Here is a 55,785-nt window from a genome sequence, read left to right as displayed (position 1 = left end):
ACCCAATGCCGTGGCGTCGGTCAGCGCGGCGGTGGCGGCGGCCGTATTGGCGGCGGTGCTGGCCGCTGTCGAGAGCGTGCCCAGGGCCACCGCATCGGTCAGGTTGGCAACATTCGTCGCCGTATTGGCGGCGGCAGCGGCGGCCGTGGCGAGCAGGCCCAGGGCGGCGGCGTCCGTCAGGTTGGCCGTTGCCTGCAGGGTGGCGGCAACGCTGGCATCGGCGGTCGAGATCAAGCCCAGCGCCGTGGCATCCGTCAGCGCGGCCAGGTTGGCGGCGGAGGTAGCGACCAGCGCATCGGCGTTCGAGATGAGGCTCAGCGCGACGGCGTCCGTCTGGCCTGCGGTCGTGACGGCCAGAGCTGCGGCCGCGTCGGCTGCGGAAGAGAGCAGGCCCAGGGCCACGGCATCGGTCTGATTGGCAACAAATTGTGCCGTGGTCAGGGCGTTTTGCGCCAGCGTATTGGCAGCCGTCAAGCTGGTGACAGCCGCCTGGGCGGCAAGTTCAGCGGCGGCATCGGCAGTGGAGATGATGCCCAGCGTGCCGGCGTCTGTCAGCGCGGCCGTGGCGGCGGCTGCCGCGGCGGCGGCCTGTGCCGCGGCAGCTGCGCTGACGGCCGAGATATCGATCCCGCCCAGCAGGGCGGCCGTTTCCGCCGCCGAGACGGCAGTGGCGGCGGCGGCGATCAGTGCATCGGCATCGGTCGCGGCGGCGATGGTTTGCAGGCCGGTGGCTGTCAGCGCATCGGCGTTGGAGATGCCGGCCAGGATGGTGGCATCGAACAGGGCGGCAGTGATATCGGCATTATCGGCACCGAGCTGCAAGCTATTGACGGTGGCCGTCAGATCGAGCACGCTGGTCTGCCCAGCCGTGACGTTGGCGGCCAGGGCGGCGAGGTTGGCGAGATTGAAGGCATTCAGGGCGACGTTGACGTCCAGCAGGCTGGCTTGCGCATTGGCGGCTGCCGCATCGGCATCGGCCTGGTCGGCCGCTTGCTGCAGGGCGACGACATCGGTCTGGTCGGCCACTGTCTGCGCATTGGCGGCATCGCTGGCGGCGGCGGCGTCGGCAGCGGCGAGGGCGGCCGCATCCGTCTGGTTGGCCGTCGTTTGCGCTGCCAGCGCGGCGCTGGCATCGGCGTCTGAAATTACTTGCAGGGCGGCGGCGTTCGTCAATGCCGCTTGCGCGGCGGCACTAACGGACGTGCTGGCGGCCGCATCGGCCGTGATTTGCAGGGCGGCCGCGTCGCTCAGGCTGGCGGTGACGACGGCATTCGCGGCCACGGTGGCGGCAAGCGCTGCGGCGGCATCGAGCGCGGCGGCATCCGTGCTGGCGGCCAAGGCGGCAGCCGCTGCGGCGGCGGCATCGGCATTGGAAATCAGGGCCAGCGCGGCCGCATCCGTCAAGCCGGCCTGGAGTTGTGCTGCGTCCGATGCCGCTGTGGCAGCGTCGGCAATCAGGCCCAGAGTGGGTGCGTCCGTCATATTCGCTTGTGTTTGCGCATTGGCGGCGTTCGTCGCGGCCGCGTCGGCGGCAGCTTGCAGGGCAACGGCATCGCTGGCGTTGGCAATCGATGCATCCCAGGCGGCGACGCCTGCGGCGGCATCCGCTGCCATGCTCAAGGCGACGGCATCGGTCAGACCCGCTTGCGTATTGGCCGTGGCGGCCGCATTCGCGGCGGCGGTGGCGGAGATGCCCAGTGCCGCGGCATCGCTGGCGTTGGCGGCGGCTGCTGCATTCGCTGCCGCAGTGGTGGCGGCATTCGAGGCGGCGCCCAGGGCGGCGGCATCGGTGGCGTCGGCTACGCTGGCGGCGGCGGCGGCAATGGCCGCATCGGCATTGGAAACGAGCGCCAGGGCGTCGGCATCCGTCAGGCTGGCCTGGATGCCGGCCGCGACGGCGGCATTGGCGGCTGCAGTTGCCGCCAGATCCAGTGCGGCGGCGTCTGTGGCATTGGCCAGCGCAGTGGCAGCGGCGGCGGCAGCAGCATCATTGGCCGAGATGATACCCAGCGCCGCCGCGTCGGTCAGCGCCGCCTGGGTATTGGCAGCAGTGGCGACCACGTCGGCTGCATCGGCGATAGCTTGCAACGCAGGGGCGTTAGTCTGGTCCGCTTGCGTTTGTGCCGCATCGGCAGCGGCGTGCGCGGCAGCAGCGTTGGCGGCGGCCGTGACGGCAGCCGCATCGTCATTTTGCGCCGACGTGGCGGCGGCCTGGGATATGGCGGCGGTAGCGGCCGCCGCAGCGGCCGCGTTGTCGTCATTCGTGGCGGCGGTAGCGGCCGCTTGCACGCCCGGGACGACAGCAGCAGTGCTGACTGCCAGTGCATCGTCGCTGGTGGCGCTATTAGCAGCGAGCAAGGCTGCCGCCGCTGCTGCTGCGGCTTGTGCGGCCAGTTGATCGGCCAGGAGGGCCGCATTCGCCGCAGCCAGCGAAGCTGCTGCCGTGGTTGCTGCCGCAGCGGCGCTGGCGTCATCGGCCAGGGCATTGGCGGCTGCCGCCGCCGCGGCGGCGGCAGCCAGCACGGCCGCGTTGGTGACGGTAATGGTACTGGATTGATTCCCCGTGCCACCCTGGCCGCCGGTCGAACCACCCGTACCGCCAGTGCCACCCGTACCGCCGGTGCCACCAGTACCGCCGGTGCCACCAGTACCCGTACCGCCGGTGCCACCAGTACCGGTACCACCCGTACCGCCGGTGCCACCAGTACCCGTACCACCTGTTCCTCCTGTTCCCGTGCCGCCTGTGCCCGTGCCACCTGTACCGGAGCCAACAGTACCGGAGCCGCCTCCGCCGCCTGCCGCTGCGGCAACCAGGCCAAGGCCGCCGAGCCCACCCAGCACGCCAAGTCCGCCCAGACCACCCGCTGCGCCCGCGCCGGCGCCGCCACCCGCGCCAGCCGATGCGCCGGCAACGTCCACGACACTGCCGCTGGGGATGCCGGTGGCACCTGCGCCAGTGCCCGCCGCGCCTGCAGCGCCGCCGTTGTTATCGCTTTGCGGCGTGCCGAGGTCGGCGCCGCCGGTGCCGGCCTGGCCTGCGGCCGCGCCACCGCCACCGGCTGCCAAGGCTGCCGCAGCCGCCGCTGCGGCCGCACCCAGGGCGCCAGCATTGCCGCTCTCGGCGCTTCCCGTGACTTCCACGACATTTTCAGGCGGCATGGACGCGCTTGCATCGGTGCCTTTTATCAGTTCGTCTTCGTCATACTGCTTGCGATCGCCATTTTTTGGATTGGCAGCTTTTTTTGCGGGCGTCGTGATCTTGGCGGCAGCGCCTTCGGTATTGACGGGAGCTTGTGCTGGATTTTGGGTGGTGGCCATTTGAAAGTCTCCGGAAGAGGTTATATATTTGTGAAATTTTTTAAGATATTAAAAAATTAATAATGAAATTATTCTCCTTACTTACTCCGGCGTGGCTTGGGCCGTGATTGAACTTTGCTGTCGTCGTCGTTGATGGTGACAAGTAAAACATAACTGGGAAAAGATCGCTGGTGCAAGAGAGCGTTTCTTTAAAAATATTAATAATGTTATTTATGCATTTATTGTGTGTGGCACCGCTTGCTGCTATTTTGCCTCACCCGCATTCGGTCTTTCTGGCGATACACAATGTCAAAACGCCCTGTTTGTATGCGGGAAACTTCTGCGCTCACTCTGATGGTAGTTTCAATTAAGAAACTTTCAATTTCATTTTGATCACTTTCATGACTTTATTTTGCCTAGCTTTACGCTAAGGAATAGTCACGGATTGTCACTAAATGGGGAATTTCGGCTGAATCTGCTGATGTGTTCCAGTCTCTCTTCACCTTTCAGTAAAAAAATGTCTCGCTATCGAATTGCTAGTTGTTGTTTTTTTGCGGGGAAAGCCTGAAATGTGATCGGCAATAAAATATGATATAAATAATTATTTGTAATTTATACATCTATTTAATACTATCAATTGCATAGCCTTTATTTGACGCAGATGTGCTTTGATAATCACTATCAGGAGAATAGTTATTATTTCAGGTGGCGAAATGGGTCGCAAAATGGAAAACGCCCCGGCGGGCGGGGCGTTTTGTATGGGGCAGTGATGATATTGCGCTGTCAGCCTTCCTCGCGCCAGCGGCGCAGGCGGATGGCGGCGTAAATCAGCGCTCCGCCTGCCGCCGCACCCAGCCAGACGGCTGGCAAGGCCAGGCTGGACCAGGAATTGCTGAACACGTCGATACGTGTCATGTGCGAGCCTCCAGTTGCCAGGGCGTGCATTTGCGGCAGCAGTTCCGGTTCAAACAGATACCAGCTGCCGGGGAGGGTGCCCAGCAGTGCGCGTCCTAAGACAGGCAGCTGTATCCAGCTGAGTTCGTTTTCCGTCTGCGTCAGCTTGCCTACCCAGGCTGTCAAAATGAGCAGCAGCAGCGGCAGTCCGACGGCCCACAGGAAGACTTTCGATTTGGCCCAGCTCGAGACCATCAGCAGCCAGCCGACCGTCGGCAAGGCCCACAGGCAATACACGGGCAGCAAGCCGAACACGCGCAGCGGTCCCAGGTACAGGCCGGGAGAGCCCAGCAGTTCGGCAAACACGTGGATGCCGTTGGCCGCCAGCACGCCGCTCAGGATCAGGATCAGAGCCAGCGAAGTCAGGCTGGCGGCGGCGGCCACGATCAGCGGCGCTACCAGCAGGGCGATGGCCGCTTTCGACAGCACCGTTTGCGCATCCGAGATGGGCAGCGATTTCCAGAACAGCACGCTGCGGTCGCGGCGTTCGTCATGCAGGGCGCTCAGGCAATAGAAAAACACCAGGAAGCCCAGCGCCAGGAACAGCGGCGCAGCCGCGTACGTATAGTTGTTGGCGACGGCATCGATGATTTCCGTGCGGCGCGGACCGAAGGTACGGGTATTGAAGACGGTGCTCCAGGAAATTTCCTCGCCATTGACGATGAGCGCCGTGTGCATTTTGGTCTTTGCGACGGTCGCGGCCGCCATCAGGGCGCCCAGCACCGTCATGACGACGCCGATCAGGGCAGGCGTCCACACCAGCATGCCCTTGTGTTCCCACAGTTCGCGCCGGAGCAGCCATTGCAGCTTGTTTGCAGGGGAAATACTCATTGGTACGATCCTTTCATGGTCGCGACAAACAGGTCAGCCAGGCTGGGCGTGCGTACTTCGCCGAGGGCAGTCAGCTGGGTGCGGGCGACGCCGTCGAACAGCATCACGGACTTGCCGAACACGCTGCGTTCGCTGATCGGCTGCAGGGCGCGCGCCGGATTGACGTGTTGCGGCCCCACCATCACCTCGATGTAGCGCTCGCCTACCTCTTCCATGGTCGAAGCCAGCACGATCTTGCCGTCGCGAATGAACATCAGGTCGCTGAGGATGTGTTCCACTTCCTCGATCTGGTGCGTGGTGATGACGATGGTCTTGTTTTCATCGAAATAGTCTTCCAGCAGGTTCTGGTAGAACTGCTTGCGGTACAGGATGTCCAGGCCCAGGGTCGGCTCGTCGAGCACCAGCAGTTTGGCGTCGATCGCCATCACCAGTGCCAGGTGCAGCTGCACCACCATGCCTTTCGACATGGCCTTGACCTTCATTTTCGGCGCCAGCTTGGTGTGGGCCAGGTAGCGTTCGGCCTTGCTGCGGTCGAAACGTGGATGCACGCCGGCAACGAAATCGATGGCGTCGGCCACGCGCAGCCAGCCCGGCAGGATGGCCACGTCGGCGATGAAGCACACGTCTTCCATCAGCGCGTCGCGCTGCACGCGCGGATCGCGCCCCAGCACCGACAGTTCGCCGTCGAAACCTGTCAGGCCCAGGATGGCTTTCAGGGTGGTGGTCTTGCCGGAACCGTTAGGCCCGATCAAGCCGACGATGCGCCCTGGCGCGATATCGAAGCTGATGCCATCGATGGCCACCTGCTTGCCATACTGCTTGCGCAAGCCGCGCGCGCTGATGACGCTATCCTTGTTCAATGCATTCATGCGTTTTCTCCGTGTGCACCACTGTCGCGGCTCGCTTGCAGTAGTTGATCGAAGTCCAGACCCAGTTGCGTGATGCGTTCCAGCATCGCCGGCCATTCTTCGCGCATGAAGCGCTCGCGTTCACTGGCCAGCAATTTGTCGCGGGCGCCTTCCAATACATACATACCGAGTCCTCTGCGTTTTTCCACCAGGGCATCGTCGACCAGTTCCTGATAGGCACGCGAGACCGTGATGGGATTCAATTGATAATCGGCCGCCACCTGGCGCACCGAAGGCAGGGCGTCGCCGGACTGCAGCACGCCATCGAGCATCATGCCCACCACCCTGGCTTTGAGCTGGCGGTAGATGGGGCTGTTGTCGTTCCATTCCGCGCTCATGGGATGCGCTCCGAGAAGGGCGGTGCGGTGCGGCGTGTGAAAAATGCTGTAGGCATCGAAGCTCCGTGATGTATTGAGTTGGTGTTGTAGTTAACTATAACAGTAAAAATGCAAATGTCAACAGTTTGATGTTTTTCTAGTCATATGTATTCCGACCAAAAATAGTCGCAAACACCTAAATATTGTCGAAAATGAGCAGACATAGTCGAGAACAAATAATGGAGACCGCCTCTCGTGACGGGATCGGATGTCTGGATGAACAGTTGGCCCCAATTTCCGGGCCAGTACTTGATTGGCTGCCCGGGGAGAGCTTATTCAGCCTGATTGCTAGAAACCACTAATGCCGTGGGCACCCAAATCCAGCGCATACGATTAACGCTTTTTTTGGCACGCTGAATGGACGGAGGTGACAGGATGGCAGCACAGAACTCGATGTGTTCGTCACCAGAACTGACGGCTATCTGGGAACGCGGGAGCAAGTGCTTGAGGAGCGCACTTTCTCGCTTCTGTAGCGTCTTCTCGTCGCAACCCGAGGGGTCTCATGTTGAGCGCAGTCGACAAGGATTGGTGTTAGCAATCTTGAGGCTGTCTCTTTACATGCGCTTGGTGAATCAAACGTAGATTTTGTTCCACTTGCAGGACACCCCGAATCTCAGCATGGATGACCTGAATCCCAGGCGCAAGAAAATCTCTGGAATGTCGCTGTTATACGCTGTACTTTTCCATCTACGCCATTTCACTTAACCATTCCTCAATTGCGTCTCCGGTGATTGGTCGACTATAGAGATACCCCTGGCCCTTGTCGCATCCCTGGGCGTAAACCACGGCTGCTTGCTGTTCAGTCTCTATTCCTTCCGCGACCGTGTTCATGCCCAAGCTACGCGCGACTTTCACCGTTGCTTCTATCAAGACTTCATGATGAAGGCTGGTGCCGACTAAGGAAACAAAGGAACGGTCAATCTTGACGGTATCGACGGGCAATAGGTGCAGGCTCGATAACGAGGAATAACCGGTTCCAAAATCATCGAGGGCGAGCTTGACGCCAAGCGCTTTCAAGCGAAGTAACTGTTCTTGGATGTCTTTCCCCTGGGCCGCCAAACTTTCGGTAATCTCCAACTGCAATTTGTCTGGCTCCATTCCGCTGGCGGAAAGAATGACATTCACCTTGTCGCATAAATCTTCTTGGCTTAGCTGTGCGCGTGATAAGTTCACTGCGAGCAGTCGCGGCGCTCGCGCTCCCAATCGTTGCTTCCAGCGTACAAAATCGCGGCATGCCATTTCCAACACTTTTTCACCGATTGCACCGATCAGGCCACAGTCCTCGGCGATGCCGATGAACTCCACGGGCCCGACTATCCCTCGTACCGGATGTTGCCACCTCACCAAGGCTTCGACACCTGCTGCCGGATCAAATTTCCCGCCCTCCAGGAGTCCGACCACAGGTTGATATAAATTATATAATTCCCCTCGCTCTATTGCATATCGGAGATCGGTTTCCAAGCCTCCACGCAGCAGCGCATCTTCGCGCATCTGCTGGCGAAATACCTCAAAACGGTCTCCTCCTTCGGCCTTGGCAATGGCCATGGCTATCGCAGCGTCGCGAAGCAGATCATCAGCGTCACAGGCGTCAGAGTTCAGCACCACGACACCGGCGCTGAACGTGCATGTGAGCTCATGATTCCCAATGATGTACGGTTTGCTCAGGCGGTCAAGCAAGCGCGCGGCAATCCGTGGTGCGACGTCTTGATCAGCCAGCCCATCCAATAGTACTGCGAACTCGTCCCCTCCTACTCTCGCTGCCAGCTCAGCCGAGGATCGCTTTCCAGGTGGACGGCTACTGGATCTCAGAGTCGTGCGCAGGCGTTCCGCCACAAGAACAATGACCTGATCTCCGACCTCGTTGCCCAAAGTGTCATTAATCTGCTTGAAGCGATCAAAGTTGATGAACAGCACAGCGCAATAATCGCCGCTCGGGGAGCGTGCGCGTTGTGCCATTGTTTGTAACAATTCAAGTGCACCTGCGCGGTTAGGCAGCTGTGTCAACGCATCCAGCCTTGCTGCACTCGCGAGACGACTAGCCAGTATGCTTTGCTCCCGGACTACCTCATGGGTCGCGTCCAGCAATATTGCCATTAAGCGATTGCCATCCACTTTAAGCAGGCCTAGTGACAATACTGCGGGACTTTCAGGATGATCTCGTCGATTCTCATTGACCGCGACCCTCATGCTTTCACAGATCAGTCCTTGCTCAGGTTTGAAGTCAGTGCACAGGCGCAGCAGACCCGGTGCATACGGCTGCAGTACGTGAAAGAAATTGACAAGATCCCCATCCTGAGAGAGCGGCATTAATAATTGTGAAGCCATGGGGTTGAGCATCTCTATACTGCCGTCTTTTTGCAGCTGTATGAGCGCAACAGGAGCACGATACAAAAACTGTATTAAGGCCTCATAGGCACTGTCGTTTTCACCGCTCATGGCCTACTCCTGTATGTTGCGTAGGAAAATCAGCTGCATCAGTGTCAAAGATTGCGACTTGGTTTCGGCCTCGGCGTTTCGCTGCATACAGGGCTTGATCGGCGCGCTTCATCAGGCCGTCGAATCCCGTCAGGCTATCGTCCATTGCCGCAACGCCTATGCTAATAGTGTATGCGATGACATGCTGTTCATATATGGCGGGAATGAGTTGCACCTGGGCCCTTAAGCGCTCCGCCACCGCCATTGCATCGGCCAGATCCACAGAGGGCAAAATCACCGCAAATTCTTCGCCTCCGATACGCGCCAGTACGTCAACCTGTCGACAAACGCTTTTCATTGTGGCAGCCAGATGGCACAGCACGGCATCGCCTGCCGGATGACCGTATTGGTCGTTGATCGCCTTGAAGTGGTCGGCATCGAGCATGATCAGCGACACTGGCCGCAAGGCGTTTTTGCGGCGCAGTAGCTCCAGATCGGCAGCCTCGAAAAAAGCGCGGCGGTTTGACAGGCCGGTGAGGTGGTCGCAATAAGCTGCCTTGCGAAGATTCTCGCTGGCATCACGCTTATCTGAAATGTCCCGAATGATCATGCAATAGGCAGCTTCTTCATCGGTGAACTGAATGGGCTGAGAGCTCTCATCGAGACGGATGGGCAGTGGCGAAATCATTGAACTGCCCCAGAATTCGCTGCCGTCGGCGCGTAGCCTCGCTCCCTCATCCAAAGTCCATCCGTTCTCGTCTGCCTCCCGCAAACGGTCCAGTTGTTGTTCTGGGACAGTAGCCTCGGAGGGGTAAAAAATTGCATATGGCTGCCCCTTGATGCCCGGTGTATGGCCAGTTACCCGGCCAATGCTTTCATTCCAGGACTCGATGCGACCTCGCTTGTCCAGGCTCACCAAGGCGTAGTCGGCAATATTGGTCATGATCGCGTTAAGCCAGGCGTCGGTCTTGCGCAGCTGCCGTTCGCGCCTGTCCTGCATGGTGATATCGTTGAGTACCGCCATCAGCCGCTCCGCATCCAGCTTCAGCATACTCAACGAGAGCACCTGCGGGCCGCTGGCCGCACCGTCCGCGTGCAGGTAAAGCCGGGTTGCATCGCAGATTTGGCCATAGCTTGCACTAAACTGGCTGCATTGCAGTTGCAGGTCTGGTGCAACCGGCGCGAGCGCATCGAACAGGTTGGTCAGCTCGCCGTCCCGGCTCAGCGGCATCAGCAGCTGGGCCGAAAGCGGATTGAGCATGATGATGGTGCCGTCCGCGGAAAGTTGAACCAGGCCGACCGGCGCCATATACAGAAACTGAAGCAACGCTTCGTATTCCTGAGATTCCGTAGAATGGCTGAGGTTGCTCATAAGCGGTGTACCAGGACGTAGGATAGATCGGCCAGCGGGTCCGACAGCAAACGCAGCTTGACCCTTGTGGGCCGCATGCGCAGTGTCAGCACATAGCTGATCGTGTCGTCCAGGACTTGCCCGCTTTCATGCGCGTCCGCAAATCGCTGGGCGACGAGGAAATTGTTCATGCACGGCGCGATCACCGTGAACAGCTCCTGCTGCAGCACGCGCTCGACGCCGAGGCCCGCCGCCTTCGATTCGAAGGTGTTGTAGCGCTGAACCCGACCGTCCCTTCCGAAGCCGATGACACCGAAGCCGAGCGCATTGAGCGCGGCTTCATCCATCGTTTCCAGCAGCATGGTGATGCCAGGCTGGTCAAACTGTATTTCTGCATGCATGTTCATTGTTAGCAACTCCTGTACGGATCGCAAGTGGATCTCTGTTGTCGTGTTAATCAAGCTGTATAGTGTCTCCAAGCCCCACCCGGCAGTGGGTCCATACAAGCGTGGTGTCCATCCATATTACGCTCCATCTGCCCCTGGACCATCGCTGATGATCCAGTCGGTAAGCTTGCCCTGCCGGTTCACTGGCAGAGCGGCACCGACCGTGAACGACACCGGGCGCGCTGCAGGCGGCAAGCGCTCCCTGACCCAGGATGCCAACTGGTCCGGCAGGCGCTCGGCCTCGCCGCAGTGCGCGGCCACCACGAACGCCTTCAGCCGCAACCCTTCGTCCGCACGCATCAGCCGCACATGGGCCTCGCTTACGCCAGGATGGCGCTTGAGCATCTCTGCCACCTGCGCCGGATAAACGTTCGTGCCACCGACTTGCACTGCCTGGTCGCGCCGGCCCACGGGTACGAAAGCATGCTCGCCCTGCCAGTTGATCTGATCCTGGCAGTCGCAGCGCAGCTCGGTGCCGTCGGGTGCCTGGCGCAGCAAAGTGTCGCCGGATGCGGAGCGCCGCCAGTACGGCAGCAAGCTATAAGGCCTGTGAGCATCGGTGCGCCAGCCCACACCTGCGGTTTCGCTGCTACCGTATACTTCTATCATAGACAAGCCGGACGCCGTCAGTTGCAGCGCCAGCTCGGGCGGGCAGGGCGCGGTCGACGTCACGCCCGTAACACCACTGGGCCAAATGGGGGCGTGTCGGGCAACGGCGGACCAAAGTTCCGGGTAGCCGATGATCACGTCCCCGTCCGTGGCCTGCGCGATCAATTCCATGGGAAGCATATGTCTCGCATCGACCAGCGAGGCGCGCACCGGGCCGCATGCCAACGGGAGTAGCACGCTGAACAGGAAGCCGTAAATGTGATGCGCAGGAACGGTATAAATGACGCGCCGCGCCTGCGCCAGTTGTGCTGCGAAAAAGCACGCCTCTTGCCATAGCATGTCGAGGTTGTGGGGGCAGGACTTGGGCACGCCGCTGCTGCCGGAGCTTGTAAAGCGCAGCTCGGCGCTGTACTGGTCCAGGCCGTTACTGGCGCAGGCGATCCACTGATCGAGCGTGGTGCACCCCAGCAACGCCTGGTCGGCGCCACTCTCGTGCAGATGCAGGCAAGCGGACAGCGCCGTCGCAAGGGTGTAGCGCTCCAGTGAATCGATACCCAAGTCAGCTTCCAGTTGCACGTCTTCACGCCACGGCAATGACGGCAAACCGGCGCTCCCGCGCCGCATCATGATCAATTCAGCATGCATGAAGTCCGACACAAAACGGCGCAGCAGCGCCCCGTCTTGCCACCAGTTTGCGCGGTGTGGGTAGGGCACTTGACTCTGTTTCACTTCAAGCCTTCAAGCGACACTTTGAGCATATGGCGGACGATATCGTCAGACTCCATCTTGCTGTATTTCTGCAAATACTCGACCGCAGGGTCACAGGTTCGAGCGTAATAGCTGAATAGTATAACGTCGGTGGGAAGTTCGCGGTTCAACTGTCCTTGCTGCTGCGCCAGCTTTACCAAGGCCTCCAGTTGCCGGTTCAGTTTCATTACTCGCAGCATGTACTTCACATTGCGGATCAACATGTCGCGCACGTGCGGGCTGGTCGATGGCAGGAACGGCAGTCCGCCGTCCAGGCGTACCCGCAGCGCCCACTCCAGCAGCGATGACAATTTCTGTAGTGGACTGAGTGAGGTGTCTAGCGCGGCGACATAATCGAGAGCGCCGTCGAGCAGGCGTATCAGCGCCTCACCGATTAGCTCTTCCTTTGATTTGAAGTGCTTGTAAAGGCTGGGTTTGGAGATGCCTACCATGCCGGCGACGTCATCCATGGTCATCAAGTCATAGCCTTTTTGGCTCAGTATCGCCGTCGCGGCATCCAGGATAGCGTTCTCGCGCAGCTTAAATGCTTGATTTTTAAAGCTTAGTCTTGGGAGGATACTCATTGGTAAATTTTCGATACTAATCAGTAGCTTTTGTTGTTTGATGGTAGTAATATTAGCATGCCAGTAAAAGAATAGTCAGAATAAACAACAAAACGACATGAACCCGCCACGTAAACGTATCGCCATCATCGGCTCCGGCATCTCAGGCCTGGCCAGCGCCTATTTCCTCAACCGCAAGCACGACGTCGTGCTGTTCGAGGTCGCCGGCTATCTTGGTGGCCACACCAACACCGTGGATGTGACGCTGGAAGGGCGCTGCCATGGCGTTGATACGGGCTTTCTGGTTTATAACGAGCACACCTATCCCAACCTGGTGGCGCTGTTCGGCGAGCTGGGTGTCGACAGCATCGCCAGCGACATGTCGTTCGGCGTGTCCATGGATGGCGGCGCGCTGGAATGGGCAGGCTCCAGCCTCGATACCGTGTTCGCGCAGCGCCGCAACGCCGGCTCACCTTCCTTCCTGCGCATGCTGTGGGACATCCTGCATTTCAACCGCAACGCGGAGCGCTTTCTGCAATGCTCGCACCAGGCAGCGCTGACGCTGGGACAGCTTCTGCAGCAGGAGGGCTATGGCGCGCGCTTCCGCGACGCCTATCTGCTGCCGATGGCGGCGGCAATATGGTCCAGTTCGCCAAACGATATCTTGCAATTTCCCGCGGCGACCTTTTTGCGTTTCTGCCTGAACCACGGTCTGTTGCAGGTCAACGACCGTCCGCAGTGGCGCACGGTCGCAGGCGGAGCCCGCCACTATGTCCACAAGATCGCCGCCACGCTGCCTGACGTTCGCCTGAACACGCCGGTGGTTTCCGTGCGGCGCAGCGCTGGCAGGATGCAGGTGTGGAGCAATAGCGCGGGCGCCGACGAGTTCGACGCCGTCGTGTTCGCCACCCACGCGCCGACCACGCTGGCCATGTTGCACGACGCCAGCCAGACAGAGCGCGCTATTCTCGGCGGCGTGCGCTACCAGCCCAACACGGCCTACCTGCACACGGACGCGAATCTGATGCCACGGCGGCGCAAGGTCTGGTCGGCCTGGAACTACCTGGCCGGCGCGCAGTCGGACGGACAGCGTCCCGTGTGCGTGAGCTACTGGCTGAACCAGCTGCAGGCATTGCCGTTCGAGGCACCAGTGATCGTGACGCTCAATCCGCACACCCTGCCGGCCGACAGCAAACTGCTGGCCAAGTTCGACTACGCCCACCCGGTGATGGACCTGGCGACAGTACGCGCGCAGCAGCAGCTTGCGCAGATCCAGGGCAAGGGCGGTGTCTGGTTCGCCGGCGCCTGGACCGGCTACGGCTTCCACGAAGACGGCCTCAAATCGGCACTGCGCATCGCCGCAGCATTCGATACGGCGCCACTTTGGAGTGTGCTGCCATGAAGCCGCCTGCCGCCCAACTGTTGCACGGCCAGGTGACGCATGTGCGCCTGCGTCCGGTGTCGCACCGTTTCGTCTATCCGCTATTTTATGTGCGCATGAACCTGGCCCGGCTGGACGAATGTCAGTCGCGCTGGTTCGGCGTGGACCGCTGGCGGCCGCTGTCGATATGGCGGCGCGACTATGGTCCGCGCGATGGCTCCAGTCTGGAGCAATGGATGCGCGCTCTACTGCGCGAGCACGACATCGACGCCGACGGCGACATCTGGCTGCAAACCTTTCCCCGCGTGGCTGGCTATGTGTTTAATCCCGTGAGTTTCTGGCATTGCCACGACACGGCTGGCCAGCTGCGCGCCGTGCTGGCCGAGGTCAACAACACCTTCGGCGAATGCCACCGCTACCTGATGCGCATCGCCCGCACGGCGGGTGGCTCGGCCACGGCCACTGCTGTCAAACAGATGCATGTGTCGCCGTTCTGCGAGGTCAAGGGACACTACCGCTTTCGCTTCCGCCTGGACGGTGCCAGCCACTGCACCGGGCTTGATTATCACGACGGCGACAGCGTGCTACTGCGCACCGCGCTCAGCGGGCGTCCCGTGGCGATGACCGATAGCGCATTGGCTGCTGCCCTGCTGCGCTATCCGTTGCTGGGGCTCGGCATCGTGTTGCGCATTCACTGGCAGGCGTTCCGGCTCTGGCTGAAACACGTTCCGTTTTTCAGCAAGCCGCCTGCCCCCTTTCATCAAACCACCGTGCACCAGGAGACTGTCCGATGAATCGCACCTTGTCCACCGCCACGCTGTCCGCCCCCGCCGGCGCCCGGCTATTCCTCAGGCTACTGAACAATATTCGCCACGGGCACCTGGAACTGATCACCCCCTGCGATACGCGCATGGTGTTCGGCGACGCCCATGCGTCCTCCGGCGCGACGCTCAAGGTGCACGACTGGCGCGCCTGCCAGCGCATACTGCGCGCGGGTGACATCGGCTTTGCCGAGGCCTACGCGGCTGGCTGGGCCAGCACGCCCGACCTGACCGCGCTGCTGCGCCTGGCGCTGCGCAACGAAGCGTCGCTGAACCAGCTGGTATTCGGCGGCGCGCTGGCGCGTTGCTGGTATCGGCTGCGGCACTGGCTGCGCCCCAACACGCGCAAGGGCAGTCAGCGCAATATCCACGCGCATTACGACATCGGCAACAACTTCTACCAGCTCTGGCTCGATCCCAGTTGGACGTATTCCAGCGCGCTGTTCGACGGCGACTACCAGCTGACGCTGCAGGACGCCCAGCGGCGCAAATACCAGCGTATCATCGACACGCTGCAGCTACGGCCCGGCCAGCGCGTGCTGGAAATCGGCTGCGGCTGGGGCGGCTTTGCTGAGCATGCCGCGCAGCAAGGTATCCACGTGCATGGCGTGACGATTTCGCCGTCGCAGCTGGAGGTGGCGCAGCGCCGTGTGCAGGAGCTGGGGCTGACCGACCGCGTGCAGCTGGCGCTGTGTGATTACCGTGACCTGCGTGGCGAGTACGACGCCGTGGTGTCGATTGAAATGTTCGAGGCCGTGGGCGAGCAGTACTGGCCGCAGTATTTCCGCACCGTCGCGGCGCGGCTAAAGCCCGGTGCACAGGCGCTGATACAGTCAATCACCATCGGCGAACAGCATTTTCCACGCTACCGCAGCAGCACCGATTTCATCCAGCAGTATATTTTCCCCGGCGGGATGCTGCCCAGCGTCGAACGTTTCGAGCACCAGGCGGCCCGCTGCGGCTTGCGTCCAGTCGAACGCCACGCCTTCGGCCGCGACTACGCCGAAACGCTGCGGCGCTGGGATGCTCGCTGCCGCCTGCACCATCCGCAGATTGCGGGGCTGGGCTTCGATGAACACTTCATGCGGATCTGGCATATGTACTTCGCCTATTGCGAGGCTGCCTTTGACGAGGGACGAACCGATGTTGTCCAATTCCTGCTCCAGAAGGCCTAGTCGGCCATGACGTCGCTGTGGCGCCTGGGCCAGGTCACGCCGATGTTCGGGAGGCGCGCATGCGCATCCTGCATCGGCCCATCGCTGATCACTTATCTTTTGCTGGCAAAATGAACGATACTGAACCACTGCTGGCATGGTATGCCTCGCTAACCCCGGACAGCGTTGGGCGGGCAGGCGAATTCTACGCGGCACACGCGCAGTTTCGCGATCCGTTCAACGATGTGTGCGGCGTTGCAGCGATAGAGGCGATCTTCCGCCACATGTTTGTCCACACCGAGCAGCCGCGCTTCATCATCGGCGAGCGCGTGGTGCAGGGAGACCAGGCCTTCGTCACCTGGCTATTCGTGTTCCACTTGCGCGGCGTGCCGTATCAGATTTCCGGCGGCAGCCATTTGCGTTTTAATGCGGACGGCCTGGTCGTGATGCACCGCGACTACTGGGATGCCGCCGAAGAGCTGCTGGAAAAGCTGCCACTGATCGGCGCCCCGATCCGATGGCTGCGCGGCCGCTTCCGCGTGCCGGTGCCCGATGCAGCAGCAAAGGAGAGGAGGGCATGAACGTGGCCAAGTCCATGAAACCCGGCGCATTGCTTCAGTTGGCCGGCTGGATCGCGCTGACCGCTGCTTTTGCAGCGCTGGGCGCGTTCGCCTCCGTTCACGCAGCCGTATTTTATGCGCAGCTGGACCGCCCCGGCTGGGCACCGCCCGCCTGGCTGTTCGGTCCCGTGTGGAGCTTGCTGTATCTGATGATGGCCATCGCCGCCTGGCGCATTGGTCGTACCGCTGCACCCCGCGCGTACCCGGCGCTGCTGCTTTATCTGGCGCAGCTGGCGGTCAACGCACTATGGAGCTGGCTATTTTTTGCCTGGCATCGGGGCGCGGCGGCGTTTGCGTGCATCGTCGTGTTGTGGCTGATGATCGCTGCTGCCATCGTACTGTTCGGCCGCCGCGAACGCCTCGCCGCCATGCTGCTATGGCCCTACCTGGCATGGGTCAGCTTTGCCGGGGTGCTGTGCTTCAGCATCTGGCAGCGCAACCCCGTACTGCTGGGATAAACGAAACAACGCACTACTAACAACAAGGAATTCCCATGACGAATGAAAAGCAGCTTAACTACCGTGTCGCCGGCACATCTGCCTCCGAACGCATACGCGCCCGCTTGATGGCCAGCGGTGTCCGTTTCCACGCCAACGACAATATCGCCGACTACATCGAAAGCGGCGAAATGGATGAACTGCTGGACGAGGTCAGCCTGCGCATGCAGGGCGTGCTGGAGAGTCTGGTGATCGACACCGCTAACGACCACAATTCGCAGGATACTGCGCGCCGCGTGGCCAAGATGTATTTGCTGGAAGTGTTCGGCGGGCGTTACATTGCCCCGCCGCCCGTGACAGAATTTCCCAACGCCGCCAACTTGAACGAGCTGATGATCATCGGTCCGATCACCGTGCGCAGCGCCTGTTCGCACCACTTGTGCCCCGTCATGGGCAAGGTGTGGATAGGTGTGATGCCCAACCAGCACTCCAACCTGATTGGCCTGTCCAAGTATGCGCGGCTGGCGGGATGGATCATGAGCCGCCCGCAGATCCAGGAAGAAGCCGTGGTCCAGTTGGCCGAACTGCTGCAGGAAAAGGTCAAGCCGGACGGTTTGGCCGTGATCATGGAGGCCGATCACTTCTGCATGCAGTGGCGTGGCGTTAAAGATAATGACGCGCGTATGATCAATAGCGTCATGCACGGTTCTTTCCTCAAGGACCCCGCGCTGCGGCGCGAGTTCCTCTCACTGATCAAACGCTGATACACCATCCAAAGGAGTTCCTATGCTCGTCCGTTTACTGTATGCCAGCCGTGCCACGGGCACTATCGATGTCGCTACCATCGGCGCCATACTTCAGCAGTCCCGCCGCCACAATCCACCCAGCGGCATCACCGGCGTCCTATGCCACAGCGAACGGTTTTACCTGCAGCTGATTGAAGGCGGACGCGAACAGGTCAATATCCTGTATGCCCGCATTCTCGCCGATGCACGACACACGGGAGTAACACTGCTGCACTATGAAGAAATGAACGAGCGCCGCTACGCTGGCTGGACGATGGGGCAGACCAACCTCGACAAGCTCAACCCGGGCACGCTGCTGCGGTACTCGATGCTTCCCGAGTTCGATCCGTTCGCGCTTGGCGGCGACAGCTCGCTCTCGCTGGTCGACGAGCTGATGGCTGGCGCTGCGGTCCTTGGTCGGGCATAAGGGCGACGCAGCATATCGTCAACACGGAAGCTGTCGAGGAATCAGCCGCTTGCGCGGATTCATGTCCAACTTTGTTGCATTTAGCTCAAAAAAAAGTCGAGTCTGTTGCCGCATCACCAGGAGGTGGCGTGTTGATGAACTGGATTTGTAGCGGTGTCTTCGGCAAGTTTCATCAGTTATCTAGCGATTACGCGATATAATTAAAAATTATAGGTTCATTATCGGTTCGCTTTATGGTGCAATCTTTACTCCCTCCTCAGGTCGACAACAGCCAGCCTGTTCAATATCGCAGCGGGGTGGCCGCCAGACTTGCTGGTTTGCCCGTTGAAACGTTGCGGGTGTGGGAGCGTCGTTACGGCATCTCCGACACCGGCCGTAGCGCGCATGGCCAGCGTTTGTATTCCGAGGATCAGGTTCGTCGGCTGCGGCTGATGAAGCAACTGGTCGACCAGGGGCATCCCATTGGCGTGCTGGCGAAGCTGCAGTTGGAGCAGCTGGGCCAGTTTGCGTTGGTACCGGAGCCTGGTGCGCCTTTGCAGCCTTTACAGCCTCTGCGCCTGGCGTTGCTGGGCACAGCTCTGGCGCGACGCCTGGCCGTCGGCGGGCGAGAGTTGCTGGCGCTCGATATCGTCGCCAACTTTCAGAATCTGGACGATGCGGCAGCGACTTGGCCTGATACGGGCGCGCAACTGCTGTTGATGGAAATATCGGAACTCGATGAGAGCGTGGTGCCGGCGATTGGCGCCCTGCGTCAAACACTGGGAATGGCGGTGGTGGTGTTGTACCGTTTCGCCGCCAGCGCGACCATACGCCAGTTGCGCGCTCAGGGCTGCCTGGTTGCGCGCGTACCCAGCGATGTTGCAGAAATAGTGTTGCTGTGCCAGGCGGCGCTGGCTGAGTTGCCTTTGGCGCAAGCTCAGCTTGCGTGGCAGCGCCCGTCGGTGGCGGCCCCGCGCCGCTTCGACGACCGGGCTTTGGCGGAGCTGGCTGCGGCCAGCAGTACGGTCCACTGTGAATGCCCGCGCCATCTGACGGAGATCCTGTTAATGATCAACAGCTTCGAGCGTTACAGCGAACAATGTTCGTCGCGCAATGTGGCCGACGCGCTGTTGCATGAGCAGTTGGGGCACGCCGCCGCAACCGCCCGCATGGTCCTGGAAGAAGCGCTGTTGCGGCTTGCTCGGGCGGAGGCTCTGCCTTTGCCTGCGGGACTGTAAGCGTAAGGTCATCACTTATCAGGAGCACTATGCCGTATTACACCAGCACAAAAGCCCACTGCGCACTGCGCAAGAGGCTGAAAATCTCATGACGAGCTCTTTTCGCATCGCCATCATTGGCGCCGGCATCGCCGGTCTGGCCTGTGCCACGGCCTTGAAGCAGGCAGGCTTTCAGGTGAGTCTGTTTGAGAAAAGCCGCGGCGCGGGAGGGCGCATGAGCACACGGCGCGGCGCCGACTGGCAATGCGACCATGGTGCCCAGTACTTTACTGCGCGCAACCCTGAATTTCGGGCCGAGGTGACGCGCTGGGAGCGGGCTGGCGTGGCTGGGCATTGGGAGCTGCAGCTGCGCAGCTTCGATGTCGACGGATGCGGCGGCGGTGCACCCGTCGAGCGCTTCGTCGGTGTTCCGCGCATGTCTTCTATCGCCGCATGGCTGGCCGCAGATCTGGCATTGCACACAGGGATAGCGATCAGTGCCTTGCGACGTGAAGACAGCGCCTGGCGCTTGCATGTGCAGGATGAGGGGCCTCTTGCGCAGCGCTATGACATGGTAGTAGTTGCCGTGCCGGCGCCGCAGGCGGTGCCACTGCTGAGCCAGGTGGCGCCATTGCAGGCCGCGCTGGCGGCCGGGACAAGGATGGCAGGCTGCTGGGCAATGATGCTGGAGTATGCGCAGCCGTTGGCATTGGACTTCAATGCGGCTTTCCTCAACTCCGGTCCGCTGCGCTGGGTGGCACGCGACAGCGCCAAGCCGGGCCGTAGCGGTCGCGAAAGCTGGCTGTTGCATGCCAGTGCCGAATGGAGTGAGGCGCACATTGAGCGCGATGCCGATAGCATTGGCGCGCAGCTGCTTGCAGCCTTTATCAGTTTGGGCGGGCAGGTGCCGCAACGCTCGAGCGTACACCGTTGGCGCTATGCCAGTACGCCGCAGGCGCGTAACGATGTCTGCATATGGGAGGCAGGGCAAGGTCTGGGGATGTGCGGCGATTGGCTGAACGGTGGCACAGTGGAGGCTGCCTGGCTTAGCGGTCATGCACTGGCACAACGCATCATTGCCCACCCCGCTTGAGCGTGCCGGCGCGGTGCGTACTACCAGGGCAGGCGCGCGCCGTCGTATGCCAGGAATGTGCCGCTGTCAGACGGCATCAGGGTGTCTAGCACGGTGAGCATGTCGCTGGCGGCGTCATGCGCCGGACGTCCGATCAGCTCACCGCGAAATGGTCGCGACAAGCGGGAGTTGACGGTGCCTGGATGCAGCGCGACCAGCACGCTGTGCTTCTGGTTGCGCGCCAATTCAATGGCTGCCGTCTTGACCAGCATGTTGAGTGCGGCCTTCGAGGCGCGGTAGCTGTACCAGCCGCCTAGCTGATTGTCGCCTATGCTGCCCACTTTCGCCGATAACATGGCCATGATGGCGCGTTCACCATCGAGCAGCGGCAAGAAATGCCGCATGACTAGTGCCGGCCCCATGGTGTTGGTCTGGAAAATTGCCTGCATCTGCTGATAATTCAGGTCCGCCAGGCGTTTCTCAGGCATGAGATTGCCGTCGTGCAGCATGCCTGCGGCGTTGATGATCAGGTGATAGGGCGTCTTGGTGGCAAGTTCTCGCGCGGCTTCGGCAATGCTGTTTTCGTCGGCAAAGTCGAGTGGTGGTGTCGAATGGCGATGCAGACCGCGCACAGATGCGCAGCGTGGCATGGCGCTCAACAGGTCGACGAATGCGGCGCCGATCGCGCCCGACGCTCCAAGCACTAGCGCGTTAAACTGATCAGGAAGACTGGACATCATGGCATGCTGCTCCATTCAAAGGTGGGGGTGTACCTAGGTGTTTCCTCAAGTGCCTGCGAGCGTTGCCTGACTTCTCGATGTCGACGCCGCTGCCTGTACTGGGACTGCGCAATCTGTGCGCCGGAGCCTGTGGACAGGATAATTTTTCATCCTCAGTTTCCTTGTTGTTGCTGCCGTTCTAAGCGCGCTGGCGCTCACACCGCCTTGGCCATGGCAACTGGTCCTGGCCGGATGCGCCTGTCAGTGGCGATACGCAGCCTGAGCTTATCGGCCGGCGTTGTGCGTGTCCAGCGTGTTTTGCTGTTTCTTGTGTCATTACCGGTTCATATGCGGTTCACTGTATCGGCAGTTGTTGAAGCTACGCCGTGCCCGACAATACCTGCACTACCACCGCTTGGCAGTGGCGAATTGTCTGACCAGCCACTGGATGCCGGGACGCAGGCGCAAGAAGCCACGATAAAGCAACTCCAGCAGCGCTTGCATGCCGGGTAAGGAGCCCAATTTCCCTAACCAGCGCCACGACGGATATAACAGCCAGAGGGCAACGAACGCCGCCGCGCCGCTCAGCATGGTGCCATCCTTCGTTTGCACATGAAATCGCGCCATCAACTCCCTGCAACTGCAACCCGCCATTGCCGTTTGCTTGGTATCGCTGACATCGACCCATCGGATGGGGCTCGTCGGCACAGCACCTTGATAGAGGCTGATTTCCCAGCGGCATAAAGGGCAGGAGCCATCAAAAAACACGCTTGTCGTGACACTGTCTTCGGCAGGCTTGGGCATCACATGACCTCTTCAAATAGTTAGCACTTGTTGTGATGAACCTACATTGAACCATTAAATATTGGACTATGCGGTTCATTATAGCTACAATCCTCCCATACTTGCTAGTGCAGCGATAAACGCCGCATGACATTGATGAACAAAGAGGGTTGCATGAACAAGCTGGCATTGAATGCGGGTGTGGCCGATGAGCTGGAGTGGGCGGGCCCGACCGGTGCCGTTGCCAGTCTGGCGCAGGAAAAGATACGCTGTGTTGCCTGTCAGGTGTGCGTCAGCGGTGGCGCCACAAGCTGCATGGGGTGCGTTAAATGAGCCGGGGCAGCGCGCCGCGCATCGTTGCCTGTCTGGCTTACGCTGGCCTGATACCGTTCCTTGCCTTATTGGCGGCGAGCTGGCTCGATGCGCAGCGTAGCAGTGCATGGCAGCAATTATCACTTCAATACGGCGCTGTGATCCTCAGTTTTGTAGGCGCGCTGCATTGGGGTTTTGCCATGAGCGTGCCATTCGTCAGTGATCGTAAGCGCAACGTCTGCTTTGCCTGGAGCGTGATTCCCGCCTTGCTGGCCTGGTTGGCCTTGGCGCTTGACCCGCTTGCCGGCAGTGCCTTGCTGGCGACGGGCTTTGGCGTCCATTATTTGCAGGACTGGCGGTTATTCAGGCACGCCGGGCTGCCTGCGTGGTACTTGCCGCTGCGGCTGCAGTTGTCTGTCGTCGCTGCTGCGAGCCTGCTCGCCACCAGCTTCGCCAGCCATGTATGAGGCAAGCTGCTGTGATCCATCAGACCGCTGGTGTCCCAACGTTCATCCTCGAAAACAAGAAACGCGACACAAGTAACGTTAGGCAAATAGAGTGGCAGTTTCCATCCTGCCTACATCGACACTGTTAGAAGCATCCCGTCTTTTCGCGCTGTGCATCTATTGCAAGAAGTTAAAGCTTGTTAATTTTAAATTTACAACCGCTTTCTGCTCGCCAAAGACGTTGCAGTAAAGAATCATCATTTATCGGACAATGGCTTCATGACCGCTCTGTCCGGCAACCTACATAAAGACTTGAATGAACAATTCCACTCAAACCGTCGGCACCCGTCTGGCAATAGGTTTCGGCATCACTTTCGCGCTGACAATCTTGCTCACCGGCCTGGCCATGAATCGAGTCGGCAGTATCGATCAGACGCTCAGCCGCGTCAACGATGTCAATAACGTTAAACAGCGCCACGCGATCAACTTCCGCGGCAGCGTCCATGACCGTGCGATTGCCGTGCGCGACGTGGTGTTGGCCACTGACGCCGCCGCCGTGCAGGCGCAGGTGAACAAAATCAGGGCGCTTGATGAAAAATACCAGCAATCGGCGGCCCCCCTCGATGCCTTATTTACCGGTGCCGTGACTGCCGATGAAAAAGCAGCCTTGAGCAATATCAAGGACACCGAGCGCCGCGTGCAACCGTTGATCGCCAAAGTGATTGAGTTGCGTAGTGCCGAGCAATTTGCGCAGGCTTCCAGCTTGCTGGCGCAACAGGTCGGCCCGGCCTTCGTAGACTGGTTGGCGTCAGTGAATATATTGATCGATCTGGAAGAAAAGATGAGCCAGGACGCTACCGCCGGTGCCCGCGCGCTGAGCAGCAGCTTTTTCACCTGGATGCTAGTGCTGTGTTCGGTTGCGATTGCCGCCGGCGTCAGCAGTGCCTGGTATATTGGTCGCGGGCTGCTGAAGCAGCTCGGCGGACAACCCGATTATGCTGTCAGTATCGTCACCCGCATCGCTGCTGGCGACCTGTCCGTCGCGATTCACACAGCGAAAGACGACCATAGCAGCCTGCTGTTCGCCATGAAAAAAATGCGCGACAACCTGGTCGATATCGTTGCGCAGGTGCGGACCGGCACCGACACAATTTTCAACGCTTCGACCGAGATCGCCGCCGGAAACTTTGATCTCTCAGCGCGCACCGAACGCCAGGCAGGAACGCTGGAAGAGACCGCATCGTCGATGGAGGAATTAACCAGCACCGTGCGTCAGAATGCCGACAATGCGCGGCAGGCCAATGTATTGGCCGAGTCCGCATCCGAAGTTGCCGTACGTGGGGGAGCCGTGGTGGCGCAAGTGGTCGAGACTATGGCTGCAATCAACGAATCGTCAAAGAAAATTGTCGACATCATCGGCGTGATCGACTCGATTGCATTTCAGACCAATATCCTGGCGCTGAATGCCGCCGTGGAAGCGGCTCGCGCCGGCGAGCAGGGCCGCGGCTTTGCGGTCGTGGCAACCGAGGTGCGTAACCTTGCTCAGCGTTCGGCTTCGGCCGCCAGCGAAATCAAGGCCTTGATCGGCAGTTCGGTGCAGCGGGTTGACATCGGCGCGCGCCTGGTCGACGATGCCGGCACAACGATGGAAGAGATTGTGAGTAGCGTAAAACGCGTCACCGACATCATGGCAGAGATCAGCCTGGCCAGCCAGGAACAAAGCACCGGCATCGAATCGGTCAACCAAGCCGTAGGCGAGATGGACGAAGCGACCCAGCAAAACGCCGCCATGGTCGAACAAGCCAGCAGCGCAGCCGCATCGCTGCAGAAAGAAGCGCAGATGCTAGCTGAAGTTGTCGGCGTTTTCCAGCTCACCGCCGACCCCGAAGGTAGCCGCATTATTAGTCATGTCTCCAGCAAGACGTCTCTTGCGCAGGCCGCCGCCAGGCCGGCAGCTAGCCGTTTGACTATGCCGACATTGGTGGGTGTTCCTGCCAAGGCCGCGCCAACAAAGGTCGTGGGATCAAAGCAACATGCCCCAGCCAGATGTGCTGATGACTGGGAAATTTTCTGAGCCGCATCGAATTCTTACACATCCGGAAGCACCGCGCGATCCTCGTTTTCAGAACAACCCGCTTGTTACCGGCGAACTATATATTCGGTTTCATGCTGGGTTTCCGCTTAAAGCCGCAGCAGAATGCTTATGTCGAGCGCTATAACCGCACGGTGCGCTACGATCGGTTGGCCCATCACCTGTTTGAAACGCTCGATGAAATTCAGGATTTTGCAAGCCGCTGGCTGTGGACTTACAATCACGACCGGCCCAACATGGCACTTGGCGGCATTACACCAAAACAGAAGCTTGCCTTGGCCGCTTAACCCCTACTTTTAGCGCAATCCAAAAATGGGGGATTGCCGGCCGAGCCATCACGCACACGCGGTTCGTGCGTGATGCTGCGCGGCAATTTCACGCTGAAACGGAAATGTTCGGGCACGCTGGCGGCCCAGCGTGCGTAAGTGGCGCTCTGGTGCGGGCGGGAGAGCGAGCTATTGATTTCCACGCAGGTCAAGACGCTGGCATAGCGCTGCAGAGGCCTGCCATCGAGGGAGATGTGGCTGGCGGCGGCGCTGGAGAGGCTCCAGCCGGCCGTGCCGATGTAAATAGTGTGCATGGCGCCATTACGGCAAGGCCAGGCGGGCGCGGCTATCGGACAAACGCCCGTGCGGCGGTCGGCGCAGGCCTAGTCGATGATGTCGCCGTTGAGATCATGGCGCGTGATGTTGCCGCGCGTATCGATGGCGATCCAGCCGCCGCGTGGCTGTTCTGGCGATCTCACGTCGCATTCCCAGTCGGGCAAGACATAGCGCAAGGTATGGCCGACTTTATGCAGGGCAGGGCGGTGCGTATGGCCGTGAATCATCACGGTACTGGCCTGTTCGGCAAACACTTGCGCGACAGCATCAGGCGTGACATCCATGATGTCCATGGATTTTTCGCCATTGTGCTCGCGGCTGCTCTGACGCAAACCAGCGATGATGGCCTTGCGCTGCGCCAGCGGCATGGACAGGAACTGTTTTTGCCACGCAGGCTGGCGCACCATGGCGCGAAACTCCATGTATTGCACGTCTTTCGTGCATTCGGCGTCGCCATGCAGCAAGACGATGCGCTGGCCGGCAATGGTAGCCGCATGCGGTTCGCTGAGCAGGGTGGCGCCGGCAGCGGCGGCAAAGCCGGAGCCGACGAGGAAATCGCGGTTGCCGGCGATCCAGTACACGTGCACGCCAGCATCGCTGACGGCGCGGATGGCAGCCGTCATGCGCGCATTGAACGGGTCTTCCAGGTCATCGTCGCCGGCCCAATATTCGAACAGGTCGCCTAATAGATACAGCGCTTGCGCGTATTGCGCATGGTGTTCCAGGAAAGAAAGAAACGCCGCGCTGGTGCGCGGGTGCGAGCTCTGCAGATGCAGGTCGGAAATAAAGAGTGCGGCAGGCATTGTCATCGTTCAACGCTCCCGTAATGAAGGGATTGCTTGGTTGCGAGACGCATGATTACTGCCCGGTTTGGTTGGTGTATTGAATGAATTGCTGAAGGTGGCTCTGAAAACCGTAGCGAGCAAGCCCAATGCCGGATCGAGTAGCGGAGCTGTACTTGAGTACAGCGAGCAACGGAAACCCGGCAGTGGGCTGCGCAGTAGGTTTGCAGGGCTACCTTATGCTGCTTCGACTTTCTCGATGATCACGTCCGTCACTGGCACGTCGGCGAACATGCCGGCGCGCGAGGTTTTCACGGCGCGGATGGCGTCGACGACTTCTTTGCCATCGGTAACTTTACCGAACACGGCGTAGCCCCAGCCGTCCTGGCCTGGGTAGTCGAGGAAGCTGTTGTTCTTGATGTTGATAAAGAACTGTGCCGATGCCGAGTGCGGATCCGACGTGCGGGCCATGGCCAGCGTGTAGGTATCGTTTTTCAAACCATTCTTGGCTTCGTTTTCCACGGTGGTGTCGGCAGGCTTCTGTTTCATGCCTGGCTCGAAACCGCCGCCCTGGATCATGAAGCCGTCGATGACGCGGTGGAAAATCGTGTTGTCGTAGTGACCGGCTTTCATGTAGGCCAGGAAGTTGGCAACCGTTTTCGGCGCTTTCTCGGCGTCCAGTTCAGCGGTGATCTTGCCCAGATTGGTGGTGATGATGACGGAGGTCATGATGATCCTTAATAAATTAGATGAAGAATGATTCGACGGCCCCCGTGGTTCAGGGCCGCAAAAACGCTATTTTACAGTTTTGCGGGCGCTGATTTGAGTAAAGTCGCCGATTCGATCACCACGGGGGTGATCGGCACGTTCTGGTGCGGTCCCTTGTCGGCAACGGGCACGGCCTTGATCTTGTCGACCACGTCCATGCCGCTGACGACTTTGCCGAACACCGTGTAGCCGAAGCCGTCGCGGCCAGGGTAGTCGAGCGCGCCGTTATTGTTCACGTTGATGAAGAATTGCGAGGTGGCCGAATGTGGGTCGCCCGTGCGTGCCATGGCGATGCTGTAGGTGACGTTTTGCAAGCCGTTTTGCGCCTCGTTCCTGATCGGCGCTTTTGTCGCTTTCTGCTTCATATTCTTGTCGAAGCCGCCGCCCTGTATCATGAAGCCGTCGATGACGCGGTGAAATACGGTGCCCTTGTAGTAACCGTTTTTGACATACTGCAAGAAGTTGGCCACGCTTTGGGGCGCTTTTTCCTGGTCCAGTTCCAGCACGATCTCGCCCAGGCTGGTTTTCAGGGCCACGTGCGGGGTCGGATCGATGGCCGGTGGCGCGGCCGCAACGACGGCGCCGCCCAGGGTCAGGCCGGCAAACAGGGTGCAAAAGCGGGCCAGGAAAGACAGGCGTTTCGATTTGATTTCTTGCATGAAGGTGTCCTTGATCGTTATTTTTCTCTAAGCTTGCTTTAATTGTAAAGAGATGAAAATTTGCTTGAACCTCGTAAAAACCTGATTCATATCGGGCCAGTATGGTTTTTATCAATGTTATACTTGACCGCTAACGCCCTAATTCTAACAAACAAGAACAACACTATAGCGGCTCGACCAGTCTTGGCGCACACGGCAGTTCAGTGGCGCGGCACCCCCGGTGTCCGCGCCTGTCTGTCGTTTTGCCAGGCCGGTGGCTGCTCCACTTGCAAAGTATGATGAGCAATCTAAAGATTTACAACACCCTGGCTCGCGAGAAGCAGGTATTCGTCCCGATGGAAGCTGGCAAGGTACGCATGTACGTCTGCGGCATGACCATCTACGATTATTGCCATATCGGCCATGCGCGCATGATGATGGCATTCGACGTCATCTACCGCTGGCTGAAAGCTTCCGGTTTCGACGTCACCTACGTGCGCAACATTACGGACATCGACGACAAGATCATCCGTCGCGCCGTGGAAAACGGCGAGACGATTTCCCAGCTGACGACGCGTTTCACCCGCTACATGGATGAAGACACGGCCGCGCTGGGTATCCTGACGCCCGACCATACGCCGCGCGCCACCGAATACGTGCCGCAGATGCTGCGCCTGATCGAACAGCTGGAAGCGAAGGACCTGGCGTATCAGGGTCTTGACGGCGACGTCAATTACGCTGTGCGCAACTTCCCCCACTACGGCAAACTGTCGGGCAAATCGCTCGACGACCTGCGCGCGGGCGAGCGCGTGGACGTGAATACGGGCAAGCGCGATCCGCTCGACTTCGTGCTGTGGAAATCGTCGAAAGAGTCCGAGCCGGAAGAAGTCAAATGGGATTCGAAGTGGGGCCGCGGCCGCCCGGGCTGGCATATCGAGTGCTCGGCCATGTCGTGCGCCTTGCTCGGTGAGCAGTTCGACATCCACGGCGGTGGCGCGGACTTGCAATTTCCGCACCACGAAAACGAGATCGCCCAATCCGAAGGCGCGTTCGGCCACACCAGCGTGAATTACTGGATCCATAACGGCTTCGTGCGCCTGGACAATGAAAAAATGTCCAAGTCGCTCGGTAACTTTTTCACCATCCGCGAAGTGCTGCAAAAGTTCGATGCCGAAGTGATCCGCTTCTTCATCCTGCGCGCGCACTACCGCAGCCCCCTGAATTACTCGGACGTGCACCTCGATGATGCGCGCCTGTCGCTGACGCGTTTGTACACGGCGCTGGCCGACGTGGTGGTGGAAGAGGGCGCCATCGACTGGAACGAAGCGCATGCCGCCCGCGTTGCCGAGGCGATGGATGACGATTTCAACACGCCGCTGGCCGTGGCCGCCCTGTTCGACCTGGCGACGGAAGTCAACAAGAGCAAGTCGCCCGCCCTGGCGCGTCAATTGAAGGGCCTGGCGGGCGTATTCGGCTTGCTGGAGCGTACGCCGCAGCAATTCCTGCAAGCGACCGTCGGCGCCGCCGCCGGTGGCGAAGACGAGGCGGCTGGCATTGAAACGGCCATCGCGGCGCGCAGCGCGGCGAAAAAGGCGCGCGATTTTGCCCAGTCCGACAAGATCCGCGCCGAATTGTTGGCCGCAGGCATCATTCTCGAAGACAAGCCTGACGGCTCGACCAACTGGCGCCGCGCATGATGCCAACGACCAGGGAAAACGGGGAAGCGACCAAGGTGACGGACTTGGCGCAAGTGATCCAGGTGCCGCACTACTGGGAAGAGGCGAAGATCGAGCTGATGAAGCGCGACCGCATCATGAAAAAGCTCATCCCGCAATTTGGCGACCTGCACCTGGTCGGCCATAGCGACCCGTTTACCACCCTGGCCCGTTCGCTGGTGGGCCAGCAGATCACGCCCAAGGCGGCGGATGCTGCCTGGAAAAAGCTGCTGGCCGCTTGCCCGAAATGCACGCCTACGCAAGTATTGAAGGCGGGCGCCGAGCAACTGTCCGCCTGTGGCTTGTCCAAACGCAAGACCGAATACATCCTCGACCTGGCCGACCATTTCAAGGCCAAGCGCGTGCACGCGAGCCAGTGGGACCAGATGGATGACGAAGCGGTCATCGCCGAACTGGTGCAAATCCGCGGCATAGGGCGCTGGACAGCCGAGATGTTTCTGATATTTAATCTGCTACGGCCGAATGTATTGCCGCTCGACGACCCCGGTTTGATCCAGGGTATCAGCGTCAATTATTTTTCCGGCGAACCTGTTTCCCGTAGCGATGCGCGCGAAGTTTCCGCCAATTGGGAACCGTGGCGCACCGTGGCGACGTGGTATTTGTGGCGCAGTCTCGACCCTGCAGCTGCCCCTGCCTCACCCGATGCAGCCCCCGGCGCAGCAGCCGGTACGGTAAAATAAACATAGATGACGCCGCGCGCTCTGGCGCCGTGGCCGGTAAAACCTGGAGGTACAATGACTAAAACGACTTTCCTCAATTTTGAACAGCCGATCGCGGAACTCGATTCCAAGATCGAAGAGTTGCGCTTCGTGCAAGACGATTCGGCCGTCGACATCTCGGAAGAGATCGACCGCCTGGCCAAGAAGAGCCAGCAGCTGACCAAGGATATCTACGCCAAGCTGACGCCCTGGCAAGTGGCGCAGATCGCGCGCCACCCGCAGCGCCCTTACACCATGGATTACGTGAATGAAATCTTTACCGATTTCCACGAATTGCATGGCGACCGCAGCTACGCCGACGATCTGTCCGTCGTCGGCGGTCTGGCCCGCTTCAATGGCCAGCCGTGCATGGTCATCGGCCACCAGAAGGGGCGCGACACGAAAGAGCGCGCCATGCGCAATTTCGGCATGCCGAAACCGGAAGGCTACCGCAAGGCCATGCGCCTGATGAAAGTGGCTGAAAAGTTCAACTTGCCCATCTTCACCTTCGTCGACACGCCAGGCGCCTTTCCCGGCATCGATGCGGAAGAGCGCGGCCAGTCGGAAGCGATCGGCCACAACCTGTACGTGATGGCCGAACTGAAAGTGCCTTTGATCGCCACCATCATCGGTGAAGGCGGTTCCGGCGGCGCGCTGGCCATCGCCGTGGGCGATGCCGTGCTGATGCTGCAATACTCGACGTATGCCGTGATCTCGCCGGAAGGCTGCGCTTCCATCCTGTGGAAGAGTGCCGAGCGCGCTTCCGACGCGGCCGAAGCGCTGGGCCTGACGGCGCACCGCCTGAAAGCCATGGGCCTGATCGACAAGATCATCAATGAGCCGCTGGGCGGCGCCCACCGCGATCCGAAACAGATGGCCACCTTGCTGAAACGCGCCCTGGCCGACACCTTGCGCCAGTTCCACGGCATGAAAACCAAGGACTTGCTGGCCGCACGCCATGAAAAACTGCTGAGCTACGGCAAGTTCAAGGAAACCACGCCGAGCGAGTAATTTATGTAAACCCAACGGCAGAGTCTGGGGTCAGACCCTCAGGGTCTGACCCCGGCTTTTTAAGGTCTTGGGTTAAAACAACACCAGGGACAGTCCGCTAAACGACACCATCCGTTTAGCCGCCTGTCCCTCTTTGCATTCCCGGAGTCCACATTGAAAAAGCAACAAACCGCCACCGTCGCCGATATCTTTGCCAGCGCGCTGGACGCCTGTGCGCCGCCATCTGGCAGCACGGTGGGTATCGCCCTCAGCGGTGGCCTCGATTCCGCAGCCCTGCTGCACCTGGCGCATGCGTGGGCGCAGGAGCAGGGGGTGACCCTGCACGCGTTTCACGTGCACCACGGCCTGAGTCCGAATGCGGATGCCTGGCTGGCCCACTGCGAGAAAACGTGCGCCGGCATGGGCATCGCCTTTGAGGCGCGCAAGGTCACGCTGGAAAAGAATGCGAAGACGGGCACGGAAGAGGCGGCCCGCAAGCGCCGTTACGCGGCCCTGGGCGAGCTGTGCGCCACGCATGGCGTGCGCCTGCTGCTGACGGCCCACCACCAGGATGACCAGGCCGAGACGGTGCTGTTGCAATTGCTGCGCGGGTCCGGCACGGCGGGCTTGTCCGGCATGGATGGCGCCAACAGCGCGCCCGAGCTGCTGGGCAACCCGGACCTGGTGATGGCGCGCCCGCTGCTGCCCGTGTCGCGCAGGCAGCTTGAAGCGTACGTGGCGACACACGCGATCGCGCACATCCACGATGAATCGAACGACGATCCCCGCTTTGCCCGCAATGCTCTGCGGCATCAGGTGATGCCCGTGCTGGCGCAGGCCTTTCCCGGTTTCCAGGAACGTTTCGCCCGCAGCGCCCAGCATGCGCAATCGGCGCAGCGCCTGTTGACGGAACTGGCGACGCAGGATTTGCTAAATTGCCTCGATGGCGATTGCATCGAACTGGCGAAGTTGCGCGAGCTGAGCGCGGACCGCTGCTATAACCTGCTACGCCACTGGTTCGGCACGCGCGGCTTGCGCATGCCGTCGACGGCATGGCTGGCGGAAATGCTGGCGCAATTGCTGGAAGCGCGGCCCGATGCACAACTGCTGGTGACGCATCCCGAATGCCATGTGCGGCGCCACCGCGACCGTTTGTATCTGACGCCGAAGCTCGATGATCTGGCGGGCATGCGCGAGCGTGACGACGCGGGCATTCCCGGCCTGGAAAAGGCCGGCCAGCAATTTGTGTGGAAAGGCGAGGCCAGCCTGGCGTTTCCCGCGTATGGCGGCGTGCTGCATTTCGATGCGGTGGAAGCGGGCGGCCAAGGCATCGATATTGCCTGGTTGCAATCTCAAGCCTTGATCATCGATTTCCGCCAGGGCGGCGAGCGCCTGAAACTGGCCCTGAACCGCCCGACTAAAAGTCTGAAATACCATTACCAGGCGTTTGACGTGCCCGCCTGGGAGCGCGAACGCCTGCCCCTTGTCTGTGCGGCGCAACAATTGCTGTATGCAGCCGGTATTGGTCTCGATTGCCATTGCCTGAGTCTGCTGGATCGTCCCTGTGTGACCTTGCGCTGGGTCTCCTGCTGAGCGTGAGGGCAGCGGCCACGGCCACTCTCGGGGTGGCCGGCAAGTGGCTGGCCATGCGCTCCCGACTGCATGGATTGGTTATTTCCATATGCGCAATCGGTATGAGCTAATGCGCTTTTTAGCTTGTTATTTTGCATTGCGGCATGTAGAGTAAAGCCCTCCTTTTTTATTCTTCTTGAGCGGAAACTTCACTCTTATGGCTTTAATCGTCCACAAATATGGCGGTACGTCGATGGGCTCGACTGACCGTATCAAGAATGTCGCCAAGCGCGTTGCCAAGTGGCACGACGCTGGGCATCAAATCGTGGTGGTGCCATCGGCCATGTCGGGCGAAACCAACCGCCTGATTGGACTGGCCAAGGAAATCATGGATCAACCCGATCCCCGTGAACTTGACATGATCGCCTCGACAGGCGAACAAGTGTCCGTCGGCCTATTGTCGATGGCGCTGCTGGCGATCGGCAAACAAGCCGTATCCTATGCTGGCTGGCAAGTCGCGATCAAGACCGATTCCGCCTTTACCAAGGCACGCATCCAGTCGATCGATGACGAAAAAGTCAAACGCGACCTCGATGCAGGCAAGATTGTCATCATTACCGGTTTCCAGGGCGTCGACGAGAACGACAACATCGCGACGCTGGGCCGCGGCGGTTCCGATACCTCGGCCGTGGCGATTGCCGCCGCCATGAAGGCGGCCGAATGCCTGATCTTCACGGACGTCGACGGCGTCTACACGACCGACCCGCGCGTGGTCTCCGAGGCGCGCCGCCTGAAGACCATCACCTTTGAAGAAATGCTGGAACTGGCTTCGCTGGGTTCCAAAGTGCTGCAAACGCGTTCGGTGGAATTTGCCGGCAACTACCGCGTGCCCACGCGCGTGCTGTCGTCGCTGACCGACCCGATGTTGCCGCTGGAAATAGAAGCCAATTCAGGCACCCTGATTTCGTTTGAGGAAGATACAAACATGGAACAAGCAGTCATCTCCGGCATCGCCTTCAACCGCGATGAAGCCAAAATCACCGTGCTCGGCGTGCCCGACCGCCCAGGCGTGGCCTACCACATCCTGGGGCCGGTCGCGGACGCGAATATCGAAGTCGACATGATCATACAGAATCAGTCGGTCGACGGTAAAACGGACTTCACCTTCACCGTCTCGCGCGGCGAATACACGCGCGCGCTGGCCGTGCTGGAAGCGAACCGCGAATCGCTGGGCGCGGCCAGCATCACGGGCGACGCCAAAGTGTCGAAACTGTCCGTCGTCGGCGTGGGCATGCGCAGCCATGTTGGTGTGGCATCGCAAATGTTCCGCACCCTGTCGGAAGAGGGCATCAACATCATGATGATCTCCACTTCTGAAATCAAGATCTCCGTGCTGATCGATGAAAAGTACATGGAACTGGCCGTTCGCGCGCTGCATAAAGCGTTCGAGCTGGAAAAAGCTTAAATATCTAAAAATATTGCCCCACGCCCTTGACCAAAGGGGGGGCAATCGATATTATGACGTTCGTCGCTGCAGCGCAGTTAGTTACAGAGACATAGTTGAGTAATCAGCTAGGAGACGTGGCCGAGTGGCCGAAGGCACATCCCTGCTAAGGATGCATACGGCTTATACCTGTATCGTGGGTTCGAATCCCACCGTCTCCGCCAGAATCAAACAAAAAAGCCTCCCCTGCGGGAGGCTTTTTTGTTTGTCTGGACGGAACGGTGGGATTCGAAGACGGAGCGCCGTGAGGGGCGCGAGGCTATTCGAATCGCCCATCTGTCGCGCGGCGCGCGGCACGTTGGCCGCACAGCGGCCAACGCAGTCCCCTCGCTTCAGGCACTGGCAGCCAGCACATACGCCGCCCTCGCCAGCAAATACGCCGGCCCCTGCCGCACGCATCCATTCTTTCCTCCCCCATCCCTTTGATGGTTGCAAAATCTACAAAGCTGCGCAGAAACGTCATTCTGGCAAAGCATCACCGTCGCTTCGCGCGAAATCGCGGCCGGCAATGGCGATCTGTCGTCGCGTACGGAGGCGCAGGCCAATCAGCTGGTGGTATCGGCGTCGGAATATGCCGTGCAGGGCGGGCAGGTGGCTGGGCGCGTGGTTGATACGATGGGCGCGATCAACGCCAGTTCGCGCAAGATTGTCGATATTGTCGATGTGATCGACGGCATTGCTTTCCAGGCACTTGCCTTGCCGGCGTGTGCGTCCGGCCGCGCCTGACGCGAACTGCCGCCGGTTTGCCTTGCGGCGGGTGACGGTTTTGCAGGCGCGCCTTGCGTGCGGGCCATGCGACGGCGCCGTATGCGCTACAGTGCCCTGCTTGTCAATATTGCAGAGCCCTTGCCTGCGCGCCGTTCACTCATATGGAAACAACATGAATACACAGTATTGCACTGCGATCGTCGCCCTGTGTGCCAGCCTGTCGCCCGCCATGGCGGCACCCACCCCGGCCGCACCACCGTTCCTCGATGTGCTCGTTTATGAGTACGCCAATTGCGTCCGGCCTGCCTATCACCAGGCCGACCTGCTGATGCAGGATGGGGCGGGGCGCTACCGTATCGACGTCAAGGGCGAGGCCTACACGGTCGAACTGCAGGAACGCATGGGCTTTTCGCTGCAGGCGGGGATCGACGGTCCCGTGGCGGCCGTCGTCAAGCTGGACCGGCCACCCAAGGGACAGTTCGATGAGCAGGCGCGCTGGCGCGAACGCTGGCTGCGCGACGTGGCCGAGCGCAGCGGCGTGGCACTGGACGAGCGGGCGCTTGCGGATGGTGCGCGCCTGCTGACCGTCAACAAGGGCGAGATCAAGGGCAATTATGTGGGCCAGTCCCTGCTGATCGATCCGGCACGGCTGTTGTTCATCGACGTGGCCTGGCCGAATACGCTGGGTATCTATCGCGGTGCCGACGGCCTGCGGCAGGTGCGGCAAGTGCAGGATGATGTCTGGCAGCGCCTGCTGTCCTGCCCGCCTGCCGCGTGATGCGACGGCGCTCGCATGCCCCTCGCGCGCTCGCATACATACAAATAATAATGATTCTCATTTATAATAAAGTGCTATGGAGTAGCGATGGGCTGGCGCCAGGGCGCCACGGATGGTGAAGGAGGGCATGATGGGCAATGTGTATGGCAACGAGGACGCGATCGTGCATGAGCATCGCGTACTGATGGGGCAGTATGGCCGCGCGCAGGCCCGTTGCAGTGCGCAGCTGGCCGCGCAGGCGGCGCGCATCGCGCAGCTGGAGTCGGCATTGATGCGCGCGCGGGCGCAAGTCGTGATCCGCGATACGCAGCTGGCGCTGGCGCGCGACGCACTGGCCGAACTGGCGTCCAGCGTGCCGGGCTTGCCGACGCGTGCCAGGCTGGCACGCAAGGTCGAGTGGCTCGGCGAGCGCGTGCAGGACTTGATGCGCGAGTTGCTGCGCATGCAGTGGTTGCCCGTGCCAGGCTTGCAGGCCGACGTGCGCGAAAAAGCCGTGCTGTATGTGGGCAGCTATTTGACTCAGGACGCGGGCCAGGCTGCGGATGGTGTGCACGTGGCGCAGCAGGCCATCGAGCAGGCCGGCGGGCGCTTCCTGCATCACACGGGCGGCGATGATGGCGCCGATGATGCTGCGGCGCTGGAAGCGGGCCTGGTGGCGGCCGACCTGGTGATTTGCCAGACGGGCTGCGTCAGCCACGATGCCTATTGGCGCGTGCATGACCATTGCAGGCGCACGGGCAAGCAGTGCGTGCTGGTGGACCAGCCGCAAGCCATGTATTTCGTGCGCAAAGAAGCGCTGGTCACCTGACTCTCCTGCCGCTTAACGCCGGCTTAATCCGCATGGGCCACAATGTCCATCCATTCGACGTTATAGAGAGTGCCCATGCTGTCCCTGCAAATTGGCCCCCTGGCCCTGCCTACGGGCCTGGTCCTGCTGTTCGTTTCCCTGTGCGTCGCTTACGGCGTGGCGTGGTGGTTGCGGCGGTACCGCCAGTTGCCGGACGCCGGCCCCCTTGTTTCCGACCTGCTGATCGCCGGCCTGCTGGCGGCGCGGCTGGCGTTTGTCTTGCGCTGGCATGAACAGTATTTCAGCGCCCCCTTGGCTGCGCCCTGGTCCATCCTGAATATCCGCGACGGCGGCTTCATGGCGCCAGCCGGCATCGCTGCCGCGCTGGCCATCGCCGCGTGGCGCTGTCGGCGTCCCGCCATGGCGGCCATGCGCCGGCCCCTGGCCATCAGCGCGGCGTCCGGCGCGCTGGCCTGGGGTGTGTTGAGCGCGGGCATGGGGCTGGCATATGACAAGCCGACAGCCTTGCCGGCCGTGGCCCTGCACACAGTCGATGGCGCGCCGACGACCCTGGCGGCGCTGGCCGGCAGCAAGCCCATGGTCGTCAACCTGTGGGCCAGCTGGTGCCCGCCATGCCGGCGCGAAATGCCCGTTCTGGCAGCCGCGCAGCAGGCGCGCGCCGATATCGTCTTCGTGTATGCGAACCAGCGCGAGGATGCGGCGGCCGCCAGCGCTTTCCTGGACAGGAGCGGCGTGACCCTGCGCAATGTGGTGCTCGACAGCGAGGCGGCACTGGGCAAGGCGGCCGGCTCCTCGGCCTTGCCCACCACCCTGTTTTATGACGCGCAGGGACGCCTGGTCGATACCCACCTGGGTGAATTGTCCGATGCCTCACTGGCCAGCAAGCTGCAGAAAATCGCCGCGCCTGCGCCGTAACGCGCACCTCGTCCTGATTCGGCCGCTCATCCGCGAGGATGCGCGGCCTTTTTTACGCCTTGCCGCCGCCTGGTTCTCTCTGATAGTATACCCCCCTATAGTATTTATCGAGATGAAATCATGGGACACACGGCGCATAACAAGACCAAGCTGCTCAATCGCGTGAAGCGCATCCGCGGCCAGGTGGAAGGCCTGGAGCGGGGACTGGAAGAGGGCCGCGACTGCGGCGAAGTATTGCAGCTGATCGCCGCCGTGCGCGGCGCCGTGAATGGCCTGATGGCCGAAGTCATCGAAGAGCACTTGCGCGAGCACGTGGCCAGCCCGGACCTGGCCAGCGACGAGCGTAGCAGGGGCGCCGACGATATCGCCGCCATCCTGCGCACCTACCTCAAATAACCCGTCGGAGAGACCAGCATGAAACTGCAACATATCGAGGAAGACCTGTCCGCCTGGCAGCACGAACACGTCTTTGGCGGCGCCAGCGACAAGGCGGAACGCCGCGCGCGCATCGTCATGTGGATCACCCTGGCCACCATGCTGCTGGAAATCGTCGCCGGCTGGTGGTACAACTCCATGGCCCTGCTGGCCGATGGCTGGCATATGAGTTCGCACGCGCTGGCCATCGGCCTGGCCGCCTTTGCGTATGCGGCGGCGCGCCGTTATGCGCGCGACCCCCGCTTTGCCTTCGGCACGTGGAAGATCGAAGTGCTGGCCGGCTATACCAGCGCCATCCTGCTGCTGGGCGTGGCCGTGCTGATGGTGGCGGCCTCCGTCGAGCGCCTGTTCTCGCCGCAGCCCATCCACTATCCGCAGGCGATGGCGGTGGCGGCCTTCGGCTTGGCTGTCAATCTGGTGTGCGCGCTGATCCTCGGCGGGCACCACGACCACCAGCATCACCATGGTCACGATCACCACGACCACCACGACCATCACGATCACCATGGCCATGGCGAAGACCTGAACATGAAGGCCGCGTACATCCACGTGCTGGCCGACGCCGCCACGTCCGTGCTGGCCATGGTTGCGCTGGGCGGTGCGTGGGCTTACGGCTGGCGCTGGCTCGATCCCGTGATGGGCATCGTCGGTGCCGTGCTGGTTGCGCTGTGGGCGAAAAAGCTGATGCACGAGACGGGCAAGGTCTTGCTGGACCGCGAGATGGATCACCCCGTGGTGGATGAAATTCGCGAGGCCGTGGAAGTGGAAAACGCCGGCGACACGCCGCGCATCGTCGACCTGCACGTCTGGAGAGTCGGCAAGCAGCTGTACTCGTGCGCCTTGTCCGTGGTCAGCCGCGACGCCGGCCTGACGGCGGCCCAGCTGCGCGCGCGCATCGGCATCCACGAGGAAATTGTCCACAGCACTATCGAGATTATTCGCAGAGCTTGACAATGATGGCGAAAAAAGCGCGCTGATACGGGGCGTAGGCACTATACTGTCGGCTTTTACAGCACGCGCTGTTCACCAGACAGAGAAGAAAATGAGCACATTACCACCATGCCCGCAATGCAAATCCGAATTCACGTATGAAGACGGCAGCCAGTTGATCTGCCCTGAATGCGCGCATGAATGGTCGGCCACGGCAGGCGAAGCGGCGGAAGAGGGCGCCAGGGTGTACCGCGATTCGGCCGGCAACATCCTGCAGGATGGCGACACGGTCAGCGTCATCAAGGACTTGAAACTGAAGGGCGGCGGCGGTGTCGTCAAGATGGGCACCAAGGTCAAGAACATCCGTCTGGTCGACAGCGACCACGATATCGACTGCAAGATCGACGGCTTCGGCTCCATGAGCCTGAAGACGGAATTCGTCAAGAAGGTGTAACGCTTTTACCTGTCATACGGCGCGCTGGCTTCATTCCTGCGCGCCGTTTTTTTATTCAGAATCCATGCAAATCGATCATCTCCGCCAGCGCCTGCGGGCGCTGGGCGCCAAGCCCCTGCACGAACAGCGCGTGCTGCGCGACTGGATACAGGGGCAGCCGCACGACCAGGGCCGGCGCCGTGCCGAAGACTTTTTGCCGCTGCCCGTGCGCGCAGCCTTGCCAGCGCTGGACCTCGAATTACAGGGCATGCTGAAGTTGCTCAGTACCCATCCGGGCGCCGACGGTTCCGCGCGCGTGCTGGTGGGGCTGCACGATGGCCAGACGGTGGAAAGCGTGCTGCTGCCGCGCGACGGGCTGTGCGTATCGAGTCAGGTCGGTTGTGCTGTCGGCTGCCAGTTCTGCATGACGGGCCGCGATGGCTTGATACGCCAGGTCACCAGCGGCGAAATCGTGGCGCAGGTGGTGCTGGCGCGTACCATGCGCCCAGTGAAAAAAGTCGTCTTCATGGGCATGGGCGAACCGGCGCATAACCTGAACAATGTGATGGAAGCGATCGAACTGCTGGGCACCGAGGGCAATATCGGCCACAAGAACCTGGTGTTTTCCACGGTGGGCGACCCACGCGCGTTCGAGCGCCTGCCGCTGGGGCGCGTCAAGCCGGCGCTGGCCCTGTCCCTGCATACGACCAAGCCGGACTTGCGCGAACAGCTGCTGCCGCGCGCGCCAAAGCTGTCGCCGCGCGAACTGGTGGACTTCGGCGAATCGTATGCGCGCCTCACCAGCTACCCGGTGCAATATCAATGGACCCTGATGGAAGGCGTGAACGATGGCGGCGATGAGATGGATGGCATCGTGGCGCTCTTGAAGGGCAAGTACGCGGTGCTCAACATGATCCCGTATAACACCATCGATGACTTGCCGTTCAAGCGCCCCAGCTGGGAAAAGGCGAGAGCGATCGCCGCCGCCCTGCACGAGCGGGGCGTGCTGACCAAATTGCGCGATTCGGCCGGGCAGGATGTGGAAGGCGGCTGCGGGCAATTGCGCGCGCGTGAAGCGAAGGGCAAGGTCATTCCCATCCGCGCCAGCGCCGCTTAAACTCCACCGAGCAAATCATTTTCATTCAATATCGCAAACGCGATCTCGGGATGCGCGGCCAGGCAGCGCCGCACGGCGGCCGGAATGGCGGCGCGCGTCTTGCGGCACAGGCCAGGCTGCTCTTGCAGGCGGATCTGGAAGCCGCGCACGGTGCGCACTTCGCCGCTGCCCGGCGCGATCTGCAATTCCACGCCCAGGTTTTTCTTCAGCAGCAGCTGCAGCTTTTGCAGTTGCGCATGCGTGGCGATGCCTTCGATGTGTGCCAGCAGGCGTTTTTCTTCCGTCAGATTCAGGCGCAGGATGGAAATGTCCGCTTGCGGATCGTGCAGCAGCTGCTCGCGCTCGCAGTCGCACAGCTGCGGCGGACACTCCTTGCGGACTTCAAAATCGACGATGCGCATGCTGGTGTTCCAGTGACGTTCCAATGGCGATGCCGGATAAATCAAGTATCGTCCGCTACCTGGTGCGTGTCAATCAGCGCGGGCTGACGATCAGGCGCCAGCGGATAGCACCTTGCTCGCTGCTGTGCTGATGGTGGTTTTGCGGCGGCATGACGTGGCCTTCCGTCGACACGATCTCGTGCGCGCAGCCGTCGCAGCGGTAGATGCCCGAATACGGCACGGCTTCGCCGGGCGAGGTCAGTTCATCAAAACGCGGGTGCATGGAGCGGGCCACGTAGCTGGGGTTTTTGTAGTCGGCCATGGATTCCTCTGGATGTGGGCAATGCAGCCATTCTGGCACACAATCGTGCGCGGCCTTGACCGCGTGTCTTGGCGTGCGCGCCACCCTGTGTTGTAATGTTGCTCAGCTCATTTGAACACGCAAGGCCATGAGAACCCGCATCAAGATCTGCTGCATCGCTTCCATCGACGAAGCGCAACTGGCGATTGCCGCCGGCGCCGACGCGCTGGGCCTGGTGGCCGCCATGCCGTCCGGTCCCGGCCCGATTCCCGACGCGCGCATTGCGCAGATTGCCGCCTGGACGCCGCCGCCCGTGGCCACCTTCCTGCTGACGTCCGAGACGACGGCGCAAGCCATCGCCGAACACGTGCGCGCCACGCAGCCATCCACCGTGCAGATCGTCGGCCATATCGACCCGCGTGAAGTCGAGGAACTGGCGCGCTTGCTGCCGCACGTGCGGCGCGTGCAGGTGATCCACGTGGAAGGGCCGCAGGCTTTGGCGCTGATTCCCGCCTACGCGCCCCATGTGCATGCCTTTTTGCTTGACTCTGGCCGCCATGGCGCTGCCGTGCCGGAATTGGGCGGTACGGGTCGCACGCACGACTGGTCCGTCAGCGCGCGCTTCGTGCGCGCCAGCCCGCGTCCCGTCTTCCTGGCCGGTGGGCTGGACGACACCAACGTGGCCGATGCGCTGCGCCAGGTGCGCCCCTACGGCATCGATCTGTGCTCGCGCGTGCGCACCGATGGCAAGCTCGATGTGATGAAGCTGGCCTTGCTGATGGCGGCCGTGCGTGACGTGGATGCGGCGCTGTATGCGGAAGGCTAATCCACCCTCGTGCATGCGTTCATCTCGCGCACGAACGCTTCCGTAAAGGCGGCCACCATGCCGCTGGCCGCGCGCGGCGAGATCAGGCCGACGACCGAATGCGACTCCTCGTCCGGCAGCATAATGAAACGCACGCCGGGCGGCGCCACCAGGCGCATGCTGTCGGGGACGATGGCGATGCCCATGTTGGCCTCGATCAGGTTCAGCTGCGAGGTCTTGCGGGACAGGGCGCGCGCCGCCTTCGGAAAGAAGCCCTGTGCCAGGCACAGGCCCGCCACCAGGTAGCTGAGGCCACCGCGGTCCTTGTGCGGGATCGAGACGAACGCTTCGTCGCGCAGGGCGGCAATCGTCGTGCGCTGCAGCGCGGCCAGCGGCGAGGCCGACGACACGGCCACCACCAGCTTTTCCGCAAACAGTTCGCGCACGACGATATTGGCGTGCTTGCGCAAGGTAGGCAGGCGCACCAGGCCCAGGTCTGCGCGGCCTTCCTCGATATCGGCTGCCTGGTTTTCCGATGAGCCTTTCGATACGTCCAGCGAAACGCCGGGAAACTGCGCCAGCAGGCGGTTCAGCACCGCGCCGATGGCGGGCGTGAGGGTGACGGAGCTCGAATGCAGCAGGCGGATGATGCCTTGCGCGCCTTGCCCTACATGGCGCGTCTGGCGCACGGTTTCGTCGATGTCTTCGAGGATGCGTTTGGCGCGTTCATAAAATACCTGCCCCGCCGGCGTGAGTTCGATATGGCGCGCGTCACGCGTCAGCAGCAAGGCTTGTACTTCGGTTTCCAGCTCCTTGATCTGCCGGCTCAGGGCTGACTGTGCGATGTACAGCTTTTCCGCTGCGCGCGAGTAGCTGCCTGCATCGACGACTTCGACAAAATAGCGGAACTGTCTGATGGAAATCAATCGTATGCCTTTTCGAGATCGGTGACTGCCTGATTTGATATTAGCCTTGCCCCCGCGTTCAGGCTACAGTGGATTGCTCTGCTGTCACTGCAAAGGAAAGACCATGCTGGAATTGATCGGGGTGCTGGGTTTGCTTGTCAGTATTATCGCAAAACTGATTTTCGTCCAGATCGGCGCGGCGGGAAATGACAAGGAAGATTAATATGCGAGGCTTGCCACGTAGGGGGCTGGCAAGGCTAAAGTCTGCCAGCGGCAAGCTGGCGCGGCCCCGTTCCACTCGGCCAGTTGCAGGCCGGCGCACTTGAGTGCTGCTTCGCGCGCCGTCCACGCCTGTGCCAGCGCTGCCGGGCGCAGGGCGGCGGGGCAGGCGGCCAGTTCCTCGGTAACTTCCGGCCCCAGGTAATCGCGTGCCAGATTCGCCCAGTCGGCAATGTCCTGCACGCGCATCACGTCGATGCCGACAGCGCCATGCAGATGGATGGCGGCCAGCGACATTCCCTCGTCATGGGTCAATGACAAACCTGCTGTGCGGCCGGCCAGCAGCAGGCGGGGAGGAGCGCCCGGGGGCGACTCCAGCGAGATAGCCTCGCTGCTCAACGTCAGCCACTGCGCCGCCGCTTCCCGCACGGCGGCGCGGATGCGCTGGCGCGCTTGGGCGCGGGGCAGGACGGCGGCGATGCCGATCACCAGCACGCCGTCGCCCGACCAGAGCACCGTCGAATCCATCAGCTGCGCAGTGGTGCCGCCGGGCAGCCGGCCCAGTTGCTGCCAGCTGGGATGTGTTCGCCCTTCATCACCAGTGTCAAGGGTCCCAGGCGCGCATTGTCGCCCACCTTGGCGCTGTACAGCACGGAGCTGCGCGGGCCCATGTAGACGCGCTGGCCGATGTCCACGTGGTCGATCTTCATCACGCGGTCTTCGAACAAATGCGTCTGCGGGCAGGTCAGCGCATTCAATTCGCTATAGTCGCCGATGTGCACGCAGTCGAATTCCGTGATGTCCGTGGTATCCATGTAGACGCCGCGGCCGATCTTGCAGCCGAACAGGCGGAAGGCCAGCGGCAGCCATGGCGTGCCGCGCAGGTAGCGCATGAAGTTGGGCACGGCGATGCCTTCATACAGATTAGTCACGCCTTCCGAAATCCACACGAATGGCGTCCACATGGGCGCCGCGTGCTTGCGGTAGCGTCCCAGCAACAGCCACTTGAACAGCACGACCACCAGGAAATTGCCGATGCCGTAGGCGATGCCGGCAATGGCCAGGTCGCCTACCACTTCGCCCCAGCGTCCGGCGCCCGCGATCGGCATCACGTCCAGCACAAGCGTGTAGCCGACGGCGATCACCACCGCGTGCGGCGCGACGATGCGGAAGGCTTCGATCAGGCTACGGCCCAGGCGGCGCAGGATGGACGGCTTGAAGGTCAGGTGTTCCGCAAAACCGCTGACCTGTTCTCGCGCAGGCAGGTGCATCGGGGGAGAGCCCAGCCAGGTATCGCCGCTGTGCATCTGCTCATTGCGCGGCGCATGCGTGTGCACGCCGATCAGCACGTGCTCGGGCAGCACGGTGCCGTCCGGGATATAGCTGCCGTTGCCGACAAAGCTGCGGTGCGAGATCACGGTGGGGCGCATGGTCATCCAGCCGCCGTCGATCTGCTCGTCGCCCAGCATGACGGCGTCGGCGATGAAGGTGTCGTCGCCCAGGGTCAGCATGTCGGGCACCACGCCCAGCGCCGTGGAAATCTCGGCGCCCTTGCCCACCTTGGCGCCCAGCAGGCGGTACCAGTAGGGCGCGTACACGGTGGCGTAAATGCCGTGCAGGACGTTCAGGCTCGATTCCTGGATATGGCTGACCAGCCACTTGGCGCAATAGATATTGCTGTGCACGGGCGAGCTGCCCGGCTTCAAGCGGGGCAGCGCGCCCCAGCGGATGGCGGCCGACAGCAGGGCGGTCAGCACGATTAGCACGGCGCTGGCGGGGAAGGCCAGCAGGAAGTAGCGGGCCAGCTGGGTCGTCACGTCGCGCCCCTGCAGCCACGGCATCATTTCGCGTTCGTCGAACCAGTCGATCAGCACGAAGCTGGGGAACACGGGCATGAAGAACAGCACGGCGATCAAGACCATGCCAAAGCAGAAGAACAGGGTTTCTCCCGTCAGGCGCAGGCGCGAGACGGCGGGGCGCGGCGGCTGGCTGGCCGGGTCGTAGGGGCCAATGTCGCGCGCGGGCGAACCCGTATACACGCGGCCCTCCGGCACGAAGGCGCCATCGGCCAGCGCCGATTGACCCTCCAGGTGGCCGAAGGTGCCCACTTCGGTATTGCCTTCCAGGATGGCGTAGGAACTGATGCAGGCATCGTCGCCGATGCGGATGCGGCCCAGCAGCAAACGGCCTCGTTCCACGCGGGCGTTTTCAAAGTTGACGGCATTGCCCACGCTGACGTTGTCGCCGATGGACAGCAGGTCGGGCGCGCGCAGGGTCATCGAGCCGATGACCACTTCCTTGCCCACTTTCGCGCCCAGCGCGCGCAGCCACCAGCTGTTCAGCGACGAGCCGCTGAGCAGATACGCGGGTGCCGATTCGACCAGGCGGTCGGCCAGCCACCAGCGGTAGTAGGTGATGCCCCACAGCGGATAGCTGCCCGGCTTCAAACGCCCGGCGATCAGCCACTTGCCGGCAATCGCGATGGCAAATTCTGCCAGGGTGGCGAGTAAAAACACGCCGATGGAGGCGGCAATGGCGCGCGGCACGGTATCGCCCGTGTCGCCCGTGAAGAAGTGGTAGGTGAAAAACGGCGCCATCCACTGCGCCATGCGCAGGGTGACGAGGCCCGGCACGGCCGCCGCCTGGGCGGCGCCGCAGATCCAGCGCTTCAGGGTCGATGGCGGCGTCCAATCCGCTTCCGGCGTGGCCAGCGCGGGCACTTCGTTCAGCACGGCGGCGATCTTGCCGATTTGCCGGTTCTGGTAAATGTCGCGCACCGTCATGTGGGCGTAGGCCGGATCGGCGCGCAGGCTTGATGCCAGGCGGGCGGCCAGGAAGGAGTGGCCACCGAGATCGCTGAAGAAGTCAAACTGGCGCCGTATCGGCTGGCCCGGGAAGAGTGTCGCCAGCGCCGCGAACAGGGCCGCTTCGGCCGGCGTTTCCGGCACGTCCGATTCACCCGCTTCGCCAGCCGGTGGCGCGGACAGCGGCATCGCCTTCAGAGCCTTCCTGTCGATTTTTCCCGAGGTCAGGCGCGGCATCATTGGCAGCAGTTCGAAGCGGCCAGGCACCATATACGGCGGCAAATGCAGGTTCAATGCGCTGCGCAGGGTTTTCGCCGTCAGGGCATCGTCGGGCGCATCGTCGCTGGCGACGATGTAGGCTACCAGCTGGTCGATACCGTCATCCTTGCGCAACAATACGGCCACCGTGCCCACGCCCGCCTGCTGCGCCAGAACGGCTTCGATTTCGCCCAGTTCCACGCGGAAGCCGCGAATTTTCACTTGATCGTCGGCGCGGCCCAGGCACAGTACCTGGCCGTCGGCATCGATGCGCGCCAGGTCGCCCGTGCGGTACAGACGCGCGTCATCTTCGCTTGTCGTCCACGGATTGGGCAGGAATTTTTCCACCGTCAGGTCGGGCCGGCCCAGATAACCCTCGGCCAGGCCGGGACCGATGATGCACAATTCCCCCGTTTCGCCGCGTGGCAGCAAGACCAGGGGGCGGTTTTCCCCCGGCTCGGCCACCTGCAGCACCAGCAAGCCATAGTTGGGCAGCGGCGTGCCGATGGTCACGGGTTCGCCGGGCCGCAGGCGCGCCAGGCTGCACGACACGGTCGCTTCGGTGGGGCCATAGGTGTTGAACATCGCGCGGCCCGGGCGCGACCAGCGCTCGACCAGCGATTCCGGGCACATCTCGCCGCCCAGGTTGATCAGGCGCAGGCTGGGCACCTCTTCGGCGAACAGGGCCAGCAAAGTCGGCACCGCGTGCAGTACCGTGACGTGATTGGCTGCCAGCGCGCGCGGCAAGGCTTCCGGGTCGCCCGAGATATCCTTGGGTCCCAGCCACAGGGTGGCGCCCACCAGGTAGGCGATCCAGATTTCCTCGAACGACATATCGAAGGCGACGGAAAAACCCTGGTAGACGGTGTCGGATTGCGTCACTTCCAGCACGGCGTTTTCGCTGCGCAGGAAGTGGCAGATGCTGCGCTGATTGATCAATATGCCCTTGGGTTTGCCTGTGGAGCCGGAGGTGTAGATCACATAGGCCGGGTGTCCGGGCAGGACGGCGCCGCGCGTGGGCAAGTGTTCGCCCGGCGCGGCGGGGGCCAGCAGGCTTTCCGCCGTCCACACGGGGCGCTTGATGCCAGCATCAAACAGGCGCGGCGCGAACTGCGTGCAGCTGACGACGCCAGCGCCATTGGCGTCATCGAGGCATACTTGCAGGCGTTCCACGGGCGTGTCTTCATCGACGGGCAGCCAGGCGGCGCCCGCCTTGGCGATGGCCGCCTGCATCAGCAGCAGAGGGGCGCCGCGCGGCAGCCACAGGCCCACGATGTCGCCGGGCTTGACGCCGGCCGCCACCAGGCGCGACGCCGCCAGGCCCGCCTGGGCATCCAGTTCGGCGTAGCTGATGCGGCGTTCGCCGTCGATCAGGGCGATCTGTCCGGGGCAGCGGCGGGCTGTCGCCTCCAGCAGGTCGGCCAGCACTTCCTCGCGCAGCAGATCCGGTCGCGGCGGGCCGTACAGGATGTCGGCGTGGGTGGAAGGGGTGCCTGGGCTGACTGCGGTGAAATCGTTCATGGATGACGCTTATCTGTAATGCTGTGTGAGGAATCTGGCGGGCTGCGCGCGGTGCGCAGCACAGTTGATACATTACAGCACGCAAGTCATTTCAGCGTTGCAGAAAGGGTAATTTTGCGGGCCTTTGCGAAATTATGTGCTTGTCGGCTCAACTGCCATGATGACGGAACGTAAAACGGGGAAACATGGCGCCGATTTGCGCCACAGTGCGCGCCGCCGGATAGCCGTGCAGGGGGCGGCCAGCCAGCGCCGCGTCAAGGCACCCTTCGGCCCGGAACTGCTGCAGCACGTAGTTGTCGACGCCCTTTGCGGCCAGGGTGGTGGCCAGGGCAAGCAGCTGTGCATCGGGCAGCAGGTCCGGGTGGGCGGTGGTGCGGCATTCGTAAGCCACGCCGCTGGCGAGGATGGCGTCCAGGCAGGCGCGCGCGGGATCGCCGCTGCCGGCCACGCGGGTCACAAGACGATAGTCCGCAAACGGCGCCTTGATATCGAAGCCCACCCAATCGACCAGAGGCAGCACCTCCTGCAGGCGCTGCGGATAGATGCAGGCCGTGTGCAGGCCGATGCCGAAACCCAGCGCCTTGACATCCAGCATGGCGCGTTCCAGGGCCGGGTCCATGCACGCTTCGCCGCCGCTGAAGACGACGGCGTCGACCAGGCCCATGCGACGGCGCAGCCAGGTCAAGACGTCCTGCCAGGGCATGGCGCCATCGGGCGTGCGCGGCTGCAGATGGGGATTGTGGCAATAGCCGCAACGCCAGGGGCAGCCCTGCACGAAGACCACGGCCGCCAGCTTGCCCGGATAGTCGGTGGCGGAAAAGGGCGTCAGGCCGCCCACTTTCAGTTCAGCTGCCATGGCAGGAGGGCTGGCCAACCCGGGCGCTCGCTTGCGTAAAATACTGGCGTTCGTGGAATTCGCCCTGCTTGCCGATGTTGAACGAGGCGACGGGGCGGTGGTAGCCCATCACGCGCGTCCAGATTTCGCAGCGCTGGCGTTCGGTGTCGAGCAGGGTGATGGCGGGGGTGAAGTCGGGACGTGCATTCATGGCGTTTCCTCAAGTGATGGAACAGGGTGGGCTTGCTTGCGCGCGATCAGTTCCGCGTCGCAGGTGGGACAGAATTCGTGTTTGCCGGCCAGGTAGCCGTGTCGCGGGCAAATGGAAAACGTGGGCGTGACCGTGATGTAGGGCAGCGAGAAGCGGCTCAGCGCGCGTTTCACCAGTTCGCGGCAGGCGTTGGCGTCCGACAGTGCTTCCGTCATGTACAGGTGCAGCACTGTGCCGCCTGTGTATTTTCGCTGCAGCGCGTCCTGCAGGGCCAAAGCCTCAAACGGGTCGTCCGTGTGACCCACGGGCAGCTGCGACGAGTTTGTGTAATACGGGTTGTCCGGCGTGCCCGCCTGCAGGATGGCCGGATAGCGCTTGCGGTCTTCGCGGGCGAAGCGGTAGGTGGTGCCCTCGGCCGGTGTCGCTTCCAGGTTGTACATATGGCCCGTCTCTTCCTGGAATGCCACCATGCGGGCGCGCACGTGGTCGAGCAGGCGGATCGCCAGCGCATGGCCTTCCGGCGCCGTGATGTCATAAGTGTCGCCGCTGAAATTGCGGATCATTTCATTGATGCCGTTCACCCCCAGGGTGGAAAAGTGATTGCGCAGGGTGCCCAGGTAGCGCTTCGTGTAGGGGAACAAGCCTTGTTGCATCAGTTGCTCGATGGTGCGGCGCTTGATTTCCAGGCTGATTTTGCCCAGTTCCAGCAGGCGGTCCAGGTCGGCCAGCAGCGCTGTCTCGTCGCCGCGCCACAGGTGGCCCAGGCGCGCGCAGTTGATGGTCACCACGCCCAGGGAACCCGTCTGCTCGGCGGAACCGAACAGGCCATTGCCCCGTTTCAGCAGTTCACGCAAGTCCAGTTGCAATCGGCAGCACATGGAGCGGATCATGTTCGGCTTGAGTTCCGAATTGATGAAATTCTGGAAGTAGGGCAGGCCGTAGCGGGCTGTCATCTCGAACAGGCATTCGGCATTTTCGCTATGCCAGTCGAAATCTTCGGTGATGTTATAGGTGGGGATGGGGAAGGTGAAGACGCGGCCCTTGGCGTCGCCCGCCATCATGATCTCGATGTAGGCGCGGTTGATCATATCCATCTCCGCCTGCAGCTCGCCATAGCTGAAGTCCATCTCCTGGCCGGCGATGACGGGGATCTGCTCGCGCAGGTCGTCCGGGCAGACCCAGTCGAAGGTGAGGTTGGTAAACGGCGTCTGCGTGCCCCAGCGCGATGGCACGTTGAGGTTGAAAATCAGCTCCTGCATGGTCTGGCGCACGTCTTCGTAGCGCAGGCTGTCCTTGCGGATGTAGGGTGCCATGTAGGTGTCGAAGGAGCTGAACGCCTGCGCGCCGGCCCACTCGTTTTGCAGGGTGCCGAGGAAATTGACGATCTGGCCGATGGCGCTCGACATGTGTTTCGGCGGGCCCGATTCGATCTTGCCCGGCACACCATTCAAGCCTTCATGCAGCAGGGTGCGCAGCGACCAGCCGGCGCAATAGCCTGCCAGCATGTCGAGGTCGTGGATGTGCAGCGCCGCTTCGCGGTGCGCCGCGCCCACTTCCGGCGGATACACCTGGTCCAGCCAGTAATTGGCGATGACCTTGCCCGAGACATTGAGGATCAGGCCACCCAGGGAATACCCCTGGTTGGCGTTGGCGTTCACGCGCCAGTCGCGCCGTTCCAGGTATTCATTGATGGACGCGGCGACATCGACCTGGCCGCGTGTGGGGGAAACTGCATTCGTCGTCATGAAACCTCCAATAAACACAACATGCGGTGTTTTTATGAAGGTTATCTACTAAATGTAGTGTAGTCAAAGGCGGCGTGCCAGCGATTCGCGTATCCTTGATCCAGGTGAAAAAACCACCTCAGCCGGTTTTGTTCCAGCGCGTTTCGCGCAGGATCAGCCAGCTCGCGCAAAAGAATGCGGCGCCACAGGCGGCGATGCTGGCGACGGAGGCGGGCAGCACGTGGGCCCAGATTTCCAGCGGCGTATAGGTGCTCCAGCTGGCCACGCGCGCATCGAAGGTGGCGTAGTTCGCCAGCAGCCAGTAGATGGCCAGCAGGCCCGTGCAGATGGCGGCCTGACGCAGCAGCGGCATTTGACGGCGCGCGAACACGGCCAGCAGGAACAGCAGTAGCACGCCCGGATAGGCGCCCAGTACTTCCGGCGACAGCACGGAGAGGGTCCCTGCATCATAGCCATCGGTCGGGCCGGCCCACTGCACTTGCAGCGCGGTGAGGAACAGGGTCAACAGGAAAATCAGCAGCGGTTTGCGGGTCATGGCGGGCACTGAAACAGGAGGAAAGATGGGCATTTTACAGCCAGGTCAAGCAAGTTGAAGGTGCGCCAGCCATGCATGCATTCCTTCACCTGCGTCAACGACTGGGCCGTATCGGCGGGGCTATAGTTTGCACCTTGAGCCGATACAGGACTGTGAACATCATGATGCTTGAATCAACTACCGCCACCCGCGTGGCCGGACCGCTGGAACTGGTCTGCCCCGCCGGCAGCCTGCCTGCCTTGAAAGCGGCCGTCGACAATGGTGCCGATACCGTTTACCTGGGCTTTCGCGACGCCACCAATGCGCGCAATTTCGCCGGCCTCAATTTTGACGAGAAGGCCATCGCCGAGGGCGTGCGCTATGCCCACCAGTACGGACGCAAGGTGCTGCTGGCGCTGAATACTTATCCGCAGCCGCACAACTGGGCCGTGTGGCGCAGCGCCATCGACCGCGCCGCCGCCGCGGGCATCGATGCCATGATCGTCGCCGATCCGGGCCTGATGGCTTACGCGGCCCAGCACCAGCCGCAGCTGCGCCTACATTTGTCTGTGCAGGGCTCGGCCACGAATTATGAAGCCATTAACTTCTATCACGAGCACTTCGGCATCGCCCGCGCCGTGCTGCCGCGCGTGCTGTCGATGGCGCAGGTGGAGCAATTGATCAGCAAGACGGAGGTGGAGATCGAAGTGTTCGGCTTTGGCAGCCTGTGCGTGATGGTCGAAGGGCGCTGCGCGCTGTCGTCGTATGCGACGGGCGAGGCACCGAATACGCACGGCGTGTGCTCACCGGCGAAATCCGTGCGCTGGCTGGAAACGCCGAATGGTCTGGAATCGCGCCTGAACGGCGTGCTGATCGACCGCTATGCGCCCGGTGAGAATGCCAGCTATCCCACCCTGTGCAAGGGGCGTTTCGAAGTCAATGACGAAGAGTATTACGCGATCGAGGAGCCGGCCAGCCTGAACACCCTGGCGCTGCTGCCGCAACTGATCGCCATGGGCGTGCGTGCCGTGAAAATCGAAGGACGCCAGCGCAGTCCCGCCTACGTGGCCCAAGTCACGCGCGTGTGGCGCGAAGCGATCGACGCCTGCCGCGAAGGCAATCCGCGCTACGCCGTCAAGCCGGGCTGGATGGCGGCCATGGACAAGCTGGCCGAGGGCCAGCAGCACACTTTAGGTGCCTACCACCGCTCCTGGAAATAGCAAAACCTACTGCGCGGCCCGGGGCGCGGCCTGCGATGCTCGCTGTGCTCCAGCACAGCTGCGCTTCTCGGCCTCGCCGCAAGCCGCTCGCTACGGTTTTGTCACTTAAAAATACTGGAAAAGGTATGCTAAAACTTTCTTTGGGTCCTTTGCTGTACTACTGGCCGCGCGCCACGGTCTTCGAGTTTTACCAGCAGATCGCCGGCAGCGCCGTCGAGATCGTGTATCTGGGCGAAACCGTCTGCTCGCGCCGGCATGAGCTGCGCCTGGCCGACTGGCTCGATATCGCCGACATGCTGGCCGCTGCCGGCAAGGAAGTGGTGCTGTCGACGCAGGCGCTGATCGAGGCGGGGGCCGAACTGGCGACCCTGCGCCGCATCACCGGCAATGGCCGCTACGGCGTCGAGGCCAACGACATGGGCGCCGTGCACTGCATGGAAAAGGGCGCGTCCTTTGTCGCCGGCCCCCACCTGAACCTGTTCAATGGCCCCAGCCTGCAATTGCTGGCACGCCTCGGCGCGCGGCGCTGGGTGATGCCGCTGGAAATGGGGCAGGCGGCGCTGGCCGAAATGCAGTGCCAGAAACCGGCAGGGCTGGAGACGGAAGTGTTCGCCTATGGCCGCATGCCGCTGGCGTTTTCCGCGCGCTGTTTCACGGCGCGTAACCGTAACCTGCCGAAGGACGATTGCGGCTATAGCTGCCTGGAAGAGCCGGACGGCCTGCTGCTGCGCACGCGTGACGAAGTGTCGTTCCTCGTTCTGAATGGCACGCAGACGCAGTCGGCGCTGGTCTACAACCTGGTGCGCGAACTCGACGCCATGCGCGACATGGGCGTGACGGTGGCGCGCATCAGCCCGCAGGCCATGCATACGGATCAAGTCATCGCCATCTTCGACCGCGCCCGCCGCGGCCAGGTCAGCGGCGTGGGCGCTCAGGCCCAGCTGGCGGCCTGCCAGCCGGCCGGCGCCTGCGACGGCTACTGGCACGGCCAGCCCGGCATGGAACAGCACGCCGCTCATTGAACGCATCGAAAGGAAGCACCATGCAAGATCAACTGGAAAGATTGCCCATCCCGGCCAAGCCCGCGATGAGCAAGCCCGCCATGTCGTACCGGCTGCCCGAGCCGCTGGCCGAATTGCTGTCCAAGCTGCCGCCGTATCCCGCCTCCTGGCTATTCGTGCAAGGCCTGAACCGCCTGCTGGCGCCGCAATTGCCCGACGATGTGCGGCGCAGCCTGGAAGGGCGTAGCCTGCGCCTGCGCTTGCTCGATGCGGGCATCGCCTTCGATTTCGAGTGGCAGGGCACGGTGTTCGTGGCCGAGCGTTATGTGGACGTGCCGGACCTGTGCATCGCCGCCAGCGTGCATGACCTGATGCTGCTGGCGCGGCGCCAGGAAGATCCTGACACCCTGTTCTTCAGCCGCCGCCTGAGCCTGGAAGGCGATACGGAGCTGGGCCTGCTGTTCAAGAATACGCTCGACGCCATCGAGCTGCCGCCGTTCGATTTACAGGCGCTTGGACCGCGCCGCGTGCTGGCGCATCTGCGCGACCGGTGCGCGCGGGAAGGCTGAGCGGAGCAGGCGTTCAGTAGCGGCAGTGGCCGCAGGCGCCGCTGCAGGACGGCAGTTGTTCCTCATCGGAGGACTCGCCCATGAAGCCGGCGTCGTTGACGGCCGCCAGCAGGCGCTCCTGCGTGGCCAGCCGTTCGTCAAATTGCACCGTGGCGCCGTGGCGCGCCAGCGAGACACACACGGTGGCCACGCCCGTGACGGCTTCGAGCGCGACCGTGAGCCTGTCGGCGCAGCCTTCGTGATCCATACCGATAATATTCAAGCGCGCTGTCTGCATGGGTTCCTCTTGTTTTTCAAATAAAAAAACAGCGTAGGCGAGGGGTGCGCATGCCGTCCAGAGCAGCACGCAAGATTTATTTTCTATTTGCGGTTTTATTGATCTGGATTAATTCACTCTCTCCGGGACAGTCTGAAATTTCTGTTGTTTTATACACAGTTTCCTTATTCCAGTCGACAAGCGTGGCGTGCCGCGAGATCCTGTTATTCTGATAAGAACGCTGGAAAGGAGGGGCCATGCGACGCCGTCCCCTGCTCATGCTTGCCGGCCAATCGCGACTTGCCCGAGGAGACGCCGCTGGCGCGCAAGGCACTCTGGTATCGTCCAAATCATCCCTGGTCACGCCCTTGCAGGCGTAGAGGATCCTGTTCTTTCTGTTCTTTCTGTTCTTCCCGATGAATGAAGAGCAAAAGTACAAGTAGTCGATGAAGCGCTGGCCGCGCAAATGCATGCGAGGAAACGGGCTGCAAGAAGGCGAAGCAGCAAGCCGGCAGCAGCTTGCTCTGAGTCAGACGCGCATTGTCTGTCGCAGCGTATCCCACATCGACCAGCTTCATTGCCTTGACGCCGCCCCACGCGTTGTAGCGTCCCAGTCACACCACATTGCCAGATTCATCCACCAGTTCCTGCGGCGTGTCTAGATGGTCGCTCTGGTAAAAACCGTGCTGCGCCGCGTAGTTGCCGGGCCTTCTATAAACCGGCCATCGGTTCCGGTTGCAAGGTGCGCGGCCGTCACCCAAGTTTCATCCAGTCGCGCCAGCGGCACGAATGTCCCCGATTCGCGCAGATAGAGATGTGCTGCCTGCAATTGATCTTCCAATGCATGCTGACGTTGTGCAACTGGCGTCGAATACTCGTCGTCCGGATTGTCCCGAACGACATTTACATGGCTGTAACTCCCTCACTGCAGATCCAGGAAATCATCGTATTGGGCATAATGGTTGAGGCATCTAATGATCTCTTCCTTTGACGCATTTGGCTTTTGTTTATATGCTAAATCGATAACATCTTGAAAATGTTCTCGCATGTAACCAAACTCAAGATTCTTTTTCGTGACCGAATCAGGGACCACCTCATTATCGTCCTCATCGAAATCGGGTACAGGACCTATGTACACCTCCATTCCGGGAATTAAATCCCTCACGTTTTTAGGAACATAAATCATATAGATGGCATCTCGTTCGTTCTTATCTTTTACAAGATCAATCAAGTCCTCGATCTTATAAAATTTGTTTATTAAGAAATTTCTCATCATGGGCATCCTGTAACAGGGTTTAATTTTCCTTCTCGACCAGGGCGACCACCTCCCCATTTTTCCCTACCACCACTACCATCCGGATGATAGATTCCATGGTTATCGGCATGATCGCTTCGATCGACCAAATTTAATCTACCAACATCGTCATTATGCCTCGGACTGCAGGATGGTCTTTATTTGGCCGACTTCATATGAATCGCGGAGATGTGAGGTACGCCCAACTTGTCCAGCTCGGAGATATTGCTTCCGGAATAAATCGCATCAAGGACATTCTGGTCAACATAATAAATGCCACCGTTTTCAGTGGCATAAGGCTTCGCATCCATTAGAACTCTTTCGGCGGCTGACCACAATCGCTGAACGTGCGCAATGAATAATGGTCTATTTTTGATCTTCAAATATGAATCTGGCGACTTCTCCTTGACGGCTTTCAGATAAGATAAAAGATACAACATGAAATCGGCGGTACCCTCTATATTTCCATCATAGCTGCGATACTTTCCTGATTGGATAGCTTCGCTATAAAAATAGGTATCGGCCAACGCCACCTCCAGTTGTGCACCGGTTAAGTATGCATTCAACTCATCGACGAGAATAGTTAAATCATTTCCCGGCGCGGGACGGGTGCGTTCAAAATAAGTGGCTCTGTCCCCGATAAGTAGGGGAATTCCGAGAATTTTCCTGGGGTCCTGCTGTCTGACGGTACATAGCAGACAAACGGGAGTCTTCCATGCAGCCAGCCCAGTGGAAAACCTTCATCGCCCAGTTCACCGCACTGAGCCAGCGTCAACGCCTGGCGAGCATC

56 protein-coding genes, 1 tRNA gene and 2 pseudogenes (1 of these 59 only partly in view) are annotated in these 55,785 nt (G+C 61.2%); 31 read left to right on the top strand and 28 right to left on the bottom strand.

Features of this window, described 5'->3' with window-relative positions; translation table 11 throughout:
- From ACQ4WN_RS16125 to ACQ4WN_RS16085, 9 genes are all read right to left on the bottom strand, one after another.
- Positions 1-3,318: the 5' portion of a hypothetical protein gene (locus ACQ4WN_RS16125; RefSeq protein ID WP_436552454.1), read on the bottom strand. Its footprint begins 3,798 nt before the window's first position; only the first 3,318 of its 7,116 coding nucleotides appear in the window; the start codon lies at positions 3,316-3,318; the stop codon falls past the left edge of the window.
- 762 nt (positions 3,319-4,080) lie between these two features.
- Complete coding sequence (locus tag ACQ4WN_RS16120) at positions 4,081-5,082, bottom strand: hypothetical protein (protein ID WP_436552453.1); 1,002 nt, start codon at positions 5,080-5,082, stop codon at positions 4,081-4,083.
- On the bottom strand, positions 5,079-5,951 hold the full coding sequence (locus tag ACQ4WN_RS16115) for an ABC transporter ATP-binding protein (protein WP_436552452.1): 873 nt from the start codon (positions 5,949-5,951) through the stop codon (positions 5,079-5,081). Before ACQ4WN_RS16115 ends, ACQ4WN_RS16120 begins: the two co-directional genes overlap by 4 nt.
- Positions 5,948-6,328: a GntR family transcriptional regulator gene (locus ACQ4WN_RS16110; protein WP_436552451.1), complete on the bottom strand. Its 381-nt coding sequence runs from the start codon at positions 6,326-6,328 to the stop codon at positions 5,948-5,950. The genes ACQ4WN_RS16115 and ACQ4WN_RS16110 overlap by 4 nt, the downstream gene beginning before the upstream one ends.
- A gap of 726 nt (positions 6,329-7,054) precedes the next feature.
- Positions 7,055-8,803, bottom strand: a complete 1,749-nt coding sequence (locus ACQ4WN_RS16105; protein ID WP_436552450.1) for a putative bifunctional diguanylate cyclase/phosphodiesterase — start codon at positions 8,801-8,803, stop codon at positions 7,055-7,057.
- On the bottom strand, positions 8,793-10,154 hold the full coding sequence (locus ACQ4WN_RS16100; protein WP_436552449.1) for a sensor domain-containing diguanylate cyclase: 1,362 nt from the start codon (positions 10,152-10,154) through the stop codon (positions 8,793-8,795). The genes ACQ4WN_RS16105 and ACQ4WN_RS16100 overlap by 11 nt, the downstream gene beginning before the upstream one ends.
- Entirely contained in the window at positions 10,151-10,540 is a 390-nt protein-coding gene (locus ACQ4WN_RS16095) for a phosphonate transporter (RefSeq protein ID WP_436552448.1), read from the bottom strand. Before ACQ4WN_RS16095 ends, ACQ4WN_RS16100 begins: the two co-directional genes overlap by 4 nt.
- 117 nt (positions 10,541-10,657) lie before the next feature.
- On the bottom strand, positions 10,658-11,917 hold the full coding sequence (locus ACQ4WN_RS16090) for an AMP-binding protein (RefSeq protein ID WP_436552447.1): 1,260 nt from the start codon (positions 11,915-11,917) through the stop codon (positions 10,658-10,660).
- Positions 11,914-12,519, bottom strand: a complete 606-nt coding sequence (locus tag ACQ4WN_RS16085; protein WP_436552446.1) for a TetR/AcrR family transcriptional regulator — start codon at positions 12,517-12,519, stop codon at positions 11,914-11,916. The genes ACQ4WN_RS16090 and ACQ4WN_RS16085 overlap by 4 nt, the downstream gene beginning before the upstream one ends.
- Before the next feature lie 97 nt (positions 12,520-12,616).
- Between ACQ4WN_RS16085 and ACQ4WN_RS16080 the strand changes: the two genes are divergently transcribed.
- From ACQ4WN_RS16080 to ACQ4WN_RS16040, 9 genes are all read left to right on the top strand, one after another.
- On the top strand, positions 12,617-13,900 hold the full coding sequence (locus ACQ4WN_RS16080; protein WP_436552445.1) for an NAD(P)/FAD-dependent oxidoreductase: 1,284 nt from the start codon (positions 12,617-12,619) through the stop codon (positions 13,898-13,900).
- Positions 13,897-14,673 (top strand): DUF1365 domain-containing protein, encoded by a 777-nt coding sequence (locus tag ACQ4WN_RS16075; protein ID WP_436552444.1) that lies wholly within the window; start codon positions 13,897-13,899, stop codon positions 14,671-14,673. The genes ACQ4WN_RS16080 and ACQ4WN_RS16075 overlap by 4 nt, the downstream gene beginning before the upstream one ends.
- Positions 14,670-15,875, top strand: coding sequence for a class I SAM-dependent methyltransferase (locus tag ACQ4WN_RS16070; protein ID WP_436552443.1), 1,206 nt, complete (start codon positions 14,670-14,672; stop codon positions 15,873-15,875). Before ACQ4WN_RS16075 ends, ACQ4WN_RS16070 begins: the two co-directional genes overlap by 4 nt.
- A 110-nt stretch (positions 15,876-15,985) precedes the next feature.
- Positions 15,986-16,435: a nuclear transport factor 2 family protein gene (locus tag ACQ4WN_RS16065; RefSeq protein ID WP_436552521.1), complete on the top strand. Its 450-nt coding sequence runs from the start codon at positions 15,986-15,988 to the stop codon at positions 16,433-16,435.
- Positions 16,432-16,932 carry a TspO/MBR family protein gene (locus tag ACQ4WN_RS16060; protein ID WP_436552442.1) on the top strand — a complete coding sequence of 167 codons (501 nt, stop codon included), beginning with the start codon at positions 16,432-16,434 and terminating at the stop codon, positions 16,930-16,932. Before ACQ4WN_RS16065 ends, ACQ4WN_RS16060 begins: the two co-directional genes overlap by 4 nt.
- Before the next feature lie 35 nt (positions 16,933-16,967).
- The gene (gene folE / locus ACQ4WN_RS16055) at positions 16,968-17,675 is read left to right on the top strand and encodes a GTP cyclohydrolase I (protein WP_436552441.1); all 708 of its coding nucleotides are present in this window, start codon (positions 16,968-16,970) and stop codon (positions 17,673-17,675) included.
- Positions 17,676-17,697: 22 nt separating this feature from the next.
- Positions 17,698-18,123, top strand: a complete 426-nt coding sequence (locus tag ACQ4WN_RS16050) for a BLUF domain-containing protein (RefSeq protein WP_436552440.1) — start codon at positions 17,698-17,700, stop codon at positions 18,121-18,123.
- A gap of 233 nt (positions 18,124-18,356) precedes the next feature.
- Positions 18,357-19,340 carry a MerR family transcriptional regulator gene (locus ACQ4WN_RS16045; RefSeq protein ID WP_436552439.1) on the top strand — a complete coding sequence of 328 codons (984 nt, stop codon included), beginning with the start codon at positions 18,357-18,359 and terminating at the stop codon, positions 19,338-19,340.
- The gene (locus ACQ4WN_RS16040) at positions 19,237-20,412 is read left to right on the top strand and encodes an NAD(P)/FAD-dependent oxidoreductase (protein WP_436552438.1); all 1,176 of its coding nucleotides are present in this window, start codon (positions 19,237-19,239) and stop codon (positions 20,410-20,412) included. The genes ACQ4WN_RS16045 and ACQ4WN_RS16040 overlap by 104 nt, the downstream gene beginning before the upstream one ends.
- Before the next feature lie 20 nt (positions 20,413-20,432).
- On the opposite strand, the gene ACQ4WN_RS16035 is transcribed toward ACQ4WN_RS16040, so the two are convergent.
- Both ACQ4WN_RS16035 and ACQ4WN_RS16030 read right to left on the bottom strand, forming a co-directional pair.
- A complete protein-coding gene (locus tag ACQ4WN_RS16035; RefSeq protein ID WP_436552520.1) occupies positions 20,433-21,128 on the bottom strand; it encodes an SDR family NAD(P)-dependent oxidoreductase in 696 nt (231 codons plus the stop codon).
- Positions 21,129-21,515: 387 nt separating this feature from the next.
- Positions 21,516-21,914 (bottom strand): thiol-disulfide oxidoreductase DCC family protein, encoded by a 399-nt coding sequence (locus tag ACQ4WN_RS16030; RefSeq protein WP_436552437.1) that lies wholly within the window; start codon positions 21,912-21,914, stop codon positions 21,516-21,518.
- 126 nt (positions 21,915-22,040) lie between these two features.
- Between ACQ4WN_RS16030 and ACQ4WN_RS16025 the strand changes: the two genes are divergently transcribed.
- From ACQ4WN_RS16025 to ACQ4WN_RS16010, 4 genes and pseudogenes are all read left to right on the top strand, one after another.
- A complete protein-coding gene (locus tag ACQ4WN_RS16025; RefSeq protein WP_436552436.1) occupies positions 22,041-22,226 on the top strand; it encodes a hypothetical protein in 186 nt (61 codons plus the stop codon).
- The gene (locus tag ACQ4WN_RS16020) at positions 22,223-22,672 is read left to right on the top strand and encodes a DUF3429 domain-containing protein (RefSeq protein WP_436552435.1); all 450 of its coding nucleotides are present in this window, start codon (positions 22,223-22,225) and stop codon (positions 22,670-22,672) included. Before ACQ4WN_RS16025 ends, ACQ4WN_RS16020 begins: the two co-directional genes overlap by 4 nt.
- A 295-nt stretch (positions 22,673-22,967) precedes the next feature.
- Positions 22,968-24,725: a methyl-accepting chemotaxis protein gene (locus tag ACQ4WN_RS16015; RefSeq protein ID WP_436552434.1), complete on the top strand. Its 1,758-nt coding sequence runs from the start codon at positions 22,968-22,970 to the stop codon at positions 24,723-24,725.
- A 110-nt stretch (positions 24,726-24,835) separates the two neighbouring features.
- Positions 24,836-25,030: pseudogene (locus ACQ4WN_RS16010) on the top strand (integrase core domain-containing protein); the annotation flags it as partial.
- Here the strand turns inward: ACQ4WN_RS16010 and ACQ4WN_RS16005 are convergent.
- The 4 genes from ACQ4WN_RS16005 to ACQ4WN_RS15990 form a co-directional block, all read right to left on the bottom strand.
- Positions 25,027-25,323, bottom strand: a complete 297-nt coding sequence (locus tag ACQ4WN_RS16005; protein WP_436552433.1) for a DUF72 domain-containing protein — start codon at positions 25,321-25,323, stop codon at positions 25,027-25,029. The pseudogene ACQ4WN_RS16010 and the gene ACQ4WN_RS16005 sit on opposite strands and share 4 nt — an antisense overlap.
- Positions 25,324-25,392: 69 nt before the next feature.
- Positions 25,393-26,148, bottom strand: coding sequence for a UDP-2,3-diacylglucosamine diphosphatase (locus ACQ4WN_RS16000; protein ID WP_436552432.1), 756 nt, complete (start codon positions 26,146-26,148; stop codon positions 25,393-25,395).
- Positions 26,149-26,364: 216 nt separating this feature from the next.
- Positions 26,365-26,856 (bottom strand): peptidylprolyl isomerase, encoded by a 492-nt coding sequence (locus ACQ4WN_RS15995; protein WP_071326571.1) that lies wholly within the window; start codon positions 26,854-26,856, stop codon positions 26,365-26,367.
- A gap of 71 nt (positions 26,857-26,927) precedes the next feature.
- Complete coding sequence (locus tag ACQ4WN_RS15990) at positions 26,928-27,554, bottom strand: peptidylprolyl isomerase (protein WP_436552431.1); 627 nt, start codon at positions 27,552-27,554, stop codon at positions 26,928-26,930.
- A gap of 278 nt (positions 27,555-27,832) precedes the next feature.
- On the opposite strand from ACQ4WN_RS15990, the gene cysS reads away from it, so the two are divergent.
- The 14 genes and pseudogenes from cysS to ACQ4WN_RS15920 all read left to right on the top strand — a co-directional run bounded on the left by cysS (position 27,833) and on the right by ACQ4WN_RS15920 (position 40,157).
- A complete protein-coding gene (gene cysS, locus ACQ4WN_RS15985; RefSeq protein WP_436552519.1) occupies positions 27,833-29,230 on the top strand; it encodes a cysteine--tRNA ligase in 1,398 nt (465 codons plus the stop codon).
- Positions 29,230-29,949, top strand: coding sequence for a DNA-3-methyladenine glycosylase family protein (locus ACQ4WN_RS15980; RefSeq protein WP_436552518.1), 720 nt, complete (start codon positions 29,230-29,232; stop codon positions 29,947-29,949). Before cysS ends, ACQ4WN_RS15980 begins: the two co-directional genes overlap by 1 nt.
- 54 nt (positions 29,950-30,003) lie before the next feature.
- Positions 30,004-30,978 (top strand): acetyl-CoA carboxylase carboxyltransferase subunit alpha, encoded by a 975-nt coding sequence (locus ACQ4WN_RS15975; RefSeq protein ID WP_034756951.1) that lies wholly within the window; start codon positions 30,004-30,006, stop codon positions 30,976-30,978.
- Between the two features lie 153 nt (positions 30,979-31,131).
- Positions 31,132-32,550: a tRNA lysidine(34) synthetase TilS gene (gene tilS / locus ACQ4WN_RS15970; RefSeq protein ID WP_436552430.1), complete on the top strand. Its 1,419-nt coding sequence runs from the start codon at positions 31,132-31,134 to the stop codon at positions 32,548-32,550.
- Between the two features lie 196 nt (positions 32,551-32,746).
- Positions 32,747-33,994: an aspartate kinase gene (locus ACQ4WN_RS15965; protein ID WP_096234796.1), complete on the top strand. Its 1,248-nt coding sequence runs from the start codon at positions 32,747-32,749 to the stop codon at positions 33,992-33,994.
- A 110-nt stretch (positions 33,995-34,104) separates the two neighbouring features.
- Positions 34,105-34,197, top strand: a tRNA-Ser gene (locus ACQ4WN_RS15960).
- A 307-nt stretch (positions 34,198-34,504) separates the two neighbouring features.
- A pseudogene (locus ACQ4WN_RS15955) lies at positions 34,505-34,738 on the top strand (methyl-accepting chemotaxis protein); the annotation flags it as partial.
- A 175-nt stretch (positions 34,739-34,913) separates the two neighbouring features.
- Positions 34,914-35,519: a hypothetical protein gene (locus ACQ4WN_RS15950; protein ID WP_436552429.1), complete on the top strand. Its 606-nt coding sequence runs from the start codon at positions 34,914-34,916 to the stop codon at positions 35,517-35,519.
- A 271-nt stretch (positions 35,520-35,790) separates the two neighbouring features.
- Positions 35,791-36,327, top strand: coding sequence for a DUF2325 domain-containing protein (locus ACQ4WN_RS15945; protein WP_436552517.1), 537 nt, complete (start codon positions 35,791-35,793; stop codon positions 36,325-36,327).
- 75 nt (positions 36,328-36,402) lie between these two features.
- Positions 36,403-37,242, top strand: coding sequence for a TlpA family protein disulfide reductase (locus ACQ4WN_RS15940; protein WP_436552428.1), 840 nt, complete (start codon positions 36,403-36,405; stop codon positions 37,240-37,242).
- A 120-nt stretch (positions 37,243-37,362) separates the two neighbouring features.
- Complete coding sequence (locus tag ACQ4WN_RS15935; protein ID WP_436552427.1) at positions 37,363-37,638, top strand: metal/formaldehyde-sensitive transcriptional repressor; 276 nt, start codon at positions 37,363-37,365, stop codon at positions 37,636-37,638.
- An 18-nt stretch (positions 37,639-37,656) separates the two neighbouring features.
- Positions 37,657-38,628, top strand: coding sequence for a CDF family Co(II)/Ni(II) efflux transporter DmeF (dmeF, locus tag ACQ4WN_RS15930; protein ID WP_436552426.1), 972 nt, complete (start codon positions 37,657-37,659; stop codon positions 38,626-38,628).
- Positions 38,629-38,719: 91 nt separating this feature from the next.
- Positions 38,720-39,061: a zinc ribbon domain-containing protein YjdM gene (locus tag ACQ4WN_RS15925; RefSeq protein ID WP_071078124.1), complete on the top strand. Its 342-nt coding sequence runs from the start codon at positions 38,720-38,722 to the stop codon at positions 39,059-39,061.
- Between the two features lie 64 nt (positions 39,062-39,125).
- Complete coding sequence (locus ACQ4WN_RS15920; protein WP_436552425.1) at positions 39,126-40,157, top strand: RNA methyltransferase; 1,032 nt, start codon at positions 39,126-39,128, stop codon at positions 40,155-40,157.
- On the opposite strand, the gene ACQ4WN_RS15915 is transcribed toward ACQ4WN_RS15920, so the two are convergent.
- Positions 40,154-40,558 (bottom strand): hypothetical protein, encoded by a 405-nt coding sequence (locus ACQ4WN_RS15915; protein WP_436552424.1) that lies wholly within the window; start codon positions 40,556-40,558, stop codon positions 40,154-40,156. The genes ACQ4WN_RS15920 and ACQ4WN_RS15915 overlap by 4 nt on opposite strands.
- Before the next feature lie 73 nt (positions 40,559-40,631).
- A complete protein-coding gene (locus ACQ4WN_RS15910; protein WP_070218305.1) occupies positions 40,632-40,859 on the bottom strand; it encodes a hypothetical protein in 228 nt (75 codons plus the stop codon).
- 127 nt (positions 40,860-40,986) lie between these two features.
- On the opposite strand from ACQ4WN_RS15910, the gene ACQ4WN_RS15905 reads away from it, so the two are divergent.
- Positions 40,987-41,664: a phosphoribosylanthranilate isomerase gene (locus tag ACQ4WN_RS15905; protein WP_436552423.1), complete on the top strand. Its 678-nt coding sequence runs from the start codon at positions 40,987-40,989 to the stop codon at positions 41,662-41,664.
- Here ACQ4WN_RS15905 and ACQ4WN_RS15900 read toward each other — a convergent pair.
- The 7 genes from ACQ4WN_RS15900 to ACQ4WN_RS15870 form a co-directional block, all read right to left on the bottom strand.
- On the bottom strand, positions 41,661-42,569 hold the full coding sequence (locus ACQ4WN_RS15900; protein WP_436552422.1) for a LysR family transcriptional regulator: 909 nt from the start codon (positions 42,567-42,569) through the stop codon (positions 41,661-41,663). The genes ACQ4WN_RS15905 and ACQ4WN_RS15900 overlap by 4 nt on opposite strands.
- Before the next feature lie 198 nt (positions 42,570-42,767).
- On the bottom strand, positions 42,768-43,295 hold the full coding sequence (locus tag ACQ4WN_RS15895; RefSeq protein ID WP_436552421.1) for a 4'-phosphopantetheinyl transferase family protein: 528 nt from the start codon (positions 43,293-43,295) through the stop codon (positions 42,768-42,770).
- Positions 43,295-47,350, bottom strand: coding sequence for a Pls/PosA family non-ribosomal peptide synthetase (locus ACQ4WN_RS15890; RefSeq protein ID WP_436552420.1), 4,056 nt, complete (start codon positions 47,348-47,350; stop codon positions 43,295-43,297). The genes ACQ4WN_RS15895 and ACQ4WN_RS15890 overlap by 1 nt, the downstream gene beginning before the upstream one ends.
- 148 nt (positions 47,351-47,498) lie before the next feature.
- Positions 47,499-48,206 (bottom strand): anaerobic ribonucleoside-triphosphate reductase activating protein, encoded by a 708-nt coding sequence (locus ACQ4WN_RS15885; protein WP_436552419.1) that lies wholly within the window; start codon positions 48,204-48,206, stop codon positions 47,499-47,501.
- Entirely contained in the window at positions 48,196-48,396 is a 201-nt protein-coding gene (gene nrdD / locus ACQ4WN_RS15880) for an anaerobic ribonucleoside-triphosphate reductase (RefSeq protein ID WP_436552418.1), read from the bottom strand. The genes ACQ4WN_RS15885 and nrdD overlap by 11 nt, the downstream gene beginning before the upstream one ends.
- Complete coding sequence (locus ACQ4WN_RS15875; RefSeq protein WP_436552417.1) at positions 48,393-50,141, bottom strand: ribonucleoside triphosphate reductase; 1,749 nt, start codon at positions 50,139-50,141, stop codon at positions 48,393-48,395. The genes nrdD and ACQ4WN_RS15875 overlap by 4 nt, the downstream gene beginning before the upstream one ends.
- Before the next feature lie 118 nt (positions 50,142-50,259).
- Positions 50,260-50,676: a hypothetical protein gene (locus ACQ4WN_RS15870; RefSeq protein ID WP_436552416.1), complete on the bottom strand. Its 417-nt coding sequence runs from the start codon at positions 50,674-50,676 to the stop codon at positions 50,260-50,262.
- A gap of 161 nt (positions 50,677-50,837) precedes the next feature.
- On the opposite strand from ACQ4WN_RS15870, the gene ubiU reads away from it, so the two are divergent.
- The 3 genes from ubiU (at position 50,838) to ubiT (ending at position 53,445) form a co-directional block, all read left to right on the top strand.
- Positions 50,838-51,875 (top strand): ubiquinone anaerobic biosynthesis protein UbiU, encoded by a 1,038-nt coding sequence (gene ubiU / locus ACQ4WN_RS15865; RefSeq protein WP_436552415.1) that lies wholly within the window; start codon positions 50,838-50,840, stop codon positions 51,873-51,875.
- Positions 51,876-52,000: 125 nt separating this feature from the next.
- Positions 52,001-52,897 carry a ubiquinone anaerobic biosynthesis protein UbiV gene (ubiV, locus tag ACQ4WN_RS15860; protein WP_436552414.1) on the top strand — a complete coding sequence of 299 codons (897 nt, stop codon included), beginning with the start codon at positions 52,001-52,003 and terminating at the stop codon, positions 52,895-52,897.
- 20 nt (positions 52,898-52,917) lie between these two features.
- Positions 52,918-53,445: a ubiquinone anaerobic biosynthesis accessory factor UbiT gene (gene ubiT, locus ACQ4WN_RS15855; RefSeq protein WP_436552413.1), complete on the top strand. Its 528-nt coding sequence runs from the start codon at positions 52,918-52,920 to the stop codon at positions 53,443-53,445.
- Positions 53,446-53,458: 13 nt separating this feature from the next.
- Here ubiT and ACQ4WN_RS15850 read toward each other — a convergent pair whose 3' ends face one another.
- The 4 genes from ACQ4WN_RS15850 to ACQ4WN_RS15835 form a co-directional block, all read right to left on the bottom strand.
- The gene (locus tag ACQ4WN_RS15850) at positions 53,459-53,722 is read right to left on the bottom strand and encodes a heavy-metal-associated domain-containing protein (RefSeq protein ID WP_436552412.1); all 264 of its coding nucleotides are present in this window, start codon (positions 53,720-53,722) and stop codon (positions 53,459-53,461) included.
- A 901-nt stretch (positions 53,723-54,623) separates the two neighbouring features.
- Positions 54,624-54,977 (bottom strand): DUF7716 domain-containing protein, encoded by a 354-nt coding sequence (locus tag ACQ4WN_RS15845; RefSeq protein WP_436552411.1) that lies wholly within the window; start codon positions 54,975-54,977, stop codon positions 54,624-54,626.
- Between the two features lie 176 nt (positions 54,978-55,153).
- Positions 55,154-55,522: a hypothetical protein gene (locus ACQ4WN_RS15840; protein WP_436552410.1), complete on the bottom strand. Its 369-nt coding sequence runs from the start codon at positions 55,520-55,522 to the stop codon at positions 55,154-55,156.
- 56 nt (positions 55,523-55,578) lie between these two features.
- Positions 55,579-55,785 (bottom strand): hypothetical protein (locus tag ACQ4WN_RS15835; RefSeq protein WP_436552409.1); only part of this gene is annotated, 207 nt, incomplete at its 5' end.

The sequence above is a fragment of the Janthinobacterium pasteuri genome (genome assembly GCF_051380775.1).
GTDB lineage: Bacteria > Pseudomonadota > Gammaproteobacteria > Burkholderiales > Burkholderiaceae_D > Janthinobacterium.
This window is presented reverse-complemented; position numbering and strand designations above follow the sequence as displayed.

Coding starts and splice junctions, on each gene's coding strand:
- ACQ4WN_RS16105 (WP_436552450.1), bottom strand. CDS start 8,803: ATGAGCGGTGAAAACGACAGTGCCTATGAGGCCTTAATACAGTTTTTG.
- ACQ4WN_RS15875 (WP_436552417.1), bottom strand. CDS start 50,141: ATGACGACGAATGCAGTTTCCCCCACACGCGGCCAGGTCGATGTCGCC.
- ACQ4WN_RS16050 (WP_436552440.1), top strand. CDS start 17,698: ATGCTCGTCCGTTTACTGTATGCCAGCCGTGCCACGGGCACTATCGAT.
- ubiT (WP_436552413.1), top strand. CDS start 52,918: ATGCAAGATCAACTGGAAAGATTGCCCATCCCGGCCAAGCCCGCGATG.
- ACQ4WN_RS16020 (WP_436552435.1), top strand. CDS start 22,223: ATGAGCCGGGGCAGCGCGCCGCGCATCGTTGCCTGTCTGGCTTACGCT.
- ACQ4WN_RS16110 (WP_436552451.1), bottom strand. CDS start 6,328: ATGAGCGCGGAATGGAACGACAACAGCCCCATCTACCGCCAGCTCAAA.
- ACQ4WN_RS15890 (WP_436552420.1), bottom strand. CDS start 47,350: ATGAACGATTTCACCGCAGTCAGCCCAGGCACCCCTTCCACCCACGCC.
- nrdD (WP_436552418.1), bottom strand. CDS start 48,396: ATGAATGCACGTCCCGACTTCACCCCCGCCATCACCCTGCTCGACACC.
- ACQ4WN_RS15935 (WP_436552427.1), top strand. CDS start 37,363: ATGGGACACACGGCGCATAACAAGACCAAGCTGCTCAATCGCGTGAAG.
- ACQ4WN_RS15940 (WP_436552428.1), top strand. CDS start 36,403: ATGCTGTCCCTGCAAATTGGCCCCCTGGCCCTGCCTACGGGCCTGGTC.
- ACQ4WN_RS16040 (WP_436552438.1), top strand. CDS start 19,237: ATGAGCAGTTGGGGCACGCCGCCGCAACCGCCCGCATGGTCCTGGAAG.
- ACQ4WN_RS15905 (WP_436552423.1), top strand. CDS start 40,987: ATGAGAACCCGCATCAAGATCTGCTGCATCGCTTCCATCGACGAAGCG.
- ACQ4WN_RS15920 (WP_436552425.1), top strand. CDS start 39,126: ATGCAAATCGATCATCTCCGCCAGCGCCTGCGGGCGCTGGGCGCCAAG.
- ACQ4WN_RS16095 (WP_436552448.1), bottom strand. CDS start 10,540: ATGAACATGCATGCAGAAATACAGTTTGACCAGCCTGGCATCACCATG.
- ACQ4WN_RS16030 (WP_436552437.1), bottom strand. CDS start 21,914: ATGCCCAAGCCTGCCGAAGACAGTGTCACGACAAGCGTGTTTTTTGAT.
- ACQ4WN_RS16060 (WP_436552442.1), top strand. CDS start 16,432: ATGAACGTGGCCAAGTCCATGAAACCCGGCGCATTGCTTCAGTTGGCC.
- ACQ4WN_RS16120 (WP_436552453.1), bottom strand. CDS start 5,082: ATGAGTATTTCCCCTGCAAACAAGCTGCAATGGCTGCTCCGGCGCGAA.
- ACQ4WN_RS16085 (WP_436552446.1), bottom strand. CDS start 12,519: ATGAGTATCCTCCCAAGACTAAGCTTTAAAAATCAAGCATTTAAGCTG.
- ACQ4WN_RS16015 (WP_436552434.1), top strand. CDS start 22,968: ATGAACAATTCCACTCAAACCGTCGGCACCCGTCTGGCAATAGGTTTC.
- ACQ4WN_RS15990 (WP_436552431.1), bottom strand. CDS start 27,554: ATGCAAGAAATCAAATCGAAACGCCTGTCTTTCCTGGCCCGCTTTTGC.
- ACQ4WN_RS15850 (WP_436552412.1), bottom strand. CDS start 53,722: ATGCAGACAGCGCGCTTGAATATTATCGGTATGGATCACGAAGGCTGC.
- ACQ4WN_RS15885 (WP_436552419.1), bottom strand. CDS start 48,206: ATGGCAGCTGAACTGAAAGTGGGCGGCCTGACGCCCTTTTCCGCCACC.
- ACQ4WN_RS16075 (WP_436552444.1), top strand. CDS start 13,897: ATGAAGCCGCCTGCCGCCCAACTGTTGCACGGCCAGGTGACGCATGTG.
- ACQ4WN_RS15925 (WP_071078124.1), top strand. CDS start 38,720: ATGAGCACATTACCACCATGCCCGCAATGCAAATCCGAATTCACGTAT.
- ACQ4WN_RS16025 (WP_436552436.1), top strand. CDS start 22,041: ATGACATTGATGAACAAAGAGGGTTGCATGAACAAGCTGGCATTGAAT.
- ACQ4WN_RS16080 (WP_436552445.1), top strand. CDS start 12,617: ATGAACCCGCCACGTAAACGTATCGCCATCATCGGCTCCGGCATCTCA.
- ACQ4WN_RS15845 (WP_436552411.1), bottom strand. CDS start 54,977: ATGATGAGAAATTTCTTAATAAACAAATTTTATAAGATCGAGGACTTG.
- ACQ4WN_RS15975 (WP_034756951.1), top strand. CDS start 30,004: ATGACTAAAACGACTTTCCTCAATTTTGAACAGCCGATCGCGGAACTC.
- ACQ4WN_RS15950 (WP_436552429.1), top strand. CDS start 34,914: ATGAATACACAGTATTGCACTGCGATCGTCGCCCTGTGTGCCAGCCTG.
- ACQ4WN_RS15915 (WP_436552424.1), bottom strand. CDS start 40,558: ATGCGCATCGTCGATTTTGAAGTCCGCAAGGAGTGTCCGCCGCAGCTG.
- ACQ4WN_RS15910 (WP_070218305.1), bottom strand. CDS start 40,859: ATGGCCGACTACAAAAACCCCAGCTACGTGGCCCGCTCCATGCACCCG.
- ubiU (WP_436552415.1), top strand. CDS start 50,838: ATGATGCTTGAATCAACTACCGCCACCCGCGTGGCCGGACCGCTGGAA.
- ACQ4WN_RS15945 (WP_436552517.1), top strand. CDS start 35,791: ATGCGCGCGCGGGCGCAAGTCGTGATCCGCGATACGCAGCTGGCGCTG.
- dmeF (WP_436552426.1), top strand. CDS start 37,657: ATGAAACTGCAACATATCGAGGAAGACCTGTCCGCCTGGCAGCACGAA.
- ACQ4WN_RS15995 (WP_071326571.1), bottom strand. CDS start 26,856: ATGACCTCCGTCATCATCACCACCAATCTGGGCAAGATCACCGCTGAA.
- ACQ4WN_RS16045 (WP_436552439.1), top strand. CDS start 18,357: ATGGTGCAATCTTTACTCCCTCCTCAGGTCGACAACAGCCAGCCTGTT.
- cysS (WP_436552519.1), top strand. CDS start 27,833: ATGAGCAATCTAAAGATTTACAACACCCTGGCTCGCGAGAAGCAGGTA.
- ubiV (WP_436552414.1), top strand. CDS start 52,001: ATGCTAAAACTTTCTTTGGGTCCTTTGCTGTACTACTGGCCGCGCGCC.
- ACQ4WN_RS16100 (WP_436552449.1), bottom strand. CDS start 10,154: ATGAGCAACCTCAGCCATTCTACGGAATCTCAGGAATACGAAGCGTTG.
- ACQ4WN_RS16005 (WP_436552433.1), bottom strand. CDS start 25,323: ATGCACACTATTTACATCGGCACGGCCGGCTGGAGCCTCTCCAGCGCC.
- ACQ4WN_RS15870 (WP_436552416.1), bottom strand. CDS start 50,676: ATGACCCGCAAACCGCTGCTGATTTTCCTGTTGACCCTGTTCCTCACC.
- ACQ4WN_RS15965 (WP_096234796.1), top strand. CDS start 32,747: ATGGCTTTAATCGTCCACAAATATGGCGGTACGTCGATGGGCTCGACT.
- ACQ4WN_RS16000 (WP_436552432.1), bottom strand. CDS start 26,148: ATGCCTGCCGCACTCTTTATTTCCGACCTGCATCTGCAGAGCTCGCAC.
- ACQ4WN_RS16070 (WP_436552443.1), top strand. CDS start 14,670: ATGAATCGCACCTTGTCCACCGCCACGCTGTCCGCCCCCGCCGGCGCC.
- ACQ4WN_RS15980 (WP_436552518.1), top strand. CDS start 29,230: ATGCCAACGACCAGGGAAAACGGGGAAGCGACCAAGGTGACGGACTTG.
- folE (WP_436552441.1), top strand. CDS start 16,968: ATGACGAATGAAAAGCAGCTTAACTACCGTGTCGCCGGCACATCTGCC.
- ACQ4WN_RS16065 (WP_436552521.1), top strand. CDS start 15,986: ATGAACGATACTGAACCACTGCTGGCATGGTATGCCTCGCTAACCCCG.
- ACQ4WN_RS16035 (WP_436552520.1), bottom strand. CDS start 21,128: ATGTCCAGTCTTCCTGATCAGTTTAACGCGCTAGTGCTTGGAGCGTCG.
- ACQ4WN_RS16115 (WP_436552452.1), bottom strand. CDS start 5,951: ATGAATGCATTGAACAAGGATAGCGTCATCAGCGCGCGCGGCTTGCGC.
- ACQ4WN_RS15895 (WP_436552421.1), bottom strand. CDS start 43,295: ATGGATTCGACGGTGCTCTGGTCGGGCGACGGCGTGCTGGTGATCGGC.